Annotated in this window: 47 protein-coding genes, 1 tRNA gene and 1 other RNA gene (1 of these 49 running past the window's edge); 18 read left to right on the forward strand and 31 right to left on the reverse strand. The window is 37.8% G+C overall.

The genetic code is table 11. The features are described from left to right. Window positions 1–218: 218 nt before the first annotated feature. Window positions 219–1124: a DMT family transporter gene (locus D1Z92_RS12805; RefSeq protein WP_128896076.1), complete on the forward strand. Its 906-nt coding sequence runs from the start codon at window positions 219–221 to the stop codon at window positions 1122–1124. A gap of 25 nt (window positions 1125–1149) precedes the next feature. Here D1Z92_RS12805 and D1Z92_RS12810 read toward each other — a convergent pair whose 3' ends face one another. Next, window positions 1150–2889, reverse strand: coding sequence for an ABC transporter substrate-binding protein (locus D1Z92_RS12810; RefSeq protein ID WP_128896077.1), 1740 nt, complete (start codon window positions 2887–2889; stop codon window positions 1150–1152). 210 nt (window positions 2890–3099) lie between these two features. Here D1Z92_RS12810 and D1Z92_RS12815 point away from each other — a divergent pair, with 210 nt between their 5' ends. From D1Z92_RS12815 to D1Z92_RS12830, 4 genes are all read left to right on the forward strand, one after another. After that, on the forward strand, window positions 3100–4221 hold the full coding sequence (locus D1Z92_RS12815) for a M20/M25/M40 family metallo-hydrolase (RefSeq protein WP_128896078.1): 1122 nt from the start codon (window positions 3100–3102) through the stop codon (window positions 4219–4221). 182 nt (window positions 4222–4403) lie between these two features. Continuing rightward, window positions 4404–5066, forward strand: a complete 663-nt coding sequence (locus D1Z92_RS12820; protein WP_128896079.1) for an oxidoreductase — start codon at window positions 4404–4406, stop codon at window positions 5064–5066. Between the two features lie 288 nt (window positions 5067–5354). After that, window positions 5355–5594 carry a hypothetical protein gene (locus D1Z92_RS12825; protein ID WP_240666724.1) on the forward strand — a complete coding sequence of 80 codons (240 nt, stop codon included), beginning with the start codon at window positions 5355–5357 and terminating at the stop codon, window positions 5592–5594. Between the two features lie 181 nt (window positions 5595–5775). Beyond that, complete coding sequence (locus tag D1Z92_RS12830; protein WP_128896081.1) at window positions 5776–6225, forward strand: CBS domain-containing protein; 450 nt, start codon at window positions 5776–5778, stop codon at window positions 6223–6225. 310 nt (window positions 6226–6535) lie between these two features. Here the strand turns inward: D1Z92_RS12830 and D1Z92_RS12835 are convergent, their stop codons facing one another. Continuing rightward, entirely contained in the window at window positions 6536–7498 is a 963-nt protein-coding gene (locus D1Z92_RS12835) for a cell wall hydrolase (protein WP_164931614.1), read from the reverse strand. 243 nt (window positions 7499–7741) lie between these two features. On the opposite strand from D1Z92_RS12835, the gene glsA reads away from it, so the two are divergent. Next, the gene (glsA, locus tag D1Z92_RS12840) at window positions 7742–8692 is read left to right on the forward strand and encodes a glutaminase A (RefSeq protein WP_128896083.1); all 951 of its coding nucleotides are present in this window, start codon (window positions 7742–7744) and stop codon (window positions 8690–8692) included. 134 nt (window positions 8693–8826) lie between these two features. Here the strand turns inward: glsA and D1Z92_RS12845 are convergent, their stop codons facing one another. The 8 genes from D1Z92_RS12845 to D1Z92_RS12880 form a co-directional block, all read right to left on the reverse strand. After that, a complete protein-coding gene (locus tag D1Z92_RS12845; RefSeq protein ID WP_128896084.1) occupies window positions 8827–10242 on the reverse strand; it encodes an aspartate ammonia-lyase in 1416 nt (471 codons plus the stop codon). 180 nt (window positions 10243–10422) lie between these two features. Then, complete coding sequence (locus tag D1Z92_RS12850) at window positions 10423–11256, reverse strand: DUF4397 domain-containing protein (RefSeq protein ID WP_240666726.1); 834 nt, start codon at window positions 11254–11256, stop codon at window positions 10423–10425. 88 nt (window positions 11257–11344) lie between these two features. Then, window positions 11345–12457, reverse strand: coding sequence for a class-II aminoacyl-tRNA synthetase family protein (locus D1Z92_RS12855; protein WP_128896086.1), 1113 nt, complete (start codon window positions 12455–12457; stop codon window positions 11345–11347). Between the two features lie 170 nt (window positions 12458–12627). Continuing rightward, a complete protein-coding gene (locus tag D1Z92_RS12860; RefSeq protein WP_128896087.1) occupies window positions 12628–13311 on the reverse strand; it encodes a uracil-DNA glycosylase in 684 nt (227 codons plus the stop codon). A gap of 41 nt (window positions 13312–13352) precedes the next feature. Further along, entirely contained in the window at window positions 13353–14165 is an 813-nt protein-coding gene (locus tag D1Z92_RS12865; protein ID WP_128896088.1) for an MBL fold metallo-hydrolase, read from the reverse strand. Between the two features lie 155 nt (window positions 14166–14320). Further along, on the reverse strand, window positions 14321–16372 hold the full coding sequence (locus D1Z92_RS12870) for a YhgE/Pip family protein (protein ID WP_128896089.1): 2052 nt from the start codon (window positions 16370–16372) through the stop codon (window positions 14321–14323). Window positions 16373–16501: 129 nt separating this feature from the next. Further along, window positions 16502–17074: a TetR/AcrR family transcriptional regulator gene (locus tag D1Z92_RS12875; protein ID WP_128896090.1), complete on the reverse strand. Its 573-nt coding sequence runs from the start codon at window positions 17072–17074 to the stop codon at window positions 16502–16504. Between the two features lie 157 nt (window positions 17075–17231). Continuing rightward, the gene (locus D1Z92_RS12880; RefSeq protein WP_240666725.1) at window positions 17232–18182 is read right to left on the reverse strand and encodes an alpha/beta fold hydrolase; all 951 of its coding nucleotides are present in this window, start codon (window positions 18180–18182) and stop codon (window positions 17232–17234) included. 203 nt (window positions 18183–18385) lie between these two features. Between D1Z92_RS12880 and D1Z92_RS12885 the strand changes: the two genes are divergently transcribed. From D1Z92_RS12885 to abc-f, 3 genes are all read left to right on the forward strand, one after another. Then, a complete protein-coding gene (locus tag D1Z92_RS12885; protein WP_164931616.1) occupies window positions 18386–19012 on the forward strand; it encodes a DUF1361 domain-containing protein in 627 nt (208 codons plus the stop codon). 35 nt (window positions 19013–19047) lie between these two features. Next, window positions 19048–19572: a GrpB family protein gene (locus D1Z92_RS12890; RefSeq protein ID WP_128896092.1), complete on the forward strand. Its 525-nt coding sequence runs from the start codon at window positions 19048–19050 to the stop codon at window positions 19570–19572. A 695-nt stretch (window positions 19573–20267) separates the two neighbouring features. After that, window positions 20268–22016, forward strand: a complete 1749-nt coding sequence (gene abc-f / locus D1Z92_RS12895) for a ribosomal protection-like ABC-F family protein (protein WP_164931617.1) — start codon at window positions 20268–20270, stop codon at window positions 22014–22016. A gap of 133 nt (window positions 22017–22149) precedes the next feature. Here the strand turns inward: abc-f and D1Z92_RS12900 are convergent, their stop codons facing one another. From D1Z92_RS12900 to D1Z92_RS12910, 3 genes are all read right to left on the reverse strand, one after another. Continuing rightward, window positions 22150–22566, reverse strand: a complete 417-nt coding sequence (locus D1Z92_RS12900; protein WP_128896094.1) for a hypothetical protein — start codon at window positions 22564–22566, stop codon at window positions 22150–22152. A gap of 278 nt (window positions 22567–22844) precedes the next feature. Next, a complete protein-coding gene (locus D1Z92_RS12905; RefSeq protein ID WP_164931618.1) occupies window positions 22845–24482 on the reverse strand; it encodes an S-layer homology domain-containing protein in 1638 nt (545 codons plus the stop codon). Window positions 24483–24567: 85 nt separating this feature from the next. Then, window positions 24568–28377: a S8 family serine peptidase gene (locus D1Z92_RS12910; RefSeq protein WP_128896096.1), complete on the reverse strand. Its 3810-nt coding sequence runs from the start codon at window positions 28375–28377 to the stop codon at window positions 24568–24570. Between the two features lie 932 nt (window positions 28378–29309). Between D1Z92_RS12910 and D1Z92_RS12915 the strand changes: the two genes are divergently transcribed. Next, window positions 29310–29897, forward strand: coding sequence for a hypothetical protein (locus D1Z92_RS12915; RefSeq protein ID WP_128896097.1), 588 nt, complete (start codon window positions 29310–29312; stop codon window positions 29895–29897). Window positions 29898–30049: 152 nt separating this feature from the next. Then, window positions 30050–30583: a hypothetical protein gene (locus D1Z92_RS12920; protein ID WP_128896098.1), complete on the forward strand. Its 534-nt coding sequence runs from the start codon at window positions 30050–30052 to the stop codon at window positions 30581–30583. Between the two features lie 256 nt (window positions 30584–30839). Here D1Z92_RS12920 and ssrA read toward each other — a convergent pair. The 5 genes from ssrA to secG all read right to left on the reverse strand — a co-directional run bounded on the left by ssrA (window position 30840) and on the right by secG (window position 35036). Beyond that, window positions 30840–31203: a transfer-messenger RNA gene (gene ssrA / locus D1Z92_RS12925) on the reverse strand. A 172-nt stretch (window positions 31204–31375) separates the two neighbouring features. Next, entirely contained in the window at window positions 31376–31801 is a 426-nt protein-coding gene (gene fosB, locus D1Z92_RS12930) for a metallothiol transferase FosB (protein ID WP_128896099.1), read from the reverse strand. Window positions 31802–31811: 10 nt separating this feature from the next. Next, complete coding sequence (gene smpB, locus D1Z92_RS12935; RefSeq protein WP_128896100.1) at window positions 31812–32291, reverse strand: SsrA-binding protein SmpB; 480 nt, start codon at window positions 32289–32291, stop codon at window positions 31812–31814. Between the two features lie 85 nt (window positions 32292–32376). Then, window positions 32377–34611 carry a ribonuclease R gene (gene rnr / locus D1Z92_RS12940; protein WP_128896101.1) on the reverse strand — a complete coding sequence of 745 codons (2235 nt, stop codon included), beginning with the start codon at window positions 34609–34611 and terminating at the stop codon, window positions 32377–32379. 188 nt (window positions 34612–34799) lie between these two features. Continuing rightward, window positions 34800–35036 (reverse strand): preprotein translocase subunit SecG, encoded by a 237-nt coding sequence (secG, locus tag D1Z92_RS12945; protein ID WP_128896102.1) that lies wholly within the window; start codon window positions 35034–35036, stop codon window positions 34800–34802. Window positions 35037–35958: 922 nt separating this feature from the next. Here secG and D1Z92_RS17875 point away from each other — a divergent pair. The 5 genes from D1Z92_RS17875 (at window position 35959) to D1Z92_RS12970 (ending at window position 42905) form a co-directional block, all read left to right on the forward strand. Continuing rightward, window positions 35959–36150, forward strand: a complete 192-nt coding sequence (locus D1Z92_RS17875; protein WP_128896103.1) for an elgicin/penisin family lantibiotic — start codon at window positions 35959–35961, stop codon at window positions 36148–36150. Between the two features lie 77 nt (window positions 36151–36227). After that, window positions 36228–36425 carry an elgicin/penisin family lantibiotic gene (locus D1Z92_RS17880; RefSeq protein WP_128896104.1) on the forward strand — a complete coding sequence of 66 codons (198 nt, stop codon included), beginning with the start codon at window positions 36228–36230 and terminating at the stop codon, window positions 36423–36425. 141 nt (window positions 36426–36566) lie between these two features. Beyond that, entirely contained in the window at window positions 36567–39713 is a 3147-nt protein-coding gene (locus tag D1Z92_RS12960; RefSeq protein WP_128896105.1) for a lantibiotic dehydratase, read from the forward strand. Between the two features lie 5 nt (window positions 39714–39718). Then, window positions 39719–41581: an ABC transporter ATP-binding protein gene (locus D1Z92_RS12965; protein ID WP_128896106.1), complete on the forward strand. Its 1863-nt coding sequence runs from the start codon at window positions 39719–39721 to the stop codon at window positions 41579–41581. Next, complete coding sequence (locus tag D1Z92_RS12970) at window positions 41568–42905, forward strand: lanthionine synthetase C family protein (RefSeq protein ID WP_128896107.1); 1338 nt, start codon at window positions 41568–41570, stop codon at window positions 42903–42905. Before D1Z92_RS12965 ends, D1Z92_RS12970 begins: the two co-directional genes overlap by 14 nt. A 103-nt stretch (window positions 42906–43008) precedes the next feature. Here D1Z92_RS12970 and eno read toward each other — a convergent pair whose 3' ends face one another. The 6 genes from eno to D1Z92_RS13000 form a co-directional block, all read right to left on the reverse strand. Next, a complete protein-coding gene (eno, locus tag D1Z92_RS12975; RefSeq protein WP_128896136.1) occupies window positions 43009–44295 on the reverse strand; it encodes a phosphopyruvate hydratase in 1287 nt (428 codons plus the stop codon). A gap of 35 nt (window positions 44296–44330) precedes the next feature. After that, on the reverse strand, window positions 44331–45863 hold the full coding sequence (gene gpmI, locus D1Z92_RS12980) for a 2,3-bisphosphoglycerate-independent phosphoglycerate mutase (protein ID WP_128896108.1): 1533 nt from the start codon (window positions 45861–45863) through the stop codon (window positions 44331–44333). Further along, the gene (gene tpiA / locus D1Z92_RS12985) at window positions 45864–46616 is read right to left on the reverse strand and encodes a triose-phosphate isomerase (protein ID WP_128896109.1); all 753 of its coding nucleotides are present in this window, start codon (window positions 46614–46616) and stop codon (window positions 45864–45866) included. It lies immediately after the preceding gene. Between the two features lie 18 nt (window positions 46617–46634). Then, window positions 46635–47816, reverse strand: coding sequence for a phosphoglycerate kinase (locus tag D1Z92_RS12990; RefSeq protein ID WP_128896110.1), 1182 nt, complete (start codon window positions 47814–47816; stop codon window positions 46635–46637). A gap of 154 nt (window positions 47817–47970) precedes the next feature. Next, window positions 47971–48975, reverse strand: coding sequence for a type I glyceraldehyde-3-phosphate dehydrogenase (gap, locus tag D1Z92_RS12995; RefSeq protein ID WP_128896111.1), 1005 nt, complete (start codon window positions 48973–48975; stop codon window positions 47971–47973). A 159-nt stretch (window positions 48976–49134) separates the two neighbouring features. Further along, window positions 49135–50163 (reverse strand): sugar-binding transcriptional regulator, encoded by a 1029-nt coding sequence (locus D1Z92_RS13000; RefSeq protein ID WP_128896112.1) that lies wholly within the window; start codon window positions 50161–50163, stop codon window positions 49135–49137. A 177-nt stretch (window positions 50164–50340) separates the two neighbouring features. On the opposite strand from D1Z92_RS13000, the gene D1Z92_RS13005 reads away from it, so the two are divergent. Together D1Z92_RS13005 and clpP are read left to right on the forward strand one after the other, a co-directional pair. Beyond that, window positions 50341–50415: transfer RNA gene (locus D1Z92_RS13005), tRNA-Arg, on the forward strand. 136 nt (window positions 50416–50551) lie between these two features. Further along, entirely contained in the window at window positions 50552–51133 is a 582-nt protein-coding gene (gene clpP, locus D1Z92_RS13010) for an ATP-dependent Clp endopeptidase proteolytic subunit ClpP (protein WP_128896113.1), read from the forward strand. A 146-nt stretch (window positions 51134–51279) separates the two neighbouring features. On the opposite strand, the gene D1Z92_RS13015 is transcribed toward clpP, so the two are convergent. From D1Z92_RS13015 to D1Z92_RS13045, 7 genes are all read right to left on the reverse strand, one after another. Then, on the reverse strand, window positions 51280–51543 hold the full coding sequence (locus D1Z92_RS13015; RefSeq protein WP_128896114.1) for an HPr family phosphocarrier protein: 264 nt from the start codon (window positions 51541–51543) through the stop codon (window positions 51280–51282). A gap of 157 nt (window positions 51544–51700) precedes the next feature. Continuing rightward, complete coding sequence (gene whiA, locus D1Z92_RS13020; RefSeq protein ID WP_128896115.1) at window positions 51701–52633, reverse strand: DNA-binding protein WhiA; 933 nt, start codon at window positions 52631–52633, stop codon at window positions 51701–51703. A gap of 25 nt (window positions 52634–52658) precedes the next feature. After that, on the reverse strand, window positions 52659–53615 hold the full coding sequence (gene mgfK, locus D1Z92_RS13025; RefSeq protein ID WP_128896137.1) for a gluconeogenesis morphogenetic factor MgfK: 957 nt from the start codon (window positions 53613–53615) through the stop codon (window positions 52659–52661). Between the two features lie 44 nt (window positions 53616–53659). Beyond that, window positions 53660–54514 carry an RNase adapter RapZ gene (gene rapZ, locus D1Z92_RS13030; RefSeq protein ID WP_128896138.1) on the reverse strand — a complete coding sequence of 285 codons (855 nt, stop codon included), beginning with the start codon at window positions 54512–54514 and terminating at the stop codon, window positions 53660–53662. Window positions 54515–54642: 128 nt separating this feature from the next. Continuing rightward, window positions 54643–55596, reverse strand: coding sequence for an ROK family glucokinase (locus tag D1Z92_RS13035; RefSeq protein ID WP_128896116.1), 954 nt, complete (start codon window positions 55594–55596; stop codon window positions 54643–54645). Between the two features lie 86 nt (window positions 55597–55682). Then, on the reverse strand, window positions 55683–56630 hold the full coding sequence (gene trxB / locus D1Z92_RS13040; RefSeq protein ID WP_128896117.1) for a thioredoxin-disulfide reductase: 948 nt from the start codon (window positions 56628–56630) through the stop codon (window positions 55683–55685). A 17-nt stretch (window positions 56631–56647) separates the two neighbouring features. Next, window positions 56648–57671, reverse strand: partial view of a DDE transposase family protein gene (locus D1Z92_RS13045; protein ID WP_128896118.1) — the 3' portion only. It continues 713 nt past the right edge of the window; 1024 of the gene's 1737 nt are visible here — the last part of the coding sequence; the start codon falls outside the window, past its right edge — the gene reads right to left on this strand; the stop codon is at window positions 56648–56650.

Below are 57671 nucleotides of genomic sequence, written 5' to 3' on the forward strand. Positions count from 1 at the left end.
AAAAGTATCTACTTCCCAAGAAGCATCCACTTCAAACGACCCGTAAGGGTGTTAAGTGGCGTGTAGTTCACATTAATTTACTTTACATCTAAAGCTATGTATTTACAAAAATAAAAGGGGTGAATTCTGCTAAATCCCCCCCTTTTTATTCTGTAAAATTTCATCATAATGTTAATAGGAAGTTTATTACTTCCATTACTCATTAGGTGGAGATTAATATGAACATAAAAATATGGATGGCAATTGGAATTACTGTACTATTATGGTCCTCTGCATTCGTTGGAATTCGGGCAAGTCTTGAAGATTATTCGCCTCAACATTTAGCCTTGATAAGGTTTAGTATCGCTTCAATTATATTTATTGTGATTTCGTTTTTTAAAAAGATAAGCATTCCAGAAAAGAAGGATATGTTTCGTATTTTCCTTTCTGGTTTTATAGGTATAGCGATGTATAACTTTGCATTAAATTATGGGGAGCAGAGGATTGAAGCTGGGGTGGCCAGCTTTCTCGTGAATACGGTGCCTCTTTTTTCCGCATTATTTTCCATGTATTTTCTAAGAGAGAAATTTTCCTTCTATCAATGGATTGGTTTTATGATTAGTTTTTGTGGTGTGCTGTTTATTGTTATTCGCCCTGAAACAAACTTCTCTATCGGTTTTAGTATCTTCGTGCTTTTGTTTGCAGCAATGACGCAAGCAATCATGTTCACGATTCAAAAGCCATTAACAAAAAGATATTCACCTTTTGAATGTACAGCTTATGCAATTTGGAGTGGTACGTTTGTCATGGTATGGTTTGGAGCAGGGTTAGTGAATGAAATCCAAGAGGCATCAATGTTCAATACTTTAATCATTGTTTATCTTGGGGTATTTCCAGCTGCCATTGCCTATTTTTTGTGGGCATATGTGTTATCTAAACTTTCCGTTTCAATAGCGACCACATTTCTGTATTTGGTGCCTGTTGGCGCGACTCTAATAGCTTGGAGTTGGTTGAATGAACTTCCAACAAGACTATCTATTGTAGGATGTTTACTCGTGATTGCTGGTGTCATTATCGTCAACCAAAAGAAATTTCGAGAAAGAAACAGAAATGTAGTACTACATGATGAGAAGCAATGTACATGATAGTACGGGTCTGATGAAAACATGTTTATGGAGAATTTTTCTCAATCCAAGAGGCTCTAAAGTCATCATAACCCCAAAGTTCAAACGACGTATTTTGAATAGCTGAATCCACAACGCGATTAATCATTGGATGGTATAGATGGATAATGAAATGTTCGTCTCTCAAATATGCTTCTATCTTATCTATCCATGCTTCTCTTTTACTATGATCTTGTTCGTACTGTAGTTGTTCAAGACCATCTTGTAAGAAGGAAAATCGTTTCTTATCTATAAATCTTTGAAAGAGGTTCGCTTCGTTATAAAAAGAATCCAAGAAGGATAGATGGTAATCACTTGATGCAACTTCACTAGCAAACAGCACATCAGCCTGTTCTTCTAATTGAGAAGAATAAAAATCATCCATATTAAAAGTGATACAACGAAAATAAATCCCGAAAGAATGGGCTTCTTTTATAATCCAGTTCGTTACTTCCAAGTCTTCGAAAATATTCTTAGTATAGATGGTCAACGTTTCACCTTGATAACCTGATTTCTCTAATAATGTGGGCACAAGTGTCTTATCTCTTACTTTCGATACAGACTTCCACGGAAATAAACTTGATGATTCTACTACATTTTCTCTTCCCAAATCGCTCCACATTTGCTTCATATCCAATAGATGAAACAAAGCACAGCGAAAGTCACTATTTTGAATGATAGACTGTCGATTAAAATTAAAGATTAAAAAACGAAACCCAACAAGCACATCTTCTTTCTTTTGTCTTGGTTTATGGACGGTTTCTCCCTTCACTTCAATAGATGATGTCAAAAGGGTGTTGGTTGCTAAAAAATAAAATTCGATTTCATCAATAAGTGGCCTCTCACGAAAGTAAGAATCGAACGCTTCTATCACAAGGACAGAATCCGAACGCTTTTTTAAAAAGAAGGGACCCGTGCCGATGAATTTATCTTCCTGAAAAGGGACATCGCTGGGTAAAATCGTCAGTGCAGGGAGGCTCATATAGCGAAGAAACAATGGATGTGGACGAGATAGTTGTATACGAATGTGATGGGAAGACAAGCATTCTATCGTCAAAATATCTTTAATAAGCCAATGTTTTGAAGTTGACTGTTGAATAAAACGCTCTAACGTATATTTGACATCTTCGCTGTGCAACATGCGTTGATGGTGGAACTGGACTCCTTTTCGTAAATAGAATGTCCATGTCTGATGATTATTTTCTGCTTTCCAACAATGTGCTAACTGAGGAACAACAGTGTCTGTCTCTTGATTATAGCTTACAAGTGTATTTCCTAATTGTTGCAATAAGTAGTATTCAAAGTTGATTGCTGATGCTGTAGGATCTAGGGTAACGATTCTTTTTGCAACCGTTAGTCTCAGAATTTCTTTTTCATACTCATTGGTTTGAAAACCTAAAAAACTTCTTATCTCTTTAGATAGATTCGTGATCCATGCATGTGGGATGGGAAGTCGCAATAATTGAAAAACATCCTCCATGTGTTCTTCTTCTAAACAATACAGCACAGTTTCTTCGATTTCTTCCTGCAGTGGTGTGGAAAAATGAAGGCGTGAAAAATGACCTCTCCCCCTACCAGGCAGATAAGTATATTTCCCCTCATTCTCAAATTTTTTTATTTTTTCTTTCACACTTTTCCGATTGCAGTACCATATATTCTCCATCTCTTGAAGTGTAAACTCCACATTGAGGTTCACTTCTCTTGGATATAAGTGGGCACGCATTTTAAAGTAATCTAAACTCTTCATGCTGTTCTCCTATCTTTTCAACATTACATTTAACAACAAGCATTGAAGTTACTGTTATAAGAAAAAAGGGGGGGTTACAGTTGATTATCCTCCCTTTTTAGTAGGAATAAAACACTGCATAATGAATGTAACTATTACAGCTTACATGTACAACATATTTTACACCAATCATTTATAAAAGACCATAAATCTGAATGTAGGGGAATGAGAATGATGCAAGAACAACGATTAATCAATGAATTTATGGAATTAGTACAAATAGATTCAGAATCAAAAAATGAAAGAAAAATAGCGGACATATTGAAAATGAAGTTCGCTTCTTATGGATTGAAAGTCATAGAAGATAATTCAGCTCACTCTACCGGACATGGTGCTGGAAATTTAATATGCACATTGAAAGGTACTCTATTGAATACAACTCCAATTTTTTTCTGTTCACACATGGATACGGTGGCTCCGGGGCAAGGAATTAAGCCCTCTATTAAAGATGGATATGTGGTGAGTGATGGATCGACCATTTTAGGTGCTGATGATAAGGCGGGTATCGCCGCGATGTTAGAAACAATACGAATTTTAAAAGAAAACCAAATACAACATGGTACGATTCAATTTATTTTGACTGTGGGTGAAGAACGTGGACTAGTTGGTGCAAAGGCACTAGACTTATCACAGATAAATGCAAAATATGGGTATGTCTTAGATCATGGAGGCCAAGTAGGGAACATTGTCACCGCTGCTCCCTCACAAGCCGAGTTGAGAGTGGAGATATTCGGCAAGGCTGCTCATGCTGGACTTGCACCTGAACAGGGCATTTCAGCGATAACCATCGCATCTCAAGCCATTGCAGAGATGCGTTTAGGACGCATTGACGAGGAAACAACAGCAAACATTGGTCATTTTCAAGGTATTGGCGAAACAAACATTGTTTGTGACTATGTTCAAATTACTGCGGAAGTACGGTCGATGGATACACTAAAATTGAATAAACAAGTAGAGATGATGAAAAATGGTTTTGAAATGGCTGCATATCATATGGGAGGTCAAGTAGAGATAGATGTACAGTATGTGTATCCTGGCTTTCAATTTGATGAAGGAGATTCTGTTGTACAAATTGCTAAACAGGCTGCTGATCACATTGGATGTTCTTTTCAATGCCAACGGACGGGCGGTGGAAGTGATGCAAATATTTTGGCAGGACTAGGAATACCTACTGTCAATTTAGCGGTTGGTTATGAAGATATTCATACAACTCATGAAAGGTTGTCCATATCCGAGTTTGGCAAATGTGTAAAAATGATGGTTGCCATTATTGAAGAAGTGGCAAAAAGATAAATTCAATTTGTTTGTATCTACACAGATGTATATAGCTTTGATTACAATGACAATGGGTTTCCTAACGCTGTTAGGGACTTCCATCTTAGATCCTAAAGGAAATAAAATCAACTGATAACCAACCTTCGTAACAAAAAGTATTGTAAAATGGGGATACTTACTATGTTAGGAGGCACTGTAGTGTGGAAGCAAGAACAGCGATTGTCGTCGGAGCAACAGGATTAGTTGGAAGCAACTTAGTTCAGAAATTATTAGCGCATTCATCTTATGCCAAAATTAAAATTTTTACACGACAAAAGATGGACTTACAGCATCCAAAATTAACATCTTTTGTTATTGATTTTGATCAAATGGAAGCCTATACTTCGCATTTTAACGTAGATGATGTGTACTGCTGTTTAGGAACCACGATCAAAAAAGCAAAGAGCAAAGAACAATTTCGCAAAGTGGATCTGGAGTACCCGGTTCGCATAGCTAACATGGCGCAAAGAGCTGGGGCGAAGCAATTTCTTGTCATCTCCAGTATAGGAGCTAGTAAACAATCCAACGTTTTTTACAGTCAAGTAAAAGGAGAAATGGAAGAAGAGCTCCAACAGTTACAACTCCCTCTACATATATTCCGTCCTTCTTTATTGATTGGAAACAGAAAAGAATTTCGCCTGATGGAGAAATTGACAGAGTGGGTGTCCAAACCGTTCACATTTCTATTTAGAGGAAAATGGTTGAAATATCGACCTATTGAAGCCGAACAAGTAGCTGAAGCCATGATTACACAAGCATTAAGTAACCATTCACTAGGTACACATATTTATGAGTGTGATCAAATAGCAAAGAGGAATCATTAACTAATTTTTTCTTTTTAAATTTGTATGTATAAGGTTAATGATTTCGACACATACTGTTATTGTCGATGCAACCAAGAGAGGTGTGGTACCGTTGAATGATTTCGACTCTCCACCATTTCATCAGAACCTTTAATCAGGTTGGAAAAGAATATGAATTGCAGCAACGCAACCCATAATTGATTCTAATCACGTTTGGGAACTGAACAAATTGCGTCGACCAGAGGAACCCTTCGGGGTTCTTTTGTTATGATAACGGCGTTTGATTCCGTGACAACTGGGGGTTACATCATGTCAGAAGATCACAAAGAAAGAATGAATCCAATTTCTAATGAAACGGTTGAAGTGGACGGAATATACCGAAATGAATGGGGATATGAGACAGTATTAAAGCGGGGAGAAACTTTTCCTTCTGATCCCCAACTTGGTACGGCGACTTGGGAACTTGTAGAATTTGCAAACGAAAGCTTAAAAAATGATCACAACAAAAACTCACCAACTCGACTTCACAGAGATCGCGGGGATAAATAAAGAGGTTGGAATTAGATGGAGACGCGTCTTCTCTAATTCCATCATGCCCCTGATTTGCTTCTAACTAAAACATGAAAAAAACAATAAAAAAATGCAACCTTTTCTCCTCTAACACGTATATATAAAATGTTAATTATGTTAATCTATATATATAGATATGATGTCTGAGGAGTGCTGTCAAATGAACATCGCCTTTTTCTTATTACCAAAAAAAGATGTTATGTATTTAACACCGAATTCAACCATTCGTCAAGCTTTAGAAAGGATGGAATACCATCGCTATTCCGCCGTACCTCTTGTTGATGAAGATGGAAAATATATAGGCACGTTAACAGAGGGAGATCTTTTATGGGAATTAAAAAATACACCTGATCTCAATTTAGAAAAAATTGAACAAACGAGATTAAAAGATATCCCACAAAAAGTCATCAATAAAGCAGTACATATTGATGCACAAATAGAAGATTTACTCACATTAGCGATTGCACAGAATTTTGTTCCTATTGTTGATGATCAAAAATCCTTTATTGGAATTATCCGTAGGAGAGAAATTATTGAATATTGCGCAGAAGTAATAAAGAACGGAACGGATTCATTAAATTATAAGAAATTATCATTTTTCAAAGAATAGTTTTCCCTTCATTTCTTTAATTAATTTCCTTAATCATAGCAAACATTCGTAATACATTAATATTAGCAACCTTATTTCCATTACTTTTTTCCTGTTGAGGATATCTCAACAGGTTTTTTTGGCACTACTTCCCTCTCGACTCATCAGTGCAAACCACTTCACTCACATGAATGTTCTGCAATTGCAAGGATCTGTAAGAACAATAAAGCGCCTAAATCTGAATAATCCCCGCACATTTGGAAAAATTAAAAAAGAGAAAAACACATCGCCCTGTATTGCAAGCTCTATGTTTCCCTCTACATTCATACCACTATTTTATTTTTAAGAAACGATGATTACCGATATCTTTTTCTATTTCTAACTTATTAAAGAATGAATTACTACTTACTGCTGGATTGTAAAAGTATAACGCATCTGGAACGACTTCTTCACCTAGGATAGCTTGCCTAGCTGCAATAATACTACTTTCAGAAGCTACTGCAGTATCTAACTTCCCGTTTTTGACCGGGCTAAATTGACCAGATTGATAAATCACATCTACAATCGTATTAGGAAATACATCAGATTCTACTCTATTCATGATGACATTTCCAACTGCTAACTGGCCTTCATAAACTTCATACCCTGCTTCTAGTTGTATTAATTTAGCTAATACATCTACATCGGGATTGGTCACAAGTTCTTCCATAAAGTACGGTATCGTTTGAATCACTAGCGCCCCAGGTTCGAACACTTCACCAAGATGAAGGTTACGCTCTTTAAGCAATGTTTCATCTATCTGTAGTGATTCACTGATGGTTTGCCATGAGTCACCTTCTTGAACAACATAAGGTGCAACTGCTTCTAGGCTTATTGTCTCTAACATTTCATCTTCTACGGTAAGATGAATATTCATTAACTCACTCATGAAACGCACGGGAACATACATCTGATGTTCCATTACCATTGGTGCAAAATCTAATAAATATAAATTATCATTTAATTTCATATTAAATTGATCTACATATAATGTGACTGGAGTTCCTTCTGCTAAGGTCATGTTGATACTTTGATCTTGATCGTTCCAAGTCATTTCCATCCCTGTTTGTTCTAATACTCTGATAGGAATGTACATTGTCCCTTCGATCAGTACAGGGTGGTTTGAAAGCTCAAGTACAGTATCTTCATATAGGATTTCTGTTTCAATGAGTGGTGTAGCTGCCTGCACTGGTACGAGGTACAGACTACAAAAGATACATACTGCAAAAAATATTTTCCATACATTTCTAAACATAAATATCCTCCTCGTCCAATACTGTAACATATTTTATAACTTTATGGATAGGTAAGTGTTTGAAAATGAGCCTGTTTTTTGTTATTTTTCTTCCATATGACTCAACATCGAACTTAAATCATTGGTAATATAAAACGTTTGATGTAGAATACAACTATACTCAGGTGTTCACTTTATTTCACCATGACCTACGTTTGCTAAATGTACGTGATTCGTGGATAGGGAAGGAGATCAGGAAAGGACATGCATAGCCCCTTATTTGAACAAATATATGCTGAATGCAGCAAATTAGAACAATATTTAGAGGAGGCAAGACAATTTTGTGATTTAGGAAAAGTGGCAGACTATATTCCCGAATTAACCCATGCGAATTGCTCTATGATTGGGTTGTCTCTTCTAGATACAAACAACAAAAACATACAGCTAGGGGAATATTCTATTCCTTTTACATTGCAAAGTATTTCAAAAGTATTGACGCTGATCCTTGCATTAATGGATCATGGTGAAGATGTCGTATTTGAATATGTCGGCATGGAGCCCACTGGTGATGTGTATAATTCGATGCTTAAATTAGAACTTGTACCTCCTGGCAAACCTTTCAATCCGCTTATTAATGCAGGTGCTATCGTGATTACTTCTTTAATCAAAGGGGATACGCCTGCCTTGAAGTATGAGCGAATATCCAATTTTGTGAAGGAATTGTGCGGAAGAACTAACATTAGTTATAACGAAAAAGTGTATGCATCTGAAAAATTAACCGCAGACCGCAATAGATCACTAGCTTACTTTTTAAAAGATGTAGGGGTGTTAAAAGGGAACGTGGATGAGCATTTGGATGTGTATTTCAAGCAATGCGCTATTGAAGTGACCTGTCATGACTTATCTCGAATCGGGATGCTGCTGGCAAATCAAGGAGTAGATCCCATCACGAAGAAAGAAATTTTTCCCGCTAGATATGCGCAAATCGCTTCTACTTTCATGGTGACATGTGGCATGTATAATGAGTCTGGTGAGTTCGCTATTCAAGTCGGATTTCCTGCTAAAAGTGGGGTATCAGGAGGAATTATTGGTTTTGTTCCCCATCAATTTGGCATAGGTGTCATTGGTCCAGCATTGAATGATAAAGGGAACAGCATCGGAGGATTACATTTATTAAAGCAAATTTCCAAGCAATTCAAGCTCAGTATTTTTTAATGACAACGCATAATGACAACACATATACCCCACCTATGAAAGCCACTTTGTTTAAGCTTTGTTGCTATTGTAGGTGGGGTACTTTGGTATACCAATTCGGTATTCCAATGATATGTCATCTTATTGTAATTTTTTTATTGATTATATAAAAACACCTCTCCTGCTATACCAGGTGTTGTCATTTCCAAAGGATTTAATATTTCATTCATTTCTTCTTCTGTTAAATAACTTCGTTCTAAAATAATTTCTTTCACTGTTTTACCACTGTGCAGCGCTTCTTTTACTATTTGTGCTGCCGTATCGTACCCAAGATGTGGGTTCAATGCTGTAATAATACCAAAACTATTTTCTACATAGCTTTTACATTGCTCTCTATTCGCTTCCATGTCTTTAATCATGTATTCATAAAAAACATGCACGCCGTTATTTAAAATATCTAGGGATTGCAATAAATTGAAGACGATGACGGGTGCCATGACGTTCAATTCAAATTGACCCGCTTCACAAGCCATGCTTATCGTATGATCATTACCTATAACTTGGAATGAAACTTGATTCATCACTTCAGCCATAACCGGATTTACTTTTCCTGGCATGATTGAAGATCCTGGCTGTCTTGTCGGTAATTTAATTTCGCTAAAACCAGTAAAAGGGCCAGAAGCCATCATGCGAATATCATTACTCATTTTAGATAAGTTCGTTGCGCATACTTTCAGTGCAGCAGATAGTTGCGCATAAACATCCGTATTTTGCGTCGCATCTACTAGATTATCTGCCGTTTTTAATTCAATACCTATTTGTTCAGATAAATAAATAGCCACTTTATCGATGTAAGCTTGCTTTGCATTCAATCCTGTTCCTACAGCCGTTGCTCCCATGTTAATGATCGTTAGCAGCTCACACGCCGTATGCAGACGATCTACATCTCTCTGCAGCACACTAGCGTAAGCGGAAAACTCTTGTCCCATTCGAATAGGTACAGCATCTTGTAGATGTGTTCTGCCTATTTTCAAAACATCATCAAACTCGTCTGCTTTCACTTTAAGACCGCTGACTAACTTTTTCAACGTCATCATTAATTTTTGTGTAGAGCGATATGCCGCAATCTTCAATGCTGTTGGTATCGTATCGTTTGTCGACTGTGACATATTGACGTGGATGTTCGGATTACATTGAAAATAATCCCCTTTATGCTTGCCCATTAATTCCAAAGCCCGATTGGCAAGCACTTCGTTCATATTCATATTGATGGATGTCCCGGCCCCGCCTTGGATAGAATCGACAATAAATTCTGACAATAATTCCCCTGCTATGATTTCATCCGCTGCCATAACAATAGCTTGTCCCATCGTTGGCTTCATCATCTTGACGTCCATATTGGCTCTTGCTGCTGCTTTTTTTACATCTGCCAATGCAATAATGAGTTCACGGTGTATTGGTATGCCAGTAATCGGGAAATTTTGAACAGCTCTTAACGTCTGGATACCGTAATAAGCGTCCCCTTTCACGTCCATTTCCCCTAAAAAATCCTTTTCTCTACGAAAATTCATAAACATCCCCCTATTGATTGACCACTTGACCTACAACATAAAGTAGGTCACTTCTACAATATCTATCATACGATGTCATTTTATCATATTTACAATATGAAAATTCATTAATTTGAAAATATAATCATTCATTATGACGTATCGTAAATCATGCATGACAATAGGGGGAGTCATTTCATTTTAATTATCTTTTAATACAATATAATTGATCGCTGGTTCACCTTGTGATAATCCGACGACGGCAATCGAAAGTGCTTCGCCTCTTCTCACCATCGCAGGTATTTCTAATACAACATTATTCGTTCCTGCCACTCTTACTTCTAACGGAAGGCTTCCAGGTTCCACTTCAATATATGGGGTGACATCTTTGTAAGAAATGTTGGAAAATACCACGTTGCCACCTTGTACCGCTACGTCTACCGCTGGACTGTCAGGGGAAAGATGAATCGCTCTCACTTTTGCTTTACCAGGAGGAACGAATGGTTCATCTAATATAGGTAATAGTTCTATGCCATTCCCGTTGTTCTCCACAGCTGCCAAGGTGATATGTGCACCTTCCGGTACTCTTACTCTCTGCTGTAATACTAAGGTTTGCCCGTCTGTCGTGTAAATTTCTATCGTGTATTCGCCTGGCATGACTTTTACATAGTCTGTCATGTCTTTAAAAGAGACCCCTTTGGCGAACAACTCTCCATTCACAAAAATATCTACACTAGGTGCATTCGGTGCAGCATGCAGTGCTCTGACTTTTGTGTATTCCCTTCTCGATATATGGGTAGGTGCTTGCGGATACCCATAGTACCCGTTATACGCTTGTTGCTGCTGATAGTAAGCTGGATTTTCCGTTTTCATCGCTGTCATTTGGAAAGGGTCTCCATATGACTCTACCCAATTGGCCAACTGCTTCAAAGCAGCCCGATACTCACGATGATAATATTCGCATAACTCTGGATTTTTAGATTTATAGTACGCCGCTAACATGCCATACAAGTTTACTTGTTGAAGCATCGTCATCCAATTCAATGAAGCACACACTCCTTCCTTATTTCGTCGTACTATATGTATACGATAAAAAAAGAGGAGCATGCATAAATCATGTTATTTATAGTGGAAGCTTCTTCATATCTTGTCCGTAATAATAAAAGAGTGCGGCCAACCATCGGTCTAACCCGAAGGCGACACAACCAGAGTACAATGCTTGACCATCGCGTCCTGTAATATTGTATTTTTCACAGAGGACATCTTCACAATAGTTAAATGAAGCGATAGAATAGTGCTTGTCATCACCTACGTTCACTTCCAGCTCATATTTTGCATCGGTGACGAGTTGAAACATCGCTTTTTGTTGTACATCATCATAGTGGAAAAAAGGGTCATGTGCAGCGATAATATGTCCTGTCATATCTAGTTTGCAAAATAAAGTCCAGACCGCTTGCATTAATTGCTCTCGCATGAAGATGACCCACTGCTGATCCCCTACAAATACAATTTCTCGCATCATAAATTCATTTTTACGGAAAGTATTTAATTTCCACTCCACTTCATGGCGAAAACAGGGCCCTTTTGCAGTGAAGATATGATGGTTGTCCCATTTTTGATTACCTAATTCTTCGTAACAATGATAGCAAATACACGGTTGTAAGTAGTCCCCCGTGTGCGTAAACCATTGATCTTGACCTTCGTTACTTTTTCTGAATTGTTCGATAATTTTATGTTGATGTGGAATATGATGAACGGCGTAAATGTGTTGAGGAAAATTTTTATGATATTGATTTCGCTGCATGTTTTGCTCATGCAGTATGGTAGGATAGCTTCGCATTTGGGCTTTTACTTGTTTTGCTATGGCAAGCATTTCGGCATCTAATTTCTCCAACAGTGCCAGCTCCACCTCGTTGTAGTATGCACTTGTTTTTTTAGGATGGGGGTGTTGTTGTTCCTGCTTTATTGGTAGTGAGTGATGATGTTTCGTTTCGTATTTTTTTACCGCAGGTTTTTCAATCCACCTTGTCGCCGCAATATGTTCAATTAATGTATTCATTTCACTCTTCAGCACCGTACTTTCTTCCTCAGTTCCTTCATACTCTAGTACGATTTTATTTTCACTTGTATTCACTTTCACCATATTGATGTGTTCCGAAATAAACGGTATACGATCCCTCAATTCATTTCTCTGACGTAGTGAAAATTGTGATGGAATAGCGCAATATATTTTCATAGGCTGTCCTCCCACTCTATATCGTGGATGAAGGTAATAAATAATAAGTTGATGAAACAAGTTCATTCATCTTAATGCTGTGGTAATAAGTTGATTGAACAAGTTCATGCAACTTATCTATTATTGTTACACCATCGCACACTTCTCACTCGGCAAAGTTTGGTTGCTTTTCATCCTATTGCAGAGGTTTTGCTCCAATCTATTTCTTCCACATTCATTTGACGTAATAGTTCATTACTTTTTGAAAAAAGTTTACTCCCAAAAAAGCCACGATGTGCACTAAACGGACTAGGATGAGGTGAAGTAATCATAGGATGGCGCGTATGGGTAATTTGATGTTGCTTGGCCTCAGCATGTTTACCCCACAATATAAACACCACAGGCTGCTCTCTTTCATTTAGCAATCGAATGATATAATCGGTAAATAACTCCCACCCTATATTTTGATGTGAGTTAGGTGAAGCTTCACGAACGGTGAGCACCGTGTTTAATAGCAAGACGCCTTGCTCTGCCCACCCTTCTAGAGAGCCGTGTGTCGGTATTTCCCCACCTACATCTTGCGCCAATTCTTTGAAAATATTACGCAGGGAAGGCGGAATACGGACGTCATTTTTCACAGAAAAACTAAGTCCATGTGCTTGTCCTTTCCCATGGTAAGGGTCTTGGCCGATAATAACAACTTTCGTATCCACATAAGAAGTGAGTCGTAACGCCGTGAAAATTTCTGACTGTGCCGGATAAACAGTGTATTGCGCATATTGTTGTTGTAGCGTTTCGAATAATGCTCCAATGTACGGTTTATTTAATTCGGCTTGCAATAACTCGTCCCAATCGTTTCCGATGTGAAAGTTCATCGTTTTTCTCCTTCTCGTTTTCTTTTTGAGTTTTAAGTTTCTTAAAGCATTTTCTTCATCATATTAATATTCGTTTCGTGACACTGTCTTGTAAAGTCTGATGCATAAGCCATATTATTGCATAACTTGTGTAATGCCGCTTCATTATCTGTCTTCACATCGTGCTTTAAATCGTTAAGATACTTTGTAGAAAAAGCAATTCTTCGTTCCATTTCAACACGATCACTTGTCATCTTACCGTGTCCCGGTATCAAATAGGAAATAGGATGTTTTTGCAGTATTTTCTCCGCCAACAGCAATGTATTGAAATATGAAACTGCACTATCGTATATAAAAGGTACTTCAAAATCAGATAAATAATCTCCCGCTATCCATATTCCTTCACGTTCCAATACCGTAAACAATCCATCATTCGTATGCCCTGGGGCAAGATAAAATGTAAGGATCGTTTCACCAACTTGCAACTGCTGTCCGTTATGTTGCACAACGATGTCTATTTTAGGGAAGGAAACAGGATAGTTACGTTCTATATAATATTTAGCGTCAAATTGATGAATGCTGTCTACTGTCTCTTGCTTATAGGAACACTCAGCTAAGCTTTGACTTGCAATCGTTGTTGCATTTGGGAAAGCACCGCTTCCTATTACATGATCATAGTCACCATGAGTAAACAGTAAATATAAATCTCGACCACCACGTATCGTATCGACGTAACGTTTTATTTCATCTATTTCATGCGGCAAAAAATTCGGATCGGCAATCAAAATCAAGTCTTTCGTATGGACAATCGTCGTTGTAGTCTGATATAAAGCACTTTGGTATACCGTTAATATGTCATTTCTAAATTGCAGCATCTACGATCCTTCTTTCTAGGTTTACTAAGTATTACTATACGTTATATACGTTCATGCTTCATCTTAGTTGCTGCATATTTTCTCATTCATTACGCCATAACATACAGTGAATGCAAAAAAAATAACTCGCATTATACGAGTTATTACATTATCGCTCACGCTGCCATCTTCATTTCTATCACTTCTCCCGCTTTTTTACGGAAAACAACGGCAAAATACGCATACGTAAGCACCATCATCGACGCTGCGAACATACCTATGAATTGCATCGCACTCCAGAAATGTGCGGTGCTGCCGCTGGAGATTGCAGCTTTGAACATGTCTACGGAATACGTCATCGGTAACCAAGTGTTGAAAAATTGTAATGAACTAGGAATCAGTTCTAATGGGAAGGTGCCTGCGCTCGTTGTCAATTGTAAGATAAGCAGTACAATCGCAATAAAACGTCCTACATCTTGAAAAGCAGTGACTAAAAATTGAATTAGCACCATGTAAACGATACTCGTTGCAACCGTGCTAAAGATAAATTGTGAAACACTTTGTACTTCTAAACCTAACCCAAACAACATCACCACATCTACGATAAGTGCTTGTAAAACACCTACAATGAGAACGACACTCCATTTACTAACGAACCAGTGCAATGCATTTTTCGGTTGCACAGCCGGTCTCCGAATATCAAATATAATCGTCAATAACAACGCACCGACAAATAAACCTAGTGAAATAAAATACGGAGAAAAACCTGTACCGTAATTCGGCACTTCCGTAAACTTATCATCCACCACTTCTACTGGACTCGCCATCATCGCCATCATCGATTCCGTCGCTGTGCTTTCCTGCGTCTGATCTGCTGCTTCTGCTAATTGTACAGATAACGTCTCACTACCTGTCACTAATTCGGTTAACCCATTCGACAATTGCACACTGCCACTCGCTAATTGTGAAGTCCCCGTCGTCATCTCGTCCACGCCATTTTTCAAATCAGAAAGTCCTGACCGTAACGTTTGACTCCCTGCCAGCAGCTGTCCACCTGCGGCGTTTAGCTGCTCACTTGCACTACTTGCCTCAGTTAGCTTGAGCTGAAAAAGATCCATCCCTTCATTCAGTTGTTGCTGCACTAAAGTTAATTCCTGCATGCCAGCCGTTAGCTGTGCTTGTCCCACTGCTGCATTTTCTAAACCACCAGAAAGCTGCTGCGCAACCAACGCCAATTGTTGGATGTTTTCATTATTCGCTAACTGCTCATCTGTTAATAATTGTTCCAAGCCAGTTGCTAATTGTACTGCGATCTCCTGCATTTCTACCGTAGCTTTCTGCGTTTCTTCTAGTCCTGATCCAACTCCCTCTAAAGAAGCGGTAGATTGTTCCCAACCATTAGTCAAGGTAAGCGCACTATCTTCTAACTGTTGCAACCCAGATTGGAGACTTCCTGCACCGCTATGCCATTGCTCTAACCCCACTGTCAGATCCGAAGCACCATGCATCAATTGCTCTGTCCCATTGACAAGTGGTGCAGTTCCGCTTTCCATTTGCTGTAATGAAGCGGTCATAGTGAGGAGACCTTCTTCTACACTGACTGTCCCTTCATGTACTTTCGATGCACCGTCAGCCGCTTCCACTAATCCGTCTGATAATACATTGATATTGTCAAATACGGTTTCCACATAAGCTTCAGAAAGCTGGCTTGATAATGCATCTCTTATTTCACCTACTGCCGATGTCCCTATTTGTGCGGAAAGAAAATTATAGCTTTCATTCGGCATAAAAACGAGTTGAGCTTTCTCTGGCTGTTCGTCCGTAATGGATGCTGCCTGAGCAGAAAACTGTTCTGGAATGAGTACCGTCATATAGTATTCATTATCACTCATCCCATTCAATGCTTGTTCTTTACTGACAAAATTCCAAGCAAAGTCATCACTTTCTTTTAATTCTGCTATGAATTCCTCTCCAACGCTAATTTTCTCCCCATCAAGCGTTGCTCCAGCATCTTCGTTTACGATGGCAACCGGTAAAACATCCATACGTTCATATGGGTCCCAAAACGTCCACAAAAACATGAAACTATACAATAACGGAATAAACAAAATGGCGATCATCGGTATCAACACTTTTTTATTTTTACAAATAGATAACCACTCTTCCACTATGACATGATGATGCTTTTTTATGTTGCTATCTCTTTTTATATGGGTTTGTTGCTTCACTCTCTTTTCCCTCCACTATCTTGCTTTCTCTTTATTTTGATTTTTATATTTACATCATGTATATTTCTCACTCTAGTAATTAATGACTAATATGTTCATTCAGTCATTTTAAAATAAAAAAAACGGCTATTACATAGCCAAACCTTCTGCAAGGTATAATTGAAATAGTTCTGCTATCTTTTCGTTATCTAGTTCATCGCGTAAAGAGGACCATTCTGAAACGAATGAGATATACAGCCTAAAAATGATAAACGCTGTAATTTCTGGATCACAGTGCTTAATTTCTTTTCTTTCAATTGCTTTTTCCACTTGTATTTCAATGAACTTCCTAATTTCGCTTTCAAATTTCTTTAGTCCGTCCATAGCAGCAGGAGTTCCTATTTCTTTTACTTCGTGATAAAGTCTTACCATTAACTCGTGTTTACGGCGGAATTCCAAAGTTTTAAATAATACTTGATTTAGATTTTGAAAAAAAGTACGATTTTTATCAATAGAGCTTTTCGCTACATCTCTCATCTCCATAATCACGTTGTGCAATATCTCATTAAACAATTCCTCTTTATTTTGAAAAAAAGTATAAATCGTGCCTTTCCCTACTTTAGCTATTTTAGCTACTTGCTCCATGGTCGTTCCTTTATAGCCAAACAAAGAAAATGATTTAAATGCGGCTTGTACGATAAGTTGTTTTCGGTCTACTGTCATGTTGCACACCCCCTTTTATGACTATAAAACATTATTGGTCATCTGGTATCCTTATTATTACTGACAATTATACTTATTTCAAATGAAAATGCAATAAAAAATTAATATTTTCAGTAATTTCCACAGTTGATATCATGTGTTATGTATATCGTAACCTTTAGCCGTCCTTATGATAGGACAACGATCGGTGTCTTTCAAGCCAATCGTGTATATCCTGCATGACTTCTTCACGATTTGTTTCATTTAGCATTTCATGTCTTCCTTCTTCGTATAGCTTTATGTCTACGGACTGTATCTGTAAATTTTGATACATATGATAAAGCTTCTTCACTCCTGCACCATTTCGACCTACAGGATCTTGATCTCCAGCAAACAAGAAAATAGGTAAGTTTTTTGGTATTTTACTCACATTTTTCTGTCGATGTAGTTTGGTTAAAAAAGTAGTAAATTCTTTATAAAAATTCGTTGTAAATATAGCACCACAGTGTGGATCATCGATATATTTCTGCACTTCGTCAGCATCTCTGCTTAACCAGTCGAAAGGAGTTTTTGCAGACTTAAACTGCTTATTGAACCCGCCGAATGATAGCTTATCCATCAGAGGACTTTTCGCTTTCTCATCCCGCAAAGCATGTTCAATGGAAGCCACCATACGCCCTGCATGAAATGAAACAAATTTTCCGTTACTGCCAGATAAAATGACCCCCTGCAAATCATAACCGTAATCCGCCATATATTGCTGTGTTAAAAAGGAGCCCATACTGTGTCCGAGTAAAAAAATGGGGGTGTCAGGAAAGTCTTTTTTCGCTTGCTCATGAACTTGCCGCATATTTTTGACCATCCAGTCAAAGCCGTTACGCCCCACATAGCCCATTTCTTCTGTTGTTTTGGCCGTTTTCCCGTGGCCTCGATGATCATGTGCATAGACGATCACTTGATGTTCCGTTAGAAAGGAAGCTAATCGCTCATACCTTTTTGCTGTTTCCGCCATGCCGTGTGCGATCAATAAAATGATCTTACCCTCTTTCACTTCATCCGGAAGCCACTGGTATACATGAATATGAATATCTTGAGGATCAATAAGGAGTTTTTCCACCTCTTTCATCATGTCCACCTACCCTACAAGGTTATATTTGCTTTCTCATGACTATAATTATACACTGGTATACAAGTCAATGAAATACTATTCTTGCGTCATTGTACTGATTTTGGAATCGCATTCATTTTAGCTATATATTGCATGCACGGAGGTTTTATATGAAATTATCTGATAATTTATTGATAATGTCAAATCGCCAATGGGGTTTACATATGTTAACCATCATTTTGTTATCACTATTCTGTGTTTCTATGACTGTCTTTCGCATCATGAAGACAGATACATTTTTATATGCATTTATGGTGTGGAATGTATTTCTTGCTTGGATTCCCTTCGTCGTTGCCTCTATCGCTTCTTTCTTTTTTGCGAGGCGAGCAAAGGCTTCCTTATCTTTTTTTGTCCTGCTGTTATGCTGGTTATTCTTTTTCCCTAATGCGCCCTATATGGTAACAGATATCATTCATTTTTATTACACCAAAGGAGAAATTTCGTTATGGTTTGACCTGATCATGTTTTTCTCCTACAGTATACTGGGTATATTTTTAGGATTTTTATCTCTATCTTACATACAAACATTGTTAAAACGGTGGTATGGCAGCATCATAAGCTGGACATTTTTCTTGGTTGTGCATATATTATGTGGGATAGGCATTTATCTAGGACGAACATTACGGTGGAATAGCTGGGATATACTCACTAGTCCTCATCACATTGTTATCGATAGTGTACAAGCATTACAAAATACAGAAGCTTTACAATTCATCACGATGGTAACCGGCATGCTCCTATGTATACATTTAGTTTTGCACGCGTTAACGTTTCGTCATGATGTTGCGTAACCGTTTGTTTATATGATGAGAAAAGGTGGTGCAATATGAAAGTTAGACTATCTCCTTACACTGATGCATGGAAATTAATGTTTACGGAAGAAGAAGCATTACTTCAAACCATCTTCGGTAAAGCAATAATGAAGATCGAACATTTTGGCAGCACCGCCATTCCAGGTATGAAAGCAAAGCCTGTCATTGATATGATGTGTATGGTACATGATATTGCAATCATAGATACTTACAACGAACGTATGAAATCACTAGGATACGATGTAGCCGGTGAATGGGGGATTGAAGGAAGAAGATTATTTCGTAAGGGCGGGGAAAACAGAACACATCATATTCACTTTTATTCGTTTGATCATCCTGAAATTGAAAGACACTTAGTGTTCCGTGACTATCTCCTAGCACATCCACAACAAGCTTTACGTTATAGTCAGTTCAAAGAAAGTCTAGCTCAAAAATATGAATCAACTTCTGAATATAGTGTGGCTAAAAAACCTTTTGTTTCTGCTATGGAGAAAACAGCTTTAGTTTGGTATCAACAGGAGAAAAATTCAAAGCCTTGATACAAAAAAAGGCATAGAAAGAAGCTGAGCATTACCATTGCAACCCAAATGGCTGTGGTTTTAGGACCTCGTATGAGTTGATAAAGCAACCATCCAATGATAACCATAAAAACGATATTGCCTAGGATTGAGATGATTAGAAAAAATCCATACATAACGCTACTTCCCTTCTTGTTCTTCAGTGTATGAGTCAACCACAACATGGTTTTTTATTCATTTTATCATTGTTTATGCAATTTTTACTGCATCTTTCAATCAATTATGTTATAATGTTGATATTTTCTAATTGAGAAGAATGGAGAAGACGATGGATAATAAAATCTTGGCTAGTGCACAAATTGCATAGTATGTTTATCTGGACTGCTAGTTGTATGATTAGCGGGAGATATTCACGAGCTAAGATTATAGTCTTTACCAACTTCTTAAAACTTGCATAATAACCCTTCAACTTCATTTGATTTAAGTAACCTTTTACAGGTACTCCACCATATTGTCGTGCATTTCACATGATGGAATGCATACATGGTACAACGATGATTGATGAATAGGGGCTGTTATTAGACTATGTTCTAGTAGCAGCTCCTTTTTGCTGTTTTATGTCATGTCGCTATATTCTTATCTCATGTATCCCCCTTTACATACTAACGACACAGTTCATTTATTTCAAAAATATAAATGAAGGAGTTGGGTATACATTGACGATACTTTTAAGTGGACGAAACATACACAAACATTATGGAGATAAAAAAATATTAGATAACGTTTCCTTTGATATTAAAGTGAACGAGAAAATAGGTCTGGTTGGCCGTAATGGAACTGGAAAAACAACACTCATGAATCTCATCTATACAGGAGCTTTAGACAAAGGGCAGCTCATATGGCATGACCCCTCTATCACTATAGGCTATTTAAAACAAGTTTCAGCCTATATTGATGAAACAGAACAAGAGGAAACGATGTCTTCCAACAACAAGGATTATTTATTCACAGCAAGTCAGCTTGGCGTAGCGAAAGAAATCTACAAAGCAGAAGGCAACCAGACTACGTTAAGTGGTGGTGAACATACGAAGCTGCAATTAGCTTCCATATGGTCTGCACGACCAGCATTACTTCTGTTAGATGAACCAACCAATCACATGGACGCTCAAGGCATTCAGTGGTTAATTGAACAACTACAAGCCTATCAAGGAACTTACATCACGATATCTCACAACAGATATTTTCTAGACCAAGTAGTAGATCGCATCATTGAAATAGAGCAGCATCAACTGCATTCCTATACAGGAAATTACACAGATTATAGAAAACAAAAAGAGGAAACTATTCAGGCACAATGGAACGCCTACGATAAACAAGAAAAATATAACAAGAAAGTAGAAGAGGATATACAAAGAATAAGTAGATGGGCTAATCAAGGGCATCAAAATTCAGGAAAGAAAGCAATCGAGAATGGTGGGCTTTGTGGACTTAAAACATTTTATCGTAGTAAATCAAAAAAATTAGATCGACAGGCACAATCTAAACTTAAAAGGTTAGAACAAGCAAAAATAGAAGGCATTGCAAAACCACAAGCAGAACAGCACATTAAATTTCATTTTAATGACGGTGAGAAAAGAGGGAAACTTAGCTTAGAAGCAAAACGTATTAGTAAATCATACGGTAACCACATTCTATTTGAAAAAAGTTCTTTTACCATCCAGCGAGGGGGAAAAGTCGGACTGATCGGGGAAAATGGCAGTGGGAAAACGACGTTAATTCAATGCATATTACAGCAACAATCGTTAGATGAGGGCACCTTGCTGTTTCATCCTCATTTGCGCATGTCTTACTTGAGTCAAGATGTCATTCATATGAACGAACAAGACGATATGCTTTCCCTCTTCCATATTACTAACTCTCAAGAAGAGGCAACTGTTCGCTCCCAATTAGTTCATATGGGTTTTAAAAAAGATATGCTGCATCAATCCATCGGCTCTTTAAGTCTTGGAGAACGTATGAAATTAAAAATTGCTCAACTGTTATTTGAAGACCACGATTTGCTTATTCTAGATGAACCGACAAATCATCTTGATTTGAATACAAGGGAACAACTTGAACAGGCATTACAACATTATAAGGGAACCTTGTTGCTCGTCACACATGATCGATATATGCTAGAAAAAATATGTAACACTGTCCTTGTAATCGAGCATAAACACATTAAAAAGTTCCCTTATTCTTTTAAAGAATATGTGCAAAAATCAAAGCAAGAGCATAAGCAACCTCTTAAAAACGCGGAGCCGGCAACAAAAGAAAAACAAGAAGAAAGATTATTAAGAATACAACATCAATTAACAACAGTATTAAGCCAGTTGAGCCTGTGTTCACCACATGATCCTATGTATAAACAGTTAGATGAGGAATTTAAAGCATTATTAGCAGAAAAGCAACAATATAATCAATGAGAATGAATGACAGCTGTATAATCAATGGCATTAATGTTTTATAATGTAAATATTTAATGCCATTGAACTCTTTTTTATGAACCACTTATTCTTCTATATGATTAAATTGAATGTAAATGTAGAGACATCTGTATTAATACTTACACTTTCTTTTCCTTGAGCATGGTTTAATTTGTTTTCCTTTTTTATTGAAAAATATCTTTTCAGATACGGGTCTTTTTTTTCTATCATAACCTTGTGCAAATGCAACCCTTCTATTTCTATTAATAATAGGGTACTTAAATGTTCGGATGATAATTTTATTATTTTTAAAATTTATAACAGAATTTTGCAGATATTTACTTGGTTTGAGTACAATACGATTGTTAACCACTTTAATGTCTGCATTAGAAATGGAAGTAAAGAAGATACATATCCCTATTGCTCCTGCACAAAAACATGGACTATCACAGGGTGAAAAAATAATGACGCAAAATTCATTTAGACAGCTACTAGCATCTTGCTTCAATTTATATGTCTTTCGATGAACAGATGGATTTTTCCGAATCAAAACAATCATCTCCATTAGCCTATTTTTCTTGTTTTTCTCTATATTAGATGCCGTAGGAGATGGTTTTGCTTGTATGAAAACCTAGATAAGCTTTATGTATATTCGATTAAAATAAGTCATTTGTTCCCTCAGCAAAACTTACATCATCATGAACAATACAGTATGAATGGACAAATGAAAATTATAATGATGCGCAACATAAAAAAGACTGGCATAATGACAGCTCCAGTCTTTATCTCACATAGTGTATAAATGAAAAGTGTTACCAACGAAACAACTTAAAACTCTCCTAGCTTCTGAAGTAGAAGGGTTAACACCGTTGCAGCTTGTGCACGAGTCGCTTGCTCTTGTGGCATAAAACGTTGATTTGCATCCCCTTGCAGTATGCCTAGCTGACTTGCAGAAGCAATGCTTTGCAGCGCATAATCACTGATCATATCCGCATCACTGTACGTTACATCCTGATATCCTAATGCAAAAACTTCCCCACCACGATAGCCAAAAGCATTCATAGCCATCACTGCCATCTGCTCTCTCGTAATCCACTCATCTGGAGCAAATTGTCCTTCACTGTAGCCATTGATAATGCCTTCACGATAGGCTGCTTCAATTTGATTTGCTGCCCAGAAATCTTGATTTACATCTTGAAACGTACTGATGTTTTCGTTGGATTTCAACATTAGTGCTCTCGCAAGCATGGTTGTAAATTGCGCGCGCGTTACAGATGATTCAGGTTCAAACTGTCCGTTAGGCATGCCAGAAATGATGGTTCTAGCTGCCAATACTTCCACGCTATCTGCTGCCCAATGATCTTTCATATCATCAAACTTTTTATCTTTTTCCATCACAGCGAATGAAGAGAAGTGATCACTATAAAACGTCATGCTGTCACCAGTAATGACTCCACCGTAATATTCCCATTCCTTCGTTTCTTCATTGTAATAAAACGCGCTTGCCTTGCGATTGTCTTGTACTTCCTCATTCAACTCTATTTCTAACATCACTTTATCCGTAAATGAAGTGATTGCAGTATTTTTATTACCATCTATTACTTTTACATTATAACTAAATTGTTGAGAGAGCCATGTACTATACTGGTCTCCTTTAGGAGGTTCACTGCGTTGAACTTCAAAACAGATTTCTCCTTTTTCCATCGATAATGACTGTAAAATAGTGTTGGGTAACGTAATGGACCATCCATCACTATGCATCTTTAACGCTTTTCCCTGCTCTTGCACGTCACCAAATAAGCTAGCATCCATTTTTAGTTCCCAAGTCAATTGATTTTTACTTGCTTGATGAAGTTCAAGCGAAACGTATTCATCGTCTTTTGCGTTCTTTAATGCTTCTTTTAATTCTTTATTTGTAATGACAGTAACGTGATCATCTTTTTTGTTTTTATTACTCTTGTTATTTGGTTTATCTTCATTTCCACCGTTGCCACCGCCACCATTACCAGGATTGCTTGGGTTTCCTGGATCAGGGTCAGGATCTCCTGAATGCTCAACTACAGTAAATGACTTTACAGCTTTCTCTGTCATAGCTTGTAGTGTGACCGTATATTTTCCTAACACAACATCAGCAGCAAGTTTCATTATGTCTGTAATCTTCCCGTCTGTTCCTATTTCATTATCACTCCACTGACCTGTATATACTTCATAACCGTATTCATCTACAATCGTCAAGGTTGGATTTATGCCGTATGCAGCATCGTCACCATTTTTCACATAGGCTTCCAATTGCACCGTATCCCCTTGCTTATATTGTGCTTGTAGTGAACTTATTTGTACCTTAATATTTTGATTCATATCCTCATCGCTTGTTAAAGATAAGTCAAGAGCTTGATTATTTGCATACACTGGCATAGCAATGCTTAATAGTGCTAAAATCATTACGACATATAAGGCTTTCTTCATTCCACAAACTCCCTTCATATTTAACCGTATAGGGAGGAAGACACATGATCTCCCTCCCCATTGACTTGCTTTTTTTACTGTTTATTTACTGTTGAATGATAAAATTAGTAACATCATGTTTTTCTGCATATGGAGTCTGCGTTCCTTCTTCCCACACAAACACTTCTACGTTATAATCTCCTGGCTGTAGTTGATATAGCGGAATGTGTGATCCAAATTTCAATGTATTTCCTTCATAGATTTCATTTGCTGTTAAAAAGGACTTATGAACAGGTTGATTGTTCTGATCCGTTATTTGAATCGTCAGCTTTAAATTGGCTACTTGTGCTTGTGATATATTTTCTACAACAGCTTCTAATTTTGCCATGCCAACACCATCAAATGTCTCACTCTCTATATACTCTCCTCCGTCGGATTCAAACATCGTTACGGAATTGATATTAATAGATAGAGGAGAATTGTAGACATAGAATGACACGTATTCTTTGTCTAACAATTTGCCTGTATTATCTTTAAGCATCGCCGTTACCTTATATTCTCCACTCGGTGCATCAATCCATGGAGTGTAGATTGCTTCATAAGCATTGGTATCCGTCGCCATTGGTAACTGTTCCACCACACCATTGACATCCATCACTTCTACTTCCCAGTTACCAGTTTGGTTGGCACTAGCTTTGATTGTGGTGGGATTACTAATTTTTACGAACTTATCTGGATTAGCCGTAACAGACTCAATGATGTCTGGGTCATATCCTTCTACAAGGTGGAAATCTAATGCTGAAACATTACCTGCATTATCATATGCTTTTGCAATGATCACTGCACCTTTAGTAAGCCCTTCACTCATCGTGTATGATAACTCACTACCATATACAGTTGCCCTTTGGTTTGGTGTTTCTGGGTCACCATCTCTATCTATGATTAAGGAGTAATATGCAATGCCACTACCTAACTCGCCATCTTCGCCGTTAAAAATCAACTTATCTTCCCCACCGATGTACTCAATATTAGTGGATGGAGCGGTATTATCCAATAAGATTGGAACTTCTAACGTTTGTGCATCCTTACCTTCGTAATCAATCATCGCTTCTATTTGATACCAATAGTTACCGTCTGGAAGTACTTCTCCATCTTTTGTACCATTCCACGTTAAATCATTTAGAAAAAATGCAACTTGTCTTGTGTCGTAGTTTTTGTACACTTCATCTGCTCTACCTACATCACGAATGAGATTTCCATCCTCATCCAGTATGTTACCTTTTACATATTTGGCATTACGAACAAAAGATAAGTAAGGTGTAATGTCATCATATTCACCATCATTGTTCGGTGAAAATGCAATCGGTGTATACTCTTGATTTAGAGGGTGAACACCTAAATAATATAAACCATATATAGATTGTCCTACCATTCCACCTACACCATAAACAGCATAACTATCATCTTCGTACATCAGACTATCTAATATCGGAGCATCATTCCAGTCCCCTTTAAAACCTACATAAGGAACAGACAATGTCGGTACTCCATCTTCCCCATTCACATCTACCAATTGAACGAACCCTTCAAACCAGTAGCCATTCTCGAATATTTCAACAATATCTTCATCCACATCACGTAGATCAATTTCCACATCAAATGAGACGGAATCTCTTGCAGGAACGGTTACCGTCGTTCCATATACGCTATCGGTCACATCACCGTACATGGATATTTCCGCTCCAGGCAACGCAAGCGGTTCCATAAGGGAGTACATCACTCCAGCAAAAGCTGGTGCATCCGTTTGAACGTTACTGTATACCGCATACGTCACAGACTCATCGCTATAGTTAGTAGCCGTTAATTCGAAACTGGCCACATTGCCTCTTACTTCTTTTAACGCTACTTTCGCTTCTTCTGTTTCTTCTTCTACCACTACGACAGGAGTAGATAGTGCTTTATGAAGTTGCATAATACCTGAACCCTGTCTACGAGGAGAATAAGGTAAATCCTCTTCTGTATATACCACTTGTGCTGTATTCATCAACATATTTTTAGCCAAATAAACTCTATCTCTTCCTTCAGTTTTGAATTTGTCATCTATATACTCCATCACAAGCGCTGATCCCCCAGAAACGTGCGGAGCAGCCATGGAAGTACCGCTGTTGACACCATATTTTCCATTTTGTAATGTGGAATAGATCTGACCTCCTGGTGCTGTAATCTCTGGCTTAAAGTCTAAATTAGGTGTTAATCCCCAAGAGGTGAACGTCGACATCTCACCGCCAGCGTTATTAATTACTTCTAAACGCTCACCAGTAAATGTTACTTTCATTTCTCCGCCGTTCTCTATCACTTTTTCTTCAAGCATGTTTCCATCTGCTATACTTAGCGAAACCATTGGAATAATTGGATCATTTACAGCCATATTGACGTAATCACCGTGCCCTTCAAAACCACGCACGATAACACCAGCAGCTCCTGCTATTTCCGCCTGAACCTGTATTTGTGCATAAAAGAAGCTACCTGTTCTGACTACGAAAACGACCTTGCCTTCTACATCTTTTCCTACATATTTGTCAGCTTGTCCATCCTCAACGTAAACGACGTCCATTTCACTGTTAAAGACATCTAACGCGTCTGGTGCATCTGCTTTTTTATAAGCGATAGAATAGTCTGTACCACCAATATCAGCTATAAACTCTTCTAGCTGTATGTTCGTATTTTCTATCGATGCTACTTGAATTGTGTCATAAGAAATACCAGGACTACCTACTACACCGTAATCTGGATGATCTGCTCTAGGATAGAAACCACCTGTCATTGCTTGTGAGTTCCCAGCAGAGACAGAAACCATAACCCCATTATCTACTGCGCGTTTCACCGCTTGTTGCTCTGGATCATCTTCATTTACGAATTGTGCTGGAGCACCTAAACTCATATTGATAACATCTGCTTGTAGCTTGATCGCATCATCAATTGCTTTAATATATATATCTCCTGATGTTGTCGTTTCTTCCGTGTAATTACCGAATACTTTCATAGCTAATAACTGTGCTTCTGGTGCAACCCCTTTAATACCTACACTTGTATCTTCGGCATTAGCTGCTACCGACCCAGATACGTGCATACCATGCTCACTTGCTGCAGGGCCTAAATCTAAAATTTCTGTATTTTTATTATAGTAATTGTAACCATATGGCACTTTTTCAGTGAAATACTTTCCATGCATGTTGTATCCTTGTTCTTTTTGCAACTGTATCGTGTTGTTTACAATATTCTCTGTTAACGCAGGGTCAGTATCTTCACTTAATCTCATATCAGGGTGAGAAGGATCTAAACCGGAATCAATAACGGCAACGACCATGCCTTCCCCTTTATATCCATACTCACTCCAAGTCTTAGAAGCTTCAACCATCTCATTACTTGTTACCATTTCTATTTCTTCCGCTGGTCTTTCATATACATTCGCAATGTAAACGCTTTTAACATTTTCTAATGATTTCAACGTTTCCAACTCTGTATAAGTGACATCACCACTAAATCCATTGAAAACAGTTGTAAATTGGTGTTCTACTTCTAATGAAATAGAACGATCCTCTATAGTTCGTATCAACTCATTCTGATCACTTAGCAACGATTCTTCGATGTTTGCTCTCTGCTGTTCATTTGCTTCTTGATATAGTAATCCTTGAGTAGAGAACTGATCCATGACAGGCTTTTCTTCCAACTCTACAATAACGCGGACCTTATCATTATCTTCATACATGATTTCCTCAATTGTTTCATGAGAAAGCTCATTGAACAACCCCTCATATGCTGACAAATCTACCGTATTGCTGTCTGCAGCAAAACCTACGCTTGGTACCACAAGTAAAAACATAAGAACAAATAGTGCAATTTTTTTTGGTTTCATGAAATATAAAACTCCTTTCAGAATTGTTGCATATTAATCAAACCTCTAATGCAGCGGAAAAAGACTTCCACCTCCCGTTACCGTAAGCTGCATGCAAGTTGAGGTAGTGATTGGAACGTTAGAACTTCATTACGGCATAATAAAAGTAAACTATATAAGCTGAAAAAATAGTGAGATACAAGTTCACAAATCAGTAGCCACACGTAAAGGTTGATGTAGTGATTTCTCCCTCTTATGCTTAGTAGTAATAAGTGGGTTGAACAAGTTCATTCCACTTATATAGTACGATTCATACTACAGGACCTCGTTTTACATCGTTAGTCATTTTAATACATACATCATACTGTCTGAACAAATCTACGATTCTACTTCAACATGTTAACAATGGATTAACTATCATATGTTTTTAGTATATTTGTTATTATAATATGTGTAAATATACGTATTTTGATAGATTTTGTAATATATTAATCACATAAATATTCTTTTATTCGTCTTAAAACGACAATGTATCAAAAAACCAAGAAGGATGGAAAGAAATACTGCTTTATTCAACATTATATTCGGGTTTTTTGACATATATAATGTGGTGTATTGGGTAACATGTAACCATTGTTGTGTATTAAAAATGGTGTGTACTACGAAAGGGAAGAATAAGAAACAAGCAGAAAATAATGAAGTCGAAGGAAATAGTAGAAGAAACGCGAGCAGATAGAATAGATGGGTTGAGTCAAAACGAAAAATATCATCTACCCTGTTTAATAAGTAGAAGTAAAAATGTGATTTTATTAGGCCTAGTTTACAAAAAACATATATTAATATGTCTTCAAATTTCTATAAAATAGAACTGAAATAAGTTAAACTTAGTATACAAGCCCTTTCATTATGTACAGTAAAATATACTAATAAATTCAACTGGTGGTGGTTAATTCATGTTCAAAAAATATGTCGTATTTTTATTATCTTTACTCTTGATGGCAGCTTCTTTACTACCAACTTCTTTCAGTGAAGTAGAAGCAGCTTCGTACGATTGGAATATTTATTCTTCTTCTATAGAATTTAAAGCAACTGGGCAAGACTTTTACAACAAATCTTGCGGACAAGTAAATAATGCAACACAAGGGTACTTCCGCTTACCTACAACGTATGCTAACCAAACGATAGAAAGCTATAGTGTAGGTGCTGGGAAATATGTCGAATTGAATTTTGGAGGCTGCTCCACATATGGGATGACGCATATTTTGTCTAGACATGTTCCTGAGTACTTTATTGGAAATGTAACCAGAATTCAATCATTCTTTAACCCTGGATATTCTATTGGTTATTATGAAAATTTAGTAGAGCAAATTGTGTATGAAAACGCTTATCAAATATTACAATATGGATTTACTAGTTCTGGTACTGCTGTATATGGAAACGCATATGGCAATCCAGCTTATCCAGTTAAATTAATCATTAAAGGTGGAAAAGTAATCACGATGTATTCTTCTGGATGGGGGATTGGTGAAGATTTAAGATAGCAAATAGCAATACAACATAGAAAGGGCTTGTAAAAAACGTTCAAAACTTGTACTTTACATTGTAGATGGTGTGATACATATGATCATTCATAACGTCTTATAACATAAATTCTAAATAACAAAAACATTTATGAAGTCAGGTGTGTGTGGATATGATTACTGCAAAAAGTTACTTCTTGAAAGCGAACATGAAATTACCTCCAGTAGAACAGTTAGAAGCTAACGTTAACCAATTCTTTATTTCTGCTGAAGATAAAAAGGAAATACAGAAGCAATTATCACTTTTCGATCCTATCTATCCTGGTGCAATTGAACTTTATGATGGTGACCAGCTGTTGATAGGGGTAAAATACCACGATAGTGTAGATGGGCTTTGGTTAGGCATTATAACTATGTTGCATCAGGTCATGGAGCTCGGTGAAGGAAGTGTACATTTTATTTATCAACCCATATCATTGCACATGAAAGAAGGGCAACAACATAACATCTTTTTATCTCTTTTAGAACAAAGTGTTGTAAAGGAAGAATGGACGATGGCTAAACATGACATCTTTCAAGCCCTTATTACAGGTGCAGAGCAATTTTTCAACACGCTGTTTGATTTGAATTTTACATTCATACAAGCGGAGAAAGAGCAAGTAAAACAGAATATACGCACCTTATCTCAGCTTCTGAAAAATATGTAAAGAGGTATTCCTTCGTTTTTTCTTTATAACTTACCATATCAAATTCTTGATTACATTTAGATTTTCAACAATTTTCTTTTGTTTTCTTCAAAATTTTTTTCAAAAAATTCTATCTAATATTTTGTTTTGTTTGTTGAACAGAACTAGAACTTTAATTAAATGGAGAACATCATAAAAAAGGTGGAATGATCCATGGATCAGCCCACCTTTTTTATCTCTCCCTCGCTTCCAACAAAGCACAGGAATCTGTACTTTCTTGGAGGCGAGGGGAGTCGAACCCCTGTCCGAAGATATCGCCACATCAGCTTCTACGGGTGTAGTAGCCTGTCATATTTTCGCCTAAATTGCCACCAGGTTACACGCTACAACTTAAGCTAGTCTGATTGTCTTCTTCCGTTAGCCTCAGACGGAGACTAAACGGCGTATCCCACTAAAGTTAGCCCCTATCCTAGCACATGGGAGATGCGAGGTAGAAGCACGCTCGCAGTTTCTTAGGCTGCTAAAGCGTAGTTTGTTTGTTGTTTGCCAGTTATTATTGGCTTTAGCGTTTTAGAGTGGACGCGTCCCCACTACCCGCTACTCATGCTCGAATTATCCCCGTCGAATCCATAAACGCCCCCATATATCGCCTATAAATAAGCGTCAAATGTGTTACAAACCTATGCTGTAATTATCACTGTAAAGATAGTGTATCCCGACAGCAAAATTATTATAACACATTCGTTTCTATTTTCCTAACTTATTTGTTTGGCAAGTTTGGTACAAGGATACATTTCCGATTTACTGAACATGCTATGCATCAAAAAACTGCATATGCGGCATGGCTTGCTTATAGTAATCCAGTCGATCTTGCAATGTGCCTGTATGAAACTCAAACTTATGTCCATCTGGATCTGTGAAGTAAATGGATTGTTTATCACGTTCATCTCTTTCTCTTCCTGCGAGCACGTTAACGTCATGATTCAACAATGTTTGTCTTATGTTATCCATTTCACTTTCTTGTACTGTAAAGGCAATATGTGTGTATGAATTAGCAATTTCGTTGCGTGGAATATCCTTCTCTTCATTTAAGGCCAGCCACATTCCATTCAAGTTAAAGTAAGCTAATGTTCTCCCTTTAACAAGAAGCTTCGCCCCAAACACAGCCTGATAAAATGCAATGGAACGGTCAAGATTAGAAACGGAAAACAACAGATGGTTGATTCCATTGATGTCCATCCATTTCACCTCACCTAGCTACTTTTTGATTTTCTTTTAAAGCACGCTGTATCGTTCGTTGTGCATCACGTTTTGCTGCTGTTTGTCTTTTATCGTATTGCTTTTTCCCTTTTCCTAATCCGAGAAGTAATTTTGCATAGCCGTTGCGCACGTATATTTTAAGTGGCACAAGCGTGTAACCTTCTTGCTTCGTCAACCCAATTAACTTTGCAATTTCCTTATGTTTGAGCAATAATTTTCTAGCTCTTGTCGGGTCCGTTGGATTATATCGATTCCCATTTTCAAATGGGCTAATGTGCATATTATGAATAAACACTTCTCCATTACGAATCGTTGCGAAACTTTCTGCAATGTTGGCTTTGCCATTTCGCAGTGATTTAATTTCTGTACCCGTTAGTACCATACCAGCTTCATACGTTTCTTCTATAAAATAATCATGAGAAGCTTTACGATTTTGTACTAACACATTATCATCTTTTTTCTTCCCCATGATAACTCTCCCCCTGCATCATATCATTACTTCTCTTCATCATAAGTATCTCAAAGTGTATCAATGTGAACATGAAAAATCAAGGTTAACCCTTGTTTCTATTCTTATTCGTTCTTCTTTTCTCCCCGTATTTTCCACTCTTGTTGCTTTTGTTCGCTCTTTTACCAACGACACTAACTTTATCATTTCGCTTGCGTTGATTTAGCAATTCAAAATCCACCGTGTGATCATCTAAGTTAACGCCTGTCACACGGACTTTGACTTCATCCCCAATACGATATATATTAGATGTTCGCTCACCAATTAAAGCTAAATTGCGCTCGTCAAAGTGATAGTAATCATCGATTAAATGACTAAGGCGAATTAATCCTTCCACTGTATTGTCTAATTCGACAAACATACCAAAGTTGGTCACACTACTAATCATGCCATCGTATTCTTCACCAATTTTATCTAACATATATTCCGCTTTTTTCAGCGCTTCTGTATCTCTTTCCGCGTCTACAGCAATTCGTTCTCGCTCCGAAGATTGTTGAGCGATATCACTCATCTTAGATTGTAAATGTTCTTGTCTACCTGATTCTAAAATCCCTTGCATAATGACTTCTCTTATCGTTCGATGAATGATTAGATCAGGATATCTTCTAATTGGCGATGTGAAATGGGAATAAAATTCAGCAGAAAGACCAAAATGACCTTGGCTCTGTGCATCATATTTCGCTTGTTTCATCGATCTCAGCATCATCGTACTAATGACGGTTTCTTCTTTACTCCCCTTAATTTCCTCTAACAGACTTTGTAGTGCACGAGGATGAACTTTATTGGATTTCCCTCGCACAACATAGCCGAAATTCGTAATGAATTCCATAAAGTGAAACATCTTTTCTTGATCGGGTTCTTCGTGTGTACGATATAAGAAAGGCACTTTCAACCAATAAAAATGCTCGGCCACCGTTTCGTTGGCAATCAACATAAATTCTTCGATAATTTGCTCTGCAATCGATCGCTCTCTTTTCTTTATTTCTATCGGTTTTCCATCATCGTCTACAATGACTTTCGCTTCCTGAAAGTCGAAATCGACTGCTCCTCTTTGTAATCTTCCTTTTCTTAAACGCATAGCGATCTTTTCCATTAATTTAAACTGGTCGACAAGATCAGCATAACGCTCCAAGAGTGCTTCATCTTCACCTGCTAAAATTTTTCTTACATTAGTATAGGTCATTCTTTCTTTCGTGCAAATGACGCTTGGAAAAATGTCATGTGACACTACTTTTCCTTTATCGTCAATTTCCATTTCGCAAGACATCGTTAGTCGGTCTACTTGTGGGTTTAAGCTGCATATGCCGTTAGATAAGCGATGCGGCAACATCGGAATCACGCGATCAACTAAGTACACGCTACATCCTCTAGCATAAGCTTCTTGATCTAGACTAGAACCTTCTTTGACATAGTATCCTACATCCGCTATATGTACACCGAGTCTAACATTCCCATTTTCAAGTTGTTCTAACGATACGGCATCATCGAGATCTTTGGCATCTTCTCCGTCAATCGTCACTGTTACTTTCCCGCGCAAGTCTCTTCTACCTACTAAATCTTCTTCTGAGATGGATTCAGATATAGCTGTAGCTTCATCTAATACTTCCTTAGGAAATTGTTCTGGCAGTTGATATTTACGAATGATAGACAAAATATCTACACCTGGGTCATTTTTATGTCCGAGTATTTCAATAATTTTGCCTTCGGCAGATGATCTACCCTCTGCATACTTTACGATCTCTACAACGACTTTTTGACCGTCTACAGCGCCAGCAAAACTATCCTTAGATATAAAAATATCTTTCACGATGCGCTTGTCATCTGGAATAACAAAAGCATAACTTTTGAAACCTTCAAACAAACCGACAATTTTCGTATGTGCACGTTTTACAATACGTACGACTTCTCCTTCATACCTGCCTCCACCTACTGGTTTCGTGGTAATACGTACGAGGGCAATATCTCCATTCATAGCGCTTTTCAAATCATTAGCGTGAATATAAATGTCGGATAACGATTCATCATCTGGTAGTAGAAATGCGAATCCTTTGGCGTGTACTTGCAATTTGCCTCGTATAAGATCCATACGCTCTGGGATGCCATATCGATTGGAACGCGTTCTAATAATTTGTCCATTCTCTTCTAGTTGGTTCAGTGTTTTGAGTAGTTCCTTAAACTCTGCAGCACTTTCTATCTGCAGCGCTTCTTCTAATTCTTGATACGTCAGCGGTTTGTACGCTTCTTCTTGCATGAATTCTAATAATTGCTTTTCTGTTATCAATATAACAACCTTCTTTCTATCTCTTTCGTTATTCAACTGTATTATTTACTTATAGCACCTACAATATAAGCAATTTACTTCATCTATTCGATTTGTTAGCATGCAAAGGAGTTAACTTCATGTATGTAAATGTGAAAATACAAAAAAACAGCAAGGATCATTCCCCTGCTGTTTATCTTTTATTTGAATTAATAGTAAAGCACATAGGATACAACGATGGACAAAATAAAGAATAAAGAACCTAAGATAACGGTTGCCCAAACTAAGTACCTTTCAAATCCTCTTGCTTTCTTTTGACCGAAAAGATGCTCCGCTCCACCAGAAATCGCTCCTGAAAGTCCAGCACTTTTTCCAGCTTGTAGTAAAACAACGAGTATTAATCCTAAACTACATACAACTAACACAATTTTTAAAAATAGATCCATTTCCAATGCACCTCCTAAGCGAGCACACAATCGCTTATGTAGTGTAATATATGATAAGAGATTGTATTTCTTATTAATGTAAAATTGTTGTGATTATGTGTTTATTATAAAACAGCAATATGATCTTATCATATTTACAGAGGAAAAACAAGATATTCTCCATTAAGAGTGTATTTATTACCACCCCAAAAAAATAAGCTTACCAAAAAGCCTCATAAGAAGTCAGTCATATTTCTTCTCAATTGTTCACAACTCATATGACTCATCCTGCTAACTACAAAAAAATAGGTATCATCCATATCTATTTCAACTTTGAATAAAAATAATTTTCAACCATAACAAAAATATTTTTTTATTATATTTTTAATAAAAATAGCTATGAAAGCAAAATAAAATGTTACGTTTTTTCCTTTGCTGGTTTAAATATGAATGGTTTTTCAAGTACATCACATCATATTTTAAATAAATAATTATCCAATGTATCTTTTCCTATAATGTGACCTAGATCACATTACCATATTTTCTCTTTAGATAATATAGTATTTATTAAATTTCCAAAATTTATATTTGCTAACTTTATTCCAAAAAATTAAAACATATGCAATACAAATAAATTTAAAATCATACATGTCAATGATCTGATATCGAAAGGAGGTGAAAAAAATGAATAAAAATCCTTATGATTAGCATGCAAAGTAAATTAAGTGAATGGAGCGAAGACAACACTTAGACTTATACATCCACTTGTTATACTTCTGTCCTTTCCGTTATTGTTCAAAAAGTTACACTGGCCGATAGATGTGTGGCTATACACCTCTACCAGCCAAAAATTAGTTCTGGTCATGTTTTGGCTAGATGCATACTAGTATTCAATCAACCAAATACACTATTTTAAATTTAAACCAAAAAGGGGAAATACACAATGGCTAATAATCCTTTCGATTTACAATTAAAATTGAATAAAGTAAGTGGCGGATCAACTATTCAACCTGCAAATTATACTATTAACTGTCCTACTTCCAGTTGTTATACTTCTCGTTGCCATTCTTCTACTTGTTATTCTTCTAGATGTTATACTGGGCAAAACAGATGCGGATATACTTCAAGATGCTAACATGAAAACCACATCATCGTTGTATTGTATAACAAACTTATAATTAATTAATTAATTTAAAAAGGGAGAGATGTAAAATGGCTAAAAATCCTTTCGATTTACAGTTAAAAGTAGATAAAGTAAATGGTGCTCCAACAAACAAGATTGCAGCTTATACATCTACTTGTTATACATCCACTTGTTATACTTCTCGATGCTATACTTCCAATTGTTATACTTCAAAGTGTTATACAGGGCAAAACATGTGCGGATATACACATTCTTCAAGTTGTTAAAACATTAAAAAATAATAGTTCATTTAAGTAGTTTTACGTCAAAAAACATCTATTACGATGTTTTTTGACGCTATAACCGTTAGATCACAATGTAAAAGTTACGTACGAACACTATCATATGCAAGATGAAAGGGGAATATTATGACGACCCAAAGTACATTCAAAGCGCTTGATCATTACATATTACGAGCTCCAGTTCTATCAGCCAATGTATTTGAACAAAAACTCACATCTTTTAAAGGGCCTATTTTAGATGAAGTAAAGGATCTTATGCAAAATCCATTAATTCGTGAAGCTATTGCGATTTCCAGCTTATCTCTTCTAGATGCTCTAACCTCCCTTTCCCCTGATAGTTCTGCTCGTAAGCAGGAACAAATTAGCACCGCCTTTTTGCGTTATGTCATTAGAATGGCTACACGACCAACGCCTTTTGGTTTATTTTCTGGGGTGACGTATGGAAAATACGGAGAAAATTTAAATCTTTCATTCGAAAGTATAGAACAGCATAAAAAGCGTACTCGGCCTGATATGGATTGGATCTTTCAAATCGTTGCACAGTTAGAAAATGATCCTCAGATCATACCGCAGCTCTGGGTAACGAAAAATACTCTAGCTTACGAAGTAGGAGAAAGAACCTACCTTCCCTATTTAGCTCAAATAGGAGAAGTACGAGAAAGAGACGCTGCTTATGAAATTCAACGTGCATCTGTCCTTACGACAAGCGCTGTGGAGCAAGCACTTCAGTTCGCAACAGAGCCAATTAAAGTAGAAACATTAGTTTCCAAGCTTCAACGTGAATACCCCGATACATCACACGAGCAAATAAGCCAATTTGTATATGATTTATTAAAGCAAGAGTTATTGATTTCGAACTTACGGCCTCCATTAGTAGATGTTAACCCACTACATTACTTAATAGAAGTAGTTCAACAATTACCGACCGAGTTGAAGGTGAAATTGAAAGAAATCTCAATGTTAATTGATAAGTACGATAACGTTGTATTAGGAAAGGGCGAACAACTATATCGCACGATCATTAAAAAAATGAAAGAAGTAGCACACAGTAGTAACTTTTTACAAGTGGATCTTAAAATAGAATCAGATGACGTCGTTCTACCATATTCCGTAAAAGAAGAAGTAGAAGAAGTAGCAAATGTACTTTGGAGTATCAGTAATCATGAACTTTCCACATCATACATGAGCGATTATAGTAATGATTTTATAGAAAAGTACGGAATGGCTAGAGAAGTTCCTTTGTTGGAGCTACTTGATGAAGAGATTGGATTAGGGGCACCAGCAACCTATCTATACCCACCTTCGAAACGGAAAATGAATTCGCATCAAACAGAATTTCAGCAACAAAAAAAATTTTTATTATCCCAATGGGTAACAAAAGTTCTCTTTAATGAAGAACAAGAGCTTGTTTTAGATGAGGATAAAATAGCACAATTAGCTGGAGATCATGAGGATAGCGCTGACGCTCCGCGTTCTTTTGAATTATATTTTTCATTAGTTAAGCATGCAGAGCAAGAGAGAGAAGGCGATGAAGACTACAGACTGATTAGCGGATCAGGTACGATCTCTTACGGTGCAGGCAAATCGATTGGACGTTTTACGGATCTTTTTCCATCATCATTTCGAGATGAGCTACATCGTATAGGTACATTAGAACAAGAAATGTGTCCAGACGCTATTCTGGCTGAATTAGTTTATCTGCCAATTGAAGGTAGAGCCGCCAATGTCGTATTAACACATCATAACCGTAACTACGAGATTATAATGGGAACTACTTCTTCTAAGGAAAAGGAACACTCCATTCCTTTATCTGATTTGGTCGTTGGTTTTGATGAAAACGGCCTATATTTACGTTCCTTAAAGTTGGGTAAAGAAGTGATTCCCGTTACGAACCATATGTTCAATGCATCACATGCACCCAATGTTTATCGATTTCTAAGAGAACTCGGACAGGAAAGACAGAAAAATATAGAACCGTTCCATTGGGGAGAACTAAATGCTCTTCCTTTTTTACCTCGCGTGCGATATAAGCGATGTATTTTATCACCTGCTAGATGGGTTTTAAACGAGCAAACCTTTTCCAATGATTTATCGATAAACAAAGTGGAATGGATGCAGCAATTTCAGCAATATAAAAGAGAGTGGAAATTACCTCGGTATGTTTATTTGACACAATCAGACAACAGCTTATTGCTAGATTTAAATGAAAGTGAACATATAGACGAAATACGTCGTGAATGTATGAAGCCAAGTGCTGAACCGGGAATAACATTAACAGAGGTAGGACAATCTATCGACAACCTTCCTCTTAGCAATAAGCATAAATACTTTACAGAGATTGTATTCCCTCTCATAAAAAATGACCATGTTAAAAAGAGAAAGGCGATTGCTAAAAAGCCGATGAAACCGATTCGTGATCCACAACGTGTTAAACTTCCAGGAAGTGAGTGGATGTTTGTTAAGTGGTATGGAGTGGGTCAGCACGTAGAAGAATTTATTGGTGGCCAACTAAGAGACTTTTGTGTCGCAGCAGAACAAAATAAATGGATCGATTCTAGTTTTTTCATGAGATATGCTGATCCTGATCCCCATATAAGACTTCGTTTTTGGGGTAATCCAGAAACATTACAGCGAGAACTATTACCAAAACTACATCAATTTGCACATCATTGTATACAGCAAGGCTTCATTTCCCGCATGACCATGGATACGTATGATCCAGAAATAGAACGTTTTGGCGGACCAGATCTGATGCCATTGGCTGAGCAATGGTTTTGTATGGACAGCAGTATGGTCATGGACTGGATCATGTTGCATGAGCAGGGTCAGCTACCAATACATAAAGACTTGCTCACCGTCATTAGTATTATCCATATCATGGAGCAATTCGGATTCACTTTTGATGAACAACTTGCGTTTTTAAATAAAATGGTCAGCTACAAAGCATATTTAGATGTATTTAGACCGCAACGCTCTATCTATATGAAGCTAGGAGATGCTAGAGATGAATTTGCACAGTTAAAAAATCATGAAGTAGGACAGATTCTCATCCCTGGGTTTCAGGCTAGAAATCCTTTGTTACATGAGTATGGATTGCAGTTGGCGAAGCAAGAGAAAAGTAATGCATACTATACGACCCGAATGGATGCAATGCACAGCATAATTCACCTTCATATTAATCGATTATATGGAATTGATAGAACAGATGAAACAAGAGTACTTACGCTAACTCGTCATACGCTACACAACTTAGTATATATTCGTAGGGGGTAAACAATATGTCGTTTGATAAAGATGAGAATATCGTTTCACTTAGAAATATATTAAAATCGTTTCGTTACTGGCCAAGGGTAATCCGTTTGTTATGGGATACCAACGCCAAAGGTTTGATTACGATTCTCATTTTAAACTTATTTCAAGGTATTTCACCCATTATTGTACTCATTCTAACGAAAAATATCATTAATGCTATTACTGCTTCATGGTCAACGGATTTTACAGTTATTCTATGGGCATTTGCAGCATTAATCGGTTTTACCCTCATTAGTCAACTGATTAGTTTATTACATAGCTACATAGAAACGCTATTTCAAACGCTGCTTAGTAATCGAGTGAATCGAATCATCATGGAAAAATCCGTATCCCTCACGTTGAAAGATTTCGAAAATGCGCATGTGCAAGATGCTTTGAAAATGGCACAAGATGAAGCAGGTCATCGTCCGTACCAAATTATGCAGCAAATGCTAGCTCTCTTAAGTGGTGTAGTCACCTTAATTTCTGCTGCAGGGTTGTTAATCGCATTTGAATGGTGGATGGCGCTTATTTTAATGATCATACCACTATCGTCATTCTACTCCTTTCTTCGTATCGGACAACAAGAGTTTTTGATTCAATATAATCGAATACCTAGGATGAGAAAAGCGTGGTATTTATCTCATTTAATGACAAACGACAAGAATTTTAAAGAAATGAAGCTTTTTCAGTTAGGAAAGTATTTACTTGGAGGCTATAATACATTATTTAAAGGGTTCTATCACGAAGAACGGGACATCGCTAAGAAAAGATTTAATGCGGGTATTCTATTTGAGCTCATCAATATCGCTGCTAATGCTGCAATGATGTTAGTTGTACTCAGAGCTGCTTTTCTTCGTGAAATAGACATTGGAACCGTCGTTGCATTAACACAAGCAATCACGATGACACAAAATAATTCGCAATCTCTGATTACAGGATTGTTAGCTTTATGTCAACACAACCTTTATCTTAAACAGTTGTTTGTATTTTTAGATTTAAAAATATTAAAAACGGCCGAAAAACTTAACGAAGCAACCAAACATAAGCACATTCCACAAATAGAAACGATAGAGTTCAAAAATGTAAGCTTTCGCTATCCGGATCAAACAGTATATGCCCTTCATGAAGTCAGTTTCAAAATAAAGCGAGGAGAAACATTAGCTATTGTAGGTAGGAATGGATCAGGAAAAACGACGTTGATGAAACTTTTAACCCAACTATACGATGAATTTGAAGGGGATATTTTAATTAACGGCATCTCTATTCGTCATTATGATCAGGAAGCATTACGTCAACGTATGGCTGTTGTCTTTCAAGACTTTGTGCAATATGAACTAGACATGCGACATAATATTGGGTTTGGTAATGTAGATAAACTAGATATAGATGAGGAAATAATGCAATCTGCAAAAAGAGCTGGAATAGATCATTTAGTAAACCAATTACCACACGGGTTGGACACACAAGTAGGAAGGCTATTCGAACAAGGTTATCAGCTATCTGGTGGACAGTGGCAGCGCGTGGCCATTTCCCGTGCCTTTATGCGTAATGCCAGTGTATATGTGCTGGATGAACCTAGCTCTATGTTGGATCCCGAATCTGAGTTACAAGTGTTTGAAAAGTTCAAAGAACTCATTGACGATCATATTGGGATTTTCATTGCACATCGTTATACGTCCATTAAATATGCCGATCATATTATCATGATGGAACAAGGAAAAGTTGCCGAACAAGGAACACATCAAGCACTGATAAAAAAAGACGGAATGTATGCCTATCTATATAATATGCAACTTGAAGCATACCGTCATTCAAAAAAGGAGGAAGTAAGCTATGGCATGGTCTAGCGTAACAGAGGAACGTATGAGAGATAACATCCTTCGTATTGTGAATGAAGGAGCAAATAGACTAACAAGCCCTGAGTTCATACAAAAAAACATGCTAGACTTTATTAACAAACGGAAAGAAGAAGGAGCTGATTATATACCGTGGTCAGCGATTGACTTGGCAAGAGGATACAGTGGTTTCTGTGTGTTATTTGGTGCATTAGATAGAGCAAATCCCAACGAGGATTGGGATCATGTTGGCCATGCATATTTACAAGAAATACAAGAAGCCTTAAACAGGGATGGCATACCAAGTTTTAGCCTTTGGACTGGACTAGCTGGCGTAGTCATTGCAGCTAGATCCTTATCTAGGGAGGGAGAAAGGTATGAAAACTTTATCAGTGAGTTGAATTCCATTTTTCTATCCTCTTTTCCTGACATGATGGAGTATATGCATGCACAACTAGAACAAGGCCCTGCATTAGATCAATTTGATGTCATTCAAGGTTTGAGTGGAATTGGACGTTATGTACTTTGTTTCTCCCATGAACAAGAAATGAGACAAGCACTAGAACACATTATTTTATACTGTATTAAGCTAAGCGAATGTCGTCTCCACAACGGATTATATGTACCCGGATGGTTTGTCTCCTATGATAACTATACAGGATATAATCGTGAAGACTATCCTGATGGTCACTTTAATTGTGGCTTGTCACACGGCATACCCGGCGTTCTATCATTATTATCTATCGCATTAGCGCAAGGAGTAGAAGTCGAAGGGCAAAGGGATGCTATACATAACATGGTACAGTGGTTACTGAAATGGAAAGGGAAGGATGAGTTTGGTCATGTTTGGCCTGCGATGATTTCTTGGGAACAGCATCAACAAGGAAAAGTTGAAAACTTAACTGCACATGAAGCGTGGTGTTACGGAAGTCCAGGTGTCGCAAGAGCCGTTTGGTTAAGTGGTGTAGCGATGGACAATGATGAATGGAAAACGATTGCAATAGAAACGTATAGAGGAATTGCAGTGAGACCAGAAGAGAAATGGCACATCCAATCGGATACACTATGTCATGGATATGCTGGATTGTTGCAAATGGTACAAAGGATGTATTCAGAAAGTAGCGATGAAATAATCGGAACGTTAAGAGATGATTTAGTACAGAAAGTATTACAACGCTGGAAAAGTGATAGGCGCTATGGTTTCCAAGAAAGTGAAGGTGAAGATAGACAGGACTTACCTGGCTTACTAGATGGCGCAGCAGGCGTATTTACCGTATTAAATGGGTTACTGCAGGAGCAAGACTCAGACTGGGATCTCATTTTTCTCATTCGGTAATGATAATGAATCGTTAATAATAGCATGAATGAATACTCAACATATTTTCACAACATAAAAAAAGAGTGGGTAACAACAACTTCTGTCACCCACTCTTATTGCATTATTTTTTCAAGTTATAAAATACGTTCATTCCTTGATATTGTGCCATTGTAGCCAACTCATCTTCGATGCGAAGTAATTGGTTGTATTTTGCAACGCGGTCTGTACGAGATGGAGCACCCGTTTTGATTTGTCCAGCGTTAGTTGCTACAGCGATATCTGCAATCGTGTTGTCTTCACTTTCTCCAGAACGGTGAGAAATAACTGCAGTATATCCAGCACGTTTTGCCATTTCAATTGCATCTAACGTTTCAGTCAATGTACCAATTTGGTTTACTTTAACTAAGATGGAGTTACCTATACCTTTTTCAATACCAGTGGATAAACGCTCTGTATTCGTTACGAATAAGTCGTCTCCTACTAATTGAACTTTGTTGCCGATTTTTTCAGTAAGCAACTTCCAACCTTCCCAGTCATCCTCCGCACAACCGTCTTCAATGGATACGATAGGATATCTTTCTGCTAGGCCAGCTAAGTAGTCTACGAATTCTGCTGAAGTGAAGGATTTTCCTTCTCCAGACAATTCATATTTACCATCACGATAAAACTCGGTAGATGCTACGTCCATACCAAGCAACATGTCTTTTCCTGGTGTATAGCCAGCTTTTTCGATTGCTGTAATGATTGTTGCCAAAGCTTCTTCATTAGAACCTAGGTTTGGTGCAAATCCACCTTCGTCACCTACAGCTGTATTTAAACCTTTTTCTTTTAGTACTGCTTTTAAGTTATGGAAAATCTCTGCACCCATGCGAAGTGCTTCACGGAAACTTTCTGCTCCTACAGGAAGAATCATGAATTCTTGAATGTCCACGTTGTTATCTGCATGCTCTCCACCGTTCACGATGTTCATCATTGGAACAGGAAGTTGTTTTGCGTTGCATCCACCTAAGTATACGTAAAGAGGAACGTCTAAAGCTTCTGCTGCAGCTTTTGCTGTTGCTAAGGAAACAGCTAGTATCGCGTTTGCACCAAGTTTCGCTTTGTTTGGTGTTCCGTCTAATTCCATCATTTTGTGATCGATACCGATTTGATCTAGTGCATCCCAGCCGATAAGTTCTGGAGCAATGATTTCATTTACATTTTTCACTGCATTCAATACACCTTTACCTAAGTAACGATCTTTGTCGCCATCACGTAATTCAACAGCTTCATAAGCACCAGTGGAAGCACCAGAAGGAACGATTGCTCTACCTACTGCGCCTGATTCTAAATATAATTCTACTTCTACTGTTGGATTTCCGCGAGAATCTAATACTTCGCGTGCGTATACGTCTGAAATAATTGTCATCATTTTACACTCTCCTATTTTTTAGATCCATGATTTTAGATCAATGAATTACCCGTCATCTCTTCCGGTTTTTCTAACTGTAATAAGTGTAGCATGGTTGGTGCTATGTCTGCCAATATTCCGCCTTCTTTTAATGTAACACCTTGCTTAGTCAAAATAAATGGAACTAAGTTCGTCGTGTGTGCAGTATGTGGGTTTCCAGTTGCATCACACATCGTTTCGGAGTTGCCATGGTCAGCGGTGATAAGGGCTACTCCACCTTTTTCGTGTATTTTACTTACGACTTTCTCTAAACATTCGTCTACAGCTTCAATCGCTTTAATTGTAGGTTCCAACATACCTGAGTGTCCTACCATATCCGGATTAGCAAAATTCAAAATCATCACATCGTGTTGATCTTTGTCCAATTCTGCTACTGCTGCGTCTGCAACTTCATATGCGCTCATCTCAGGTTTCAAGTCGTAGGTTGCTACTTTCGGTGAGTTAATGAGTACACGGGTTTCCCCTTCTAGCTCCTTATCTCTACCTCCACTGAAAAAGAAGGTAACATGAGGGTATTTCTCCGTCTCGGCAATACGCAATTGTGTTTTGTTGTTTTGCACCAACACTTCACCAAGCGTATTGTCCAAGTTTTTCGGCTTGTATGCGACATATCCTCCAACGGATTCACTAAACAATGTCATGCATACATAGTGTAAATTTTTCGGTGGTTTTGCCCCACGATCAAATTCACGGAAATCTTCATTCATAAATGCTAAAGAAAGTTGTATCGCTCTATCCGGTCTAAAGTTGAAGAAAATAATAGCATCATTGCTCTCCACTAATCCTACCGGTTGTTCTGCATCGTCAACGATAACAGACGGAACAACAAACTCATCCAATACGGATTGCTCATAAGAGTCTACAACCGCTTGCACTGGATTTGTATATTGTGGACCTTCACCATACACTAGAGCACGGTATGACTTTTCCACACGATCCCAGCGTTTATCACGGTCCATCGCATAGTAACGGCCTTGCACGGTCGCAATCTGTCCTACACCAATCGTATCGATATGACTCTGCAAACTTTCGATATAGCCTTTAGAACTATCTGGAGCCACATCTCTTCCGTCTAAGAAAGCATGGACGTAGACTTCTGTCAGTCCTTCTTTTTTCGCTAAATCTAAAAGAGCAAAGAGATGGTTAATATGACTATGTACACCGCCATCAGAAAGCAATCCATACAGATGTAGTTTGGTTCCATTTTCTTTGGCATGTTTCATTGCCGATAAAATCGTCTCATTGCTGAAAAAGTCTTCTTCTCGAATTGATTTTGAAATACGAGTTAAATCTTGATAAACGGTTCTTCCCGCTCCAATATTCAAATGACCAACTTCAGAGTTACCCATTTGTCCTTCTGGCAAACCAACTTCTTCACCAGATGCTGTCAACACAGTATGCGGGTAAGTGTCCCAATAACGGTCAAAATTTGGCTTGTTTGCTTGTGCAACTGCATTGCATGCTGCTTCATCTCTCAAACCAAATCCGTCTAAGATGATAAGAGCTACTGGCTTACGCGCGGACATTTACTTAGCCCCCTCAACAAGTTGAACGAAGGATTCACCTTGTAAGCTTGCTCCGCCTACCAATGCACCATCAATATCGGATTGACCCATGTATTCTACTACGTTAGCAGGTTTTACGCTACCACCATATTGAATACGCACTTGTGCTGCCACTTGCTCGTCAAATTGAAGTTTGATTTGCTCACGAATATAAGCAATGACTTCATTCGCATCATCCGCAGTAGAAGATTTACCTGTACCGATAGCCCAAATTGGCTCATATGCAATGACAACTTGTGCTGCCTGCTCCGCAGAAAGACCTTTTAATGCTGCTTCTGTTTGTGTTTTCACAACATCTTTTGTATTTCCTGCTTCACGTTCTTCAAGCTTCTCCCCTACGCATACGATAGGTACTAGATCATATTCAAACGCTGCATGCACTTTTTTGTTTACCGTTTCGTCCGTTTCCGCGAAATACTCTCTACGCTCAGAGTGACCGATGATAACATAGTCTACACCTAGCTGTTTTAGCATCTCTCCACTAACTTCTCCAGTAAATGCACCGTTCTTTTCCCAGTGCATGTTTTGAGCGCCAACTTTCAATGATGTTCCTTGTACCGCGTTCACGATGGAAGGTAGCGTAATAAAAGGAGCACAAATCACTGCTTCTACACCTTTTACTTCCGCTTTCCCCTTCACTTCCTCCACAAAGCTCAGCGCTTCATCGACTGTTTTATTCATTTTCCAATTTCCTGCGATAATGGGTTTACGCATGACCGTTGTCACCTCTCTTTATTTATCGTTTAATGCTACAACACCAGGTAACGGAGTACCTTCCATAAATTCTAATGATGCTCCTCCACCAGTAGAAATATGGTTCATTTGCTTAGCTAATCCGAATTTCTCTGCTGCTGCTGCTGAGTCGCCGCCACCTAAAATGGTATAGCCTTCTGTTTGTGCACATGCTTCTCCAACCGCAAGCGTACCTCCAGCGAATGGTTGTAGTTCAAATACACCCATTGGCCCATTCCAAACGACTAATTTTGATTGTAAAATGACATCTTTATATTGCTGCCTTGTTTTCGGTCCAATATCTAAACCTTCCCAGTCCGCTGGGATGCTATCGATTGCCACTTCTTTCGTATTGGCATCAGCACCGAAATCATCTGCAACTACAACATCTACAGGCAACATAAAGTTAACATTTTTTTCTTTCGCACGATTCAAAAATTCTGTGGCCATGTCTAGTTTTTCGTCATCTACTAACGATTTACCTATTTCATAACCTTGTGCTTTTAAGAACGTATAGGAAAGACCGCCACCAATCAAAATATTATCGGCAATATTCAATAAATTATCGATGACACCGATTTTATCCTTTACTTTTGCCCCACCAATAATAGCGGTGAAAGGATGTTCTGGTTGGCTAAGCGCTTTACTTAGTGTATTGATTTCTTTTTCCATTAATAATCCCGCTACAGATGGAAGGTGGTGCGCAATACCTTCTGTAGAAGCATGAGCACGATGTGCAGCACCAAAAGCATCATTTACATAAACATCTGCTAATGCTGCAAATTGTTTAGCTAATTCAGGATCATTTTTTTCTTCGCCTGGGTAAAAACGAACATTTTCTAATACGGCAATCTCACCATTTTGCAGTGCATTCACCGCATTGGTTGTTGCTTCCCCTAATAAATCATCTATTTTTTTCACGGGTTGATCCAATAATTCGGATAAGCGTGTCGCAGCAGGAGTTAGTCTTAACTCTTCTACTACTTTCCCTTTTGGTCTGCCCAAGTGACTAGCTAAAATTACTTTAGCGCCTTGTTCAACAAGGTATTTAATTGTAGGTAGTGTTTCACGAATTCTTGTGTCATCAGAAATGACACCGTCTTGAAGTGGTACATTAAAATCAACTCGAACAAAGACACGTTTGCCTGCTAATGAAACATCTTTAATCGTCATTTTATTCATTATGTTTCCTCCTCAATCCAACCATTACCATAAAGGTCGTGTTAAAATGAGGAGCATGTCCTCGAATGTGGAAGACATACTCCTATGGGATGAGATGACAGATGCTGTCTTGATGATTTAACGTGTTGTGATGCATCTATTCATCTCTATATGATTACAATCCTTTTTTAGCCATGTATAAGCAAAGGTCGATGACACGGTTGGAGTAACCCCACTCGTTGTCATACCAAGATACAACTTTAACCAAGTTATCACCAGCAACCATCGTGGATAATCCATCGATAGTAGAAGAAGCTGGGTCACCATTGTAATCGCTAGATACTAATGGCTCATCAGAGAAGTTCATGATTCCTTTTAAAGGTCCGTTTGCAGCTTCTTTAAGCGCACCGTTCACTTCGTCTACTGTTGCATTTTTCTCTAGTTCAACTACAAGATCCGTAACGGATACGTTAGGAGTCGGCACGCGCATTGCGAAACCATTCAATTTACCTTTTAGCTCAGGTAAAACAAGAGAAACTGCTTTTGCTGCTCCTGTTGTTGTAGGAATAATATTTTCAGCAGCTGCACGAGCACGTCTTGCATCTTTATGTGGAAGATCCAATGTACGTTGGTCATTCGTGTAAGAGTGAACAGTCGTCATTAAACCTTTTACAATGCCGAAGTTATCGTTTAATACTTTAGCAAATGGAGCAAGACAGTTTGTTGTGCAAGATGCGTTGGAAACAACATGATGATTAGCAGCATCGTATTGATCTTCGTTAACACCCATTACAATCGTAATATCTTCGTCTTTAGCTGGAGCAGAGATAACCACTTTCTTTACTGTTCCACCTAAATGTGCTTCCGCTTGTTCTTTTTGCGTGAAAATACCAGTAGATTCTACTACCATTTCTACACCGTAATCGCTCCATGCTAAGTTAGCTGGATCGCGCTCAGCGAAGACTTTGATAGAAGTACCATTAACGATGATTTCGCCTTCTTTCACTTCTACTGTTGCGTCTAATTTTCCGTGAGTCGTATCATACTTCAATAAGTGTGCTAACATTTTTACGTCTGTCAAATCATTAACAGCAACGATTTCCATTTCAGGATTGTTTAATGCTGCACGAAATACATTACGACCTATACGACCAAAACCATTAATTCCTACTTTAACCACAGTGATTCCTCCTAAGTGATCTCATTTATTTATTTCAAGATGATATAAAATCATCGAGAATACGATATATTGAATTGCTTTACATTACTTTACATTGTTTTGCGTTACTACAATTCTCTTGCATTGTAGTCATTGTTGAAACATACTTTATAGGAAAAGTTAGTGTAAATTACACTGTTTGACGATTTCCATTGCTGCTCCCTCGTCTGTGATTAACACATCGGAATAACCAGCTCGAAGGACAGCGGTTATTGCTTCGCCTTTACTACTACCGCCTGCTACACCAATCGTTAATTTGGAATTGACATCTTCCAACTTTAAGCCAACGGTGGTAACGGCATGCACCACATTTCCTTCTTTGTCGAAATAATAGCCAAACGCTTCGGCTAGTGCCCCTTTTTCAGCAATCTGATTTAGATCCCCTTCATGGACTTTTCGCCGTTTTGCCATCGTTATAGCTTCACCAATACCGTGAAATATCATTCTTGCATTTCGAATAACTTGTACCAAATCACTAATGTTTGGATCTTGCATCAACGTTTGGTAAGCTTCTTCTCCTAAATGATCGGGTACATGTAATAGTCGATAAGCTGCTCCAGTACGTTTCGCCATCGTAGATGCAATCGAATTTGCTTGTAGCTCTACATCTTCCACTAATCCACCCCTAGCAGGTACGAACAAGCAGCCTTTCAGCTGTGTAGATACGGACAATCGACTGGACACCTCTGCCATCGTCGAACCTCCAGCAACAGCAATAACATCTAGATTTGCAGCGTACTTCTTCAGTATATTAGCCCCAGCTCTCCCTAGTTGCTGCATCGTATTCATAGAAGTGTCACTATCTCCAGAAACTACAATGACTTCTTTCATTCCAAAGGCCTGCTTAATTTTTCTTTCGATTTTCGTCAAGCCAATTAATTCTTTCATTGTAGGTTCAAGATCATGCACTAATAATTTACCTGCTTCTGTAATACTCATACCTGCGCTAGTTACACTTAAAAGATCCTGCTCTTTCAGAAAGTCCACTTCAGAACGTAAACTTCTTTCTGTCATGTTCAATGAGGTAGCCAAATTTCTACGACCAATGGTTCCTGTTATCATGACTTGTTCCAAAATAGCATATCTTTTTTTCAGTGTTTCCGTTAGATCGGGAATAAGCTGTTTATGTAACTGAATAATTTTCTCCATTTGCTCCACTCCAGATTGACTAACTGCGTTGTTGGACGTTTTTTGTCCCGTAATACTTTTTTTGTCCCACTGCCTACTTCTATTGTATTGCTTTATCTTTATAATTTCAAGTCCTATTTATCATTTACTATTACTTGATTTTTCATGAATGATCACTTATAATTACATTTGCCTTATGCGCCTGTGGTCCAATGGATATGACGTAGGCCTCCGGAGCCTGAGATCGAGGTTCGATCCCTCGCGGGCGCGCCACATTTTTGAAATCAAATATGCAGTGTTATGCTTTTTTTTAAAAATAATTTGACCTTTATTGACCTTTGGGTCTCTTTTATGTATGATATAGTTACATAATGTTTACAATGAATTTTAAAAGGAGGTTTTTTTCAATATGAGTTTAGTCCCTATGGTAGTTGAACAAACAAATCGTGGTGAGCGAGCTTATGACATATATTCACGCCTACTAAAAGATCGCATCATTTTCCTTGGAAGTGCTATTGATGATGTTGTAGCCAATACCATTATCGCACAATTATTATTCTTGGAAGCAGACGATCCAGAAAAAGATATTTCTATATATATTAATTCTCCTGGTGGTTCTATTACTGCTGGTATGGCTATTTACGATACGATGCAGTTCATTAAACCTAATGTATCTACCATATGCGTCGGTCTTGCTGCTTCTATGGGTGCATTTTTATTAACAGCTGGTGAAAAAGGAAAGCGCTATTGCCTACCAAATAGTGAAGTGATGATTCACCAACCTCTTGGGGGAGCACAAGGGCAAGCTTCTGACATTGAAATTCGTGCAAAGCGAATTCTCAAAATGAGAGACAAGCTGAATCAAATTTTAGCTGACCGTACTGGTCAAGCTTTGGAACGAATCGAACAAGATACAGATCGTGATTATTTCATGAGTGCAGAAGAATCATTATCTTATGGTATTATTGACAAAGTCATAGAGAAAGTCTAAAAGCTGTACAACATGATATCGTTCGTCCATACTTTCAAAGCTTTGAAATGACATAGATTCCGAAATACGAAAAAAATACGTAAAAGCAAACAAAAACAGTGACTGTTTATGAAGATAACAGTCACTGTTTTTTGTGTATGTTGTTATTATTCAATGTCTTCTTTCCCTACAATTTCCAATAAAGCGCTTACCGCTTGTTCCTCGTCAGCCCCATTTGCACTGATTGTAATGGAAGTGCCAGAACTAATGGCTAAACTCATGACTCCCATAATACTTTTAGCATTAATTTTTTTATCATCTTTTTCGATGAAAACATCAGATGAAAATTTATTTGCTTCTTGTACGAATAATGCCGCTGGTCTAGCATGAAGACCGGCATGCAATTTCACGGTTACTTGTTGTTCCGTCAACTTTTTCCCCTCCTTGTACAAAATATAAGTAGTTGTAATACGAATGCTTAAGTAGAAAGTTTCATTTATATCATAAAAATACAAAAACTTTGTTTTATTGATTACATCATACAAACCATGAAAATACAACATAAAACATAAAAAATATATAAATATGTTATGCTTTTTTCAACTTTTCCGCTATCTCGTCAATTTTTCTTAAGCGATGATTTACACCTGATTTACTTACTTTACTGTTCAGTAACTGTCCTAGTTCTGTTAAGTTAATATCAGGATGAATCAACCTCACTTCAGCTACTTCTTTCAATTTCTCAGATAAGTAATCTAATCCCACTGTATTTTGTATGAATTTAATATTTTCAATCTGCCGCATAGCAGCACTAATGGTCTTATTTAAATTAGCTGTTTCACAATTTACAAGACGATTAACAGAATTACGCATATCTCTCATAATTCGAATGTCTTCAAATTTAAGCAACGCTTGATGAGCACCAATGATGTTGAGTAATTCAATGATTTTTTCACCCTCTTTTAAATAAACCACATACCCTTTTTTCCTCTCTATACATCTACCATTTAAAGAAAAAGTGTTCATGAGTTCATTCAGAGAATGACAATGTTCTTCATACATAGAGGAGATTTCTAAGTGATACGATGTTCCTTCTGGATTGTTTACAGAACCTCCAGCTAAAAAAGCGCCTCGTAAATAGGAACGTTTGCAACAGTTGTTGTGTATAATTTTCTCGTTGATCGTGGGAGTAAATTGAAACCCCTCTGACACGATAAACAACTCACTCAATATGTGTTGTACTTGATTCGGCAAACGTACAATATACACATTATTTTTTTTCAATCGCATTTTTTTTCTTACTAAAAGTTCAACGTGAATGTTAAAAACTTTTTTTAATAATGTATAAATTCGTCGAGCAATGGCCGCATTTTCTGTCGACACATCCAATATCACTTTTTGATGAGAAAGTTGTATGGTCCCATTCATTCGTATCAGTGCAGCAAGTTCAGCTTTAGCACAACATAGCGAATGCGTGTCAATCATCGTTAGCTCTTTTTTTGTCATTGCTGCAAAAGACATGATATCATTCCTTTCTCACCATTTGTTAAAGTAACAATTGCGCGATATGCTCACTTAATTTTTCGGCATCATGGCGTAAATACGTTTGTACATTAATAAGCCTATCAGATATCACTTTATATGTGGTAGAGCGAACAGCATCTTCGTCCACTTGAACGACGCTACTACCTTTTGCCTCATATTGATGAAGGATATCGCTAGAAACATTCCCCTCATTTACAATGACATAGTCAAATAATGAGCTTCCGATATGTTCATGTACCGCATTCACATGATGACTTACCGTATAATTGTCCGTTTCACCAGGTTGCGTCATCACATTACACACAAATATTTTTTTGGCCTTGCTGTTTTTCACTGCTGATGCTATTTTGGGAACCATTAAATTGGGTAGTATACTCGTATACAAGCTTCCTGGCCCTATGACAATACCATCCGCTTCATGAAGTACGTCTAGCGCTTCTTGCAACGGCTCTAAATCAGCAGGCTCAATGAATACTCTTTTTATCTTTTTTCCCGCTTTTGGTATGTTGGATTCCCCTTCGACAATGGTACCGTCCACCATTTCTGCTTTGAGTACCATCGCTTGGTTTGCTGCAGGAAGTACTCTTCCTTTCACCGCAAATACTCTACTTAACTGTTTTATTCCCGTGACAAAATCACCGGTTATGTCATTCATAGCCGCCAGGATTAAATTACCTAAACTATGCCCAGATAGTCCATTACCATTTTTAAAACGATATTGTAATAGTTGTGACATCATCGGTTCTACATCTGCTAGTGCACTAATGACATTGCGAATATCACCAGGCGGAGGGATTTTCATCTCTGATCTTAATCTACCTGAACTTCCACCATCATCTGCCACAGTTACGATGGCAGATATATCAAAGTTATGCTGCTTTAAACCACGAAGCATAACGGACAGTCCAGTGCCACCACCTATTACGACAATGTTGCGTTGTTCCCCCGTTTGCGTCATCCGTTCACCTCTAAACCTTTTATCCATTTAACACATCATATGATTTATTCCCGCCCATGGTCACGGTGACTAACTCGGACAATTTCACTTTCATCATTACCTAGCATTTTACCTAAGTATTCTGCAATGGTAACCGATCTATGTTTACCACCCGTACAGCCAATACCTAACACAATCTGACTTTTTCCTTCTTTTATAAACTGCGGAATCAAAAATTGAAGCATATCTAATAATTTTGTCAAAAAGGCTGTAGTCTCTGGCCATTTCATGACATAATTGTACACATCATCATCTTGCCCAGTCAGCGGTCTCAATTCGTCTATATAATGCGGATTCGGTAAAAATCTAACATCAAAAATCATATCTGCATCAAGTGGGATCCCGTATTTAAAACCGAAAGACATGACGTTGACAGAGATGCTATTCATTTTCAAAGTTGAAAATCTAGCCGTTATTTTCTCTTTTAGTTGCTTTGGTTTTAATCTACTGGTGTCAATCACTTGGGTTGCAGCACCTTTTAGTTCTTCTAGTATTTTTCTTTCTAACTTTATACCATCTAACGGAAGCCCTTCAGAAGCTAATGGATGGGTTCTACGACTTTCTTTGTAGCGCTGTATGAGCACGGAATCTGTCGCATCTAAAAATATAATCTCATATTTTAGAGAATAATTTTTCCTTAGATTTTCTAACGCTTCTGTTAAGTTAGTAAAAAATTCTCTACCACGCAAGTCGATGACTAACGCCACTTTTGCAATGTTCCCATGTGATTGCTCTACTAAATCTGCAAACTTCGGTATTAAAGCTGGAGGAAGATTATCCACACAAAAAAAACCTAAATCTTCAAGGCTTTGTACAGCTATCGTTTTCCCTGCCCCGGACATGCCTGTAATAATCAGCATTCTTGTAATCTGTTTCTCCAATTTAAAACCACTCCTTTAAATTTAGCACTATACACTAGATGCGTTGTCCATGATCACTGCGTTATAAGTGGACTCCCATGAAACGGTGTCAATCTTTTTTTCTTTGTCTATTTACCATGAATGAGCAGACCTGCCGCACCAATAATACCAGCATTATTTCCTAGCTGAGCAGGCACGATATCTACATTTTCTTGTAATTGAGGCAATGCACATGCCGCAAATTCTTCTTTTAATGCATCAAATAAAATGTCTCCAGCAGCAGAAACTCCTCCACCGATGACAAATAACTGTGGATTTAAAACAGTAGCCACGATAGCCATGGATTTGGCTAAGTAAGAAGCAGCGCGATGTACGATACGCACAGCTACTTCATCATTCGTTTTAGCTGCATCGAAAACATCTTTCGCTGTGATGTCTCCTTCGATACGGGAAAGTGTGGTTCTACTCCCTCTTTCCAATGCATCGTTAGCCATATTAATAATGCCTGTAGCCGATGATACTGTCTCTAAACAACCGTATTTACCGCAACCACAAGTAATCGCTTCCACTTCTGGTACAATTGTGATATGCCCTAGTTCACCAGCCATACCGTTTCCTTCGTAGATTTTCCCATCAATAATAATGCCGCCACCAACACCCGTTCCGAGTGTAAAACACACGACATTTTTAAATTGTCTTCCAGCCCCTGCCCATACTTCACCAAGTGCAGCTACATTGGCATCATTATTGATAACTACTTTTTTATTTAACTTTTGCTCTAATTTTTCACGCATCGCATACTGAGTAAGTCCTAAATTTGGTGCCAACTTAACGATACCGTTTTCCATATCTAAAAAACCTGCAACACCAGTTCCTACGCCAGCTACTTGTTCCCAGTCAAATGGTGACTGTTCTACAATATGATGAACATAAGTATAGATGTTGTCGATTATTTTATCAGGACCTTGATTCGCTTCCGTAGGGCCTTCATATTTATGAAGCAATTTTCCATCTTCATTACATAGTCCTACTTTAATTGTTGTACCACCTAAATCTACTCCGATGTATATATTATCAGACACGTATAGAACACCTCTCTAAAAAAAAATCTAAAACGTGGAATATATATTCCACGTTTCATGTTCGTCATTATGGTCCTTATGTTGCATTATAGCGCTTGACTCCAGTCATGTACAGGTTGCCCTTCTAGATACTTTTCACAATCTAGTGCAGCCATACAACCGGAACCAGCAGCAGTTATTGCCTGTCTGTAGTGCTTATCTTGTACATCACCACAAGCAAACACACCTTCAATATTCGTTTTTGTCGTTCCAGGTATAACGTCAATATACCCTATTTCATCCGTGTTCACTTTCCCTTGTAAAAATGCTGTATTCGGGTTATGGCCAATGGCGATAAAGATGCCGTCGGTTTCCAGTATTTCCTCTTGATCCGTTTCATTATTTTTCACTTTCAGACCAGATACAGCATGCTCGCCCGCCATGACTTCTAACGGTGTCGCGTCAAGCTTCCACTTAATTTTAGGATTTTCTTTAGCACGATCCTGCATAATCTTAGATGCACGCAGTGTATCTCTGCGATGAACAATCGTGACTTCTGAAGCAAATTTGGTTAAGAAATTTGCTTCTTCCATTGCAGAATCACCGCCACCAACAACGACAATCTTTTTACCACGGAAGAAAAACCCATCGCACGTTGCACAAGTGCTAACGCCTCTTCCGATGTTTTCTTTCTCGCCAGGAATACCTAACAATTTCGCAGATGCTCCAGTTGATATAATGACAGAATTGGCTTCGATTTCACCAATGCCTTCTACTGTCATTTTAAAAGGTTTTTGATCAAAGTTAATCTCATTCACCCAACCAGTTTTAAATTCTGCTCCGAATCGAGTCGCCTGTTTTCTCATGTTATCCATTAATTCAGGCCCCATAATTCCGTCAGGAAAGCCAGGAAAATTTTCGACATCAGTTGTTGTCGTTAATTGTCCTCCAGGTTCTGGGCCCTCTATAACTAATGGTTTTAAATTTGCTCTTGCTAAATATATAGCAGCGGTTAAACCTGCTGGTCCTGTTCCAATCACAACTGTATTATACATGAAATTTTCCTCCTATCTTATTCCTTATTTATTTTATTTGATATGTCTGGGAGTATGGCCGAAACTTTCTCCCACAACCCGCAAACTTCATCCATCTTTTTCACTTGTTTTCTAATCGTTGCTTGGGAAACGCCATAGCGATCAGATAGTTCTTGGAAACTAATAGAAACACTATGCAGAAATGCAATAATATATTCTAGTGCTGCTGCCCAACCTTCCAGCTTTTGAATGCGAGGAATATCGGGATAAGCGCGGCTGAGGAATTCTACCCACAGCACTTGTACATCGTGTTGCTGTAATATATCATACCTTCCGTCCATATTCTCTACTGCAATATCGATAATCTGCTGCCATTTTTCATTCCAAGAAGGCAATACGGATCGTTCCGGCGTTACAGATAGCGTTTCATCTATATTACTAACGAAGGGTTCCTTTTCCCCCAACGATTTTAAGACAAAGATAGCTAATCTCTTATAATAATCTTTCTGATCAGGATCTAATAAAAACTCCCGTAACGTCTCTTTGGACTGATCATCCTTTAGCAACTTCATCGTTTGTATTGCTCTCACTTTGTTGCTGTCGTCACCGTTAAAGAGTCCCCATTGCAATGAAGTCATAAATACGATGTCCTGTGTATATTTTATAACATGTTTCTTCTTACCATGATCACTTAATTCCTTTATCTTTTCTTCAAAAGGAAGCACGTAATGATAGTTAAATGTGCGATCTTCGCTTACTAACGCATCGAAATGATCTATAAAATATGCAGCGACGTTATACTCGTGATCCAGATTCAACATCTTCATCCATATCGTTTTGGCGACATCAAATCTTTTACTATTAAATGAAGCAATAGCGAAGTAGTGTAAGTAATTACGATCTGCTTTTGCTTCCTCCGATTTCATCAATCGCTTAAAATGATGATATGCTCGTTCATGTTCACCTAGAATACCGAGTGTCAAAGCGAGCTTATATACATGTTCCTGATGATATGGATATACTTTCTTTAATTGCTCCAGCAATAACGCTAATTCTTCTGTC

The organism is Longirhabdus pacifica, from assembly GCF_004115085.1.
Lineage (GTDB): Bacteria > Bacillota > Bacilli > Paenibacillales > DSM-105158 > Longirhabdus > Longirhabdus pacifica.

Coding starts and splice junctions, on each gene's coding strand:
- D1Z92_RS12805 (WP_128896076.1), top strand. CDS start 219: ATGAACATAAAAATATGGATGGCAATTGGAATTACTGTACTATTATGG.
- D1Z92_RS12810 (WP_128896077.1), bottom strand. CDS start 2,889: ATGAAGAGTTTAGATTACTTTAAAATGCGTGCCCACTTATATCCAAGA.
- D1Z92_RS12815 (WP_128896078.1), top strand. CDS start 3,100: ATGATGCAAGAACAACGATTAATCAATGAATTTATGGAATTAGTACAA.
- D1Z92_RS12825 (WP_240666724.1), top strand. CDS start 5,355: ATGTCAGAAGATCACAAAGAAAGAATGAATCCAATTTCTAATGAAACG.
- D1Z92_RS12830 (WP_128896081.1), top strand. CDS start 5,776: ATGAACATCGCCTTTTTCTTATTACCAAAAAAAGATGTTATGTATTTA.
- D1Z92_RS12835 (WP_164931614.1), bottom strand. CDS start 7,498: ATGTTTAGAAATGTATGGAAAATATTTTTTGCAGTATGTATCTTTTGT.
- glsA (WP_128896083.1), top strand. CDS start 7,742: ATGCATAGCCCCTTATTTGAACAAATATATGCTGAATGCAGCAAATTA.
- D1Z92_RS12845 (WP_128896084.1), bottom strand. CDS start 10,242: ATGAATTTTCGTAGAGAAAAGGATTTTTTAGGGGAAATGGACGTGAAA.
- D1Z92_RS12850 (WP_240666726.1), bottom strand. CDS start 11,256: ATGACGATGCTTCAACAAGTAAACTTGTATGGCATGTTAGCGGCGTAC.
- D1Z92_RS12855 (WP_128896086.1), bottom strand. CDS start 12,457: ATGAAAATATATTGCGCTATTCCATCACAATTTTCACTACGTCAGAGA.
- D1Z92_RS12860 (WP_128896087.1), bottom strand. CDS start 13,311: ATGAACTTTCACATCGGAAACGATTGGGACGAGTTATTGCAAGCCGAA.
- D1Z92_RS12865 (WP_128896088.1), bottom strand. CDS start 14,165: ATGCTGCAATTTAGAAATGACATATTAACGGTATACCAAAGTGCTTTA.
- D1Z92_RS12875 (WP_128896090.1), bottom strand. CDS start 17,074: ATGACAGTAGACCGAAAACAACTTATCGTACAAGCCGCATTTAAATCA.
- D1Z92_RS12880 (WP_240666725.1), bottom strand. CDS start 18,182: ATGATGAAAGAGGTGGAAAAACTCCTTATTGATCCTCAAGATATTCAT.
- D1Z92_RS12885 (WP_164931616.1), top strand. CDS start 18,386: ATGTTAACCATCATTTTGTTATCACTATTCTGTGTTTCTATGACTGTC.
- D1Z92_RS12890 (WP_128896092.1), top strand. CDS start 19,048: ATGAAAGTTAGACTATCTCCTTACACTGATGCATGGAAATTAATGTTT.
- D1Z92_RS12905 (WP_164931618.1), bottom strand. CDS start 24,482: ATGAAGAAAGCCTTATATGTCGTAATGATTTTAGCACTATTAAGCATT.
- D1Z92_RS12910 (WP_128896096.1), bottom strand. CDS start 28,377: ATGAAACCAAAAAAAATTGCACTATTTGTTCTTATGTTTTTACTTGTG.
- D1Z92_RS12915 (WP_128896097.1), top strand. CDS start 29,310: ATGTTCAAAAAATATGTCGTATTTTTATTATCTTTACTCTTGATGGCA.
- D1Z92_RS12920 (WP_128896098.1), top strand. CDS start 30,050: ATGATTACTGCAAAAAGTTACTTCTTGAAAGCGAACATGAAATTACCT.
- fosB (WP_128896099.1), bottom strand. CDS start 31,801: ATGGACATCAATGGAATCAACCATCTGTTGTTTTCCGTTTCTAATCTT.
- smpB (WP_128896100.1), bottom strand. CDS start 32,291: ATGGGGAAGAAAAAAGATGATAATGTGTTAGTACAAAATCGTAAAGCT.
- secG (WP_128896102.1), bottom strand. CDS start 35,036: ATGGATCTATTTTTAAAAATTGTGTTAGTTGTATGTAGTTTAGGATTA.
- D1Z92_RS17875 (WP_128896103.1), top strand. CDS start 35,959: ATGGCTAATAATCCTTTCGATTTACAATTAAAATTGAATAAAGTAAGT.
- D1Z92_RS17880 (WP_128896104.1), top strand. CDS start 36,228: ATGGCTAAAAATCCTTTCGATTTACAGTTAAAAGTAGATAAAGTAAAT.
- D1Z92_RS12960 (WP_128896105.1), top strand. CDS start 36,567: ATGACGACCCAAAGTACATTCAAAGCGCTTGATCATTACATATTACGA.
- D1Z92_RS12965 (WP_128896106.1), top strand. CDS start 39,719: ATGTCGTTTGATAAAGATGAGAATATCGTTTCACTTAGAAATATATTA.
- D1Z92_RS12970 (WP_128896107.1), top strand. CDS start 41,568: ATGGCATGGTCTAGCGTAACAGAGGAACGTATGAGAGATAACATCCTT.
- eno (WP_128896136.1), bottom strand. CDS start 44,295: ATGACAATTATTTCAGACGTATACGCACGCGAAGTATTAGATTCTCGC.
- gpmI (WP_128896108.1), bottom strand. CDS start 45,863: ATGTCCGCGCGTAAGCCAGTAGCTCTTATCATCTTAGACGGATTTGGT.
- tpiA (WP_128896109.1), bottom strand. CDS start 46,616: ATGCGTAAACCCATTATCGCAGGAAATTGGAAAATGAATAAAACAGTC.
- D1Z92_RS12990 (WP_128896110.1), bottom strand. CDS start 47,816: ATGAATAAAATGACGATTAAAGATGTTTCATTAGCAGGCAAACGTGTC.
- D1Z92_RS13000 (WP_128896112.1), bottom strand. CDS start 50,163: ATGGAGAAAATTATTCAGTTACATAAACAGCTTATTCCCGATCTAACG.
- clpP (WP_128896113.1), top strand. CDS start 50,552: ATGAGTTTAGTCCCTATGGTAGTTGAACAAACAAATCGTGGTGAGCGA.
- whiA (WP_128896115.1), bottom strand. CDS start 52,633: ATGTCTTTTGCAGCAATGACAAAAAAAGAGCTAACGATGATTGACACG.
- mgfK (WP_128896137.1), bottom strand. CDS start 53,615: ATGACGCAAACGGGGGAACAACGCAACATTGTCGTAATAGGTGGTGGC.
- rapZ (WP_128896138.1), bottom strand. CDS start 54,514: ATGCTGATTATTACAGGCATGTCCGGGGCAGGGAAAACGATAGCTGTA.
- trxB (WP_128896117.1), bottom strand. CDS start 56,630: ATGTATAATACAGTTGTGATTGGAACAGGACCAGCAGGTTTAACCGCT.